The organism is Achromobacter sp. NPDC058515 (assembly GCF_042721735.1).
GTDB lineage: Bacteria > Pseudomonadota > Gammaproteobacteria > Burkholderiales > Burkholderiaceae_B > Achromobacter.
This window is the reverse complement of sequence record NZ_JBHXNI010000018.1, coordinates 114517-163643: the sequence shown is the minus strand read 5'-3', so window position 1 is coordinate 163643 and position 49127 is coordinate 114517. Positions and strand designations below refer to the sequence as shown.

The window sequence follows — 49127 nt, the reverse complement described above, 5'->3', positions numbered from 1 at the left end:
GCTCTCTGTAAATCTGCTTTTCTTCAAGGGAGTCTCCGACTCATGGAGGCTCCGAAATTCTACCGGCTGGTGCCTACCTGAAGGGGGAGCTTACGACTGGAGAATTGGTTCGCGGCGACCTGGAGAAGTAGTAGCGCCCGCCTGGAGAATTGGTTCTCACGCGACAAGCGACAAACTCGAATAATCCCTTAATCTCAATGACTATTTGAACCACGGCCAGCGCACGGAACAGTCATCAAAAATATATATCTAATAATTTTTATTAATCAAAGAGAGCCTCAATGTTTTGAAGAAACTCTGTGCACTTCGGCTCTCGAAAAGCGAAGCATATGCTCGAACACGCCTACTTTCACCAAATTTTTGCCCACTCATTTTCCATGAACAAGATGCCTGCGGCGCTGGCAGCCAGGGGATGCGGTGTGTGAGCGCAGCGAATTGCTCAACACCCTCGTCGCTTATAGCACCTTCCAAACCTCGAGCACCCTGGTGAGCTCGCGGACCTAACGAACCAGTGCAGGCAGGCCAATGACTTTCGTTCGCACCAAGGCTGATATGTTGCGAAAAAAGGAGGGGTGAGGCGCCGGTAACGGCAACGAGGGGGACCTAGGTCCCCCTATATCGGAATCCATAAATTGGCAGGCCGAGCTCAAAGCATCCTAGGTGACATAATCTTTCCAATCCTTTTTTCCAGTCGCGAAGCTGCTCAACGTCATCCATTGATTAAATCCCTCGACGAAAACATCCTGCTGCGCTGTTCCCTTGTAGGTGTTCTTCGTCACTTTAGGATATAGCTCTAGATACTCTTGACCAGAGAAGCGCTCGGTCGCTGTATCTAGAACAGGAAGAACTGCGACCTGTCCGCCACGCAGACCGTCAAAAAAACCGAGTTCCCAAGGCATCCATTTTGATGACGAAGCTGCCGCCGTAGCTAAATACAACATTGAACGTGACTGCTGCATCCGCTTTCGAAGCACATTGGCGGTGTCGGCCGATACACTACTACGGTCCAATTGGCGGTCCGTATCCCAGTCGATATACACAGAAAGTCCTCTGGCCTCTAGCAGTTCCTTCATTCCTAGAACCAAATCAGCATCTTTCACAGAGTGCGATAAGAAAATATCGAACGAGTCTCTCTTCTCGGACAGAAGCTTCTCCTCACGCAAAACGTCGTGCGACTCGACCGAGATAGAACCTAGTGACTTTGCAAGTATACGTTTCCGAGTATTCGCAGCGTTCCGAGCTTCGCTCTTCGTAAAATATGTAGGCACCTGTTCAATTCCAAATTATTATTAAAAATATTCATAGAGCAATGCCCTACACAGCACATTGCCTCCTAAATCGCACCGAAGCCAACCAACTCGGCGCTTGAAGCACCACTAATCAGTAATTTTCTTTAGAAGGCGGGCCACTAGGGCCAAGTAGCTTTCCACCGTTTTCGGCTGCTCGCCGAGCAATCGAAAATCTCTGTCAGAAATCCCCCCCCTGCCGGCGGGTGAAAGACATAGCATCTCATTCCAAATCTCGTGCGCTGCACCACCACTCCACCCCAGAGGGAGTACAAGCCGTCCGCTATCACGAGCGATGCGCGCCTCCTCTAGCACCCCGGTTGCCGTCACGTACCTTCTGCCATCTTTCTTTTTCCCGCCAATGACGACGCAAACCCCTCCTTGCAGCACCAAATCCTCTCGATATCGAGCTAGAAAATCGTCCTTCTTCGATACTTTCGGAATATTTTGGGGGAATGGACGCAGCAGGAGAGCGCTATCTAGATGCACATGGCGTGCCTTGTATACCTCGCTTAACCTACCAGCAACGGCGGCACTACCAACTGTCAATCCAAATCCAGACACTAGCCGGTAGCCCAAAGAACCCACAATGCGTCCCACCCCTTCCGCCAGCTCAACCACCGTCTGTCCATCAGCCTCGGCAGCAAGCGCTTCTGGATAACTCCCAGAAACGAAAATGCTGGTCCGCGAGACGCGACGCTCTATCTCCTTCAGAATGTCGCAAATCTCATCGTAGCTATCGATTTCGACACATTGAATTCCATATCGCTGAAGGTCTGATACCCAATGCTTGTGACGAGAAAGCTCTCGCCGATAGCGCTCTTTTGCCTTCACAGTCACTCGACCAATGAGAGGACTGGGACGCTTGACTATCGCGTAGTGTTCTTTCGGAGTGCTAGGAAGCACCTCCCGCAATAGCCCAAACAAATGGGAGATATTTGCGTCAGTAAAGCTAAATCCAAGAAAGAGAAAGCTCATCCCTATGGCATGGCCGGTGAGCAAATGGAAAAAGGCCCCCTTCTCACGTCGATAGAGTTCGTAGTCTTCCTTGGCGATGACTACTTCCGATGGGTCTTCGACAGACCCATGCATCTTGTACAGAGTGGTGTGTGACGCAGGGTCCGGTACCGAGAGCTGGTCAGGCCTGGTCCTGATTGCCAATGATTTCCCCGCATGCTCCCAAGCTGCCTCAATGAGTTGGTCGTAATTTGTCGTCCACACGTGCCTTAGCGGCAAGCGAGCCATTACCCTGAGCGTTTCCGGAGGCACGTCGACAGGCGGGAATGCCTTCGCAATCACACGTCCGATTTGTGTTCGTTGTCTCTTCTGATGATTGATATACCACTGAGCGACCCCCGCTAGGTCCGGCTCCTCATTCAGGTCGACATCGAGCTCATCCGCAATTTCCGCCAAGAGGCCTTTCCAGCTAGGGTAACCGGCGGCCATTGAAATACCAGCACCTATAAACGCCGAGGCGGTCCCCTCAAGCAATTTTTCAGCGTAACGATGAACGAACGTTCGTCTGTCCATTAGATAAATCCATTAGGTCTAAAATCAACGGGTTCGACAAAAAAGCACCCTCATCGACGGGGTCTCATTCTCGTACTAAGGGCAAGGTCGAGTATATTTGCATGGCCACTCCAAGTCCAAAGAGTGCCATCACCAATAAACACAACCCGGCAGGTGCAGAAAAATGACAAGAGCATTTTATAGCTTTCATTTCGACAATGACGTCTCTCGAGCTGGACAAGTGCGAAACATGGGAGTCGTCGACGGCGACCAACTTGTTGATGACAATTCTTGGGAAAAGGTCAAACGTGCCGGCCGCGACGCCGTTCAAACATGGATTAACAATCAGATGACAAGAAGCGATGTTGTCATCGTGCTAGTTGGGTCACAGACCGCTTCTCGAGAGTGGATTGACTACGAGATTCGTCGCGCATGGGACACCTACAAGCCCGTCTTCGGCATACGAATAAATGCGCTAAAAAATCTTCAGGGGCAGACTAGCCAGAGAGGCGCCAACCCTTTCGATGCAATCCCTATTGGGAACGTACCAATGTCACACTACGTCCCCCTTCATGAGCCCCGCGGCTTCGATTCCAGAGAAATCTATGCTGATATCCAACGCAACATCCTGACCTGGATTCGGACCGCCCCTTCACGCGCGCGTTAAAACTCCAAATCGCAACTTAGGCGCACTGCCCACTCAATGGGCCAAGAATCGCGAGACAGAGGTGGGCGAACTACTCCACGGTAATCCACTCCCCGTGAGCAACTTTTTGCATGTAAAACAGGAAGGGAAGCTCCCCAGGATACCCGCGGGCCCTCGCCTCCTGACAAAGACGCCACGTCTGACCACGGACCCCGTAAAACCCTGGCTGCGAGGCCACTCTTGCGAGAGTGGCCTCAACCTCTCTCCACCGACGCCGCCGAAGCTGCTCATCTAGCAATGTGTACAAGTTCCGCATCTGCTCTGGCTCTCGACGCCATGTCCATCTAACGCCACCCTTATGGTTGTGCCGAGTAAGTTCGTAGCCTAGCCAGAGCAATCGCGGCTTTTCAAAGACGCTTCGTAGCGACTCGTTGGCATCTAACTCACCATCCGTGAAGAGCATCAACCAGCTAACACGCTCAGCCCCTTGGGGATGGAGCAAAGTCAAAATTGCATTCGCCTTCCCACGCCGCTTTCTGGTAATCCGCTGAGATGCCGATGCAGCCATTCCATAAAGGCGATGGAACTTACTGACCAGAGCACCCACTTTGGATGCCAGGATGGTGCCTGAGGTGTAGCGGGTGTAGCCACGGGGAACGCTGTCTAGGACTCGCGCGAGCGCAGCAGCAGTGGTGCGGGCCAGCGGGGTGGTAGGTGTACGCATTGGCATCTCAAGAAAAGACTGATACCAGCGTATAGAGCAGACGCAGAGCGTGTGATTCGCTTTGCTAAGGGCCGAGGTGGATGAGACAAATAGATGTTCCGAGCGCAGCTCGGCTGACTCGTGCAAGACGAAGCGCCAAACGTGACACTGGAACGCTTGCGCATGCAAACGTGGACTGAAGCTTGCGCGTCTGCTACGACCGATTCAGTCGGCGATTTCCCCTTGAGTGGCACAACTCCAGCTCTTGCCTAAGCGCATCAATTTGAGCTTGCATCTCCGCGGCTCCGCGAAGGAGTTGGCTTACCTGATACCAGTATGTATAGCCCAAATCCCCGTCGGACATGCCCAACTCATGGAACTTACGCAAGGCAATTTCCAAGTCAATTTGGGGCGAAATTCTTGAGGTCATAGACATCTCCTCAGCAAGGGGACAACATCGATAACATCCTCGCTCCTGAAGTCTCGCGACCGAGTTCGCCTTCAAGCAGCGACCGCCAAGCGTCATGTTGGAACATGGCTTCGCAAATCTCGAACTCAACTTGGCCATCGACGATGGCTATCGAGTCATAGGGCGGCCAGCTTCCCCAGACATCTTCCGAGAGCGAATCGGGCTCCATGCTCAGCACTTCCAAGGTCCCCAGCACTTTCATCGACTCGCCAAGCAGTTTTCCTAACTCAAGCACGCCCGTATCGCGCGGTAGACCAGCCTTCTCACAGAAATTCTGACGTGAGACTACTTGCAATCGAAGTCCCTGATTCTCGGCTGCAATTGCAACAGCGGCTCGTAGTACACGCATCGCCCTCTCCGAAACTCCATCCGTGTTGAACTTGATGGAAACAATCGCATTCATAAAAAATTTCCCCCAGGTAAGCACTTATTCGAACAACGGCGAGCAACATGTGGACATCATCAACAGGGCAACGGAGGGATTCGCCCTCCCCAGTCGTGTCAGGTCCGTGCGATAGCCATACACACGATGTACCGCCAACGCGATTGCGCAAGACCTCGAAAATCCGCCCTCGCAATGCACCACCAATGACTTAACTTCGGCAGGCAATGAGCGGATAAAGCAATGAACAGCGGACGCGTGTTCGACGGTAAATTCTCGTTGCGGTCGGCTACGCGTCCGCAGCGAAATTGAGGGGTTAAGGAAGTCGACGTCCGAGAAGCAGAGCCGAAGGAGATGGGCAAAGCCGTCCAGCGCTGCCGGCTCACCATCCGGCGACCTAATTGAGATGATTGCCAGAGCTGGCAGTCGGGGCAAGCGCTCTGCATCCTGACGAGAAAGTGCAAGAACCTGCCGCACCGAGTCGGGATATGACCTGTAAATCGCATCAACGATGCCGCTCATGCGTTTGAATCCGCCCATCTTTTCGCCTCACCAAAACGCTCTAGAGGCAGCAGCGTCGAACCTCTTTCCCGACGTCACCTTGACTCCTTTTTGCCCCTGCGATTGGAAGTTACGGACAAGACATAGAGTGGTCAACGGAAAAGAACCAGCGCTTGGCAATAGCCGATTTTGACGCTATACGGTCTGTGGTTTTTGCGCGTCAAAACCTATGATGCGACAAGCAAGAGCCGCACTATACGGACACAGGAACACAACGCGCAGAGTCGATGCTCATGCGCATTGCATCAGGCAGCCCTGCGTTGTGCACCTTACTAAAGGGTGCACAACGCAGGACCGCCAACTTGCAAACACACACATGGGGAAGACCCCACGCAACGGCTCGCCAAGCCTTTGCAAACCGCCGTAGCTCTATGCCTTGTAATTGGGGCTGGTAGGGCTGCAACGGGCGCTGCAATGGGACACCATTGCTTCGACCCACTCCGACGCATAGCGGGCCAGATAGCCCTCTTGCCGGCGACGTTGGGCGACACGGAAACGGGAGCTGTGGCAACACAGTCGAACCCTGTTCAGCGTGAAGCAGTGTGAATCTGCATTGGGGGGTGTGCGGAAATGAACGGCACAACCCAGTCTCGGCAGGTGGGCTGATGAGGTCGCAGAAATGCGACAGGGGCACGAGGGGAAACCTGGACTGCTCGGCACCACGCGGAAATGCGTGGGTCTCTGGATAGCTTAAGCCTGTAATTGCCAGTGAGAGTCTGGCATCCGAGTAAAGGCCCTTGGATATGCGCCCTTGCGGCGTGATGAGTTGATGAAGGTTCGGGACGGTAACCCGATGCTATGGAACATCGTAGGGCGAAAGCGGCGACAGCCGTGAAGCGTATGCGACTCCTGGAACCTGAGGCTCCATATCTCAAATCGTGGGTCTGACACGATGAGCTAACGTGGGAATCTCTGACGGCCAATCGACCAAGGTGGCACTTGGAACGGCACAAGAGAGGGAGAGGCGGATAGTAGAGTCTGAGTGACGGACAAGACCTAATCAGTCGAGTCCGAAGCGAGCACGTAAGCGCACTCGAAAACTGCCAGCGGTTGAAAATGTGTGTGCCCCGCAAGGGGTTTTGAGCTTGGCGGCTCATTGCAAGTCCGATAGCTGGAAGTGCTTGGCGGCACCGATAGCGAACATCTCCGGCCTGGCGGTCGGAGCCAGCAAACAAGAGGGAGTCAAGTCCGCGTATTGCTTAAAGGAAAAAACATGCGGCAGTTGCGGGCAACTTTAACGCCTGCAGGAGGCAATTTTCACTCCAAGCCCCCGTCCCATCGGCGGGGGCATCATCCTTCGACCGCTAGCCCGTTTCTAGATACCGCAACATACGCTCAAGCGCGAGCTTCTTCTCTTTATAGAAGTCGTATTTGTTGTAGTGCCTGTGCTCAACCCCTGTGAGGTTGTGGGACTGAAGATGGTTTCGCACTTCGGCGCTCACACCCAGCTTCGAAAGAAGTGTTGCCACTCCAGAGCGCACTCGCTTGAGTTCGAAATTTTCGACTTTATCCCCAACAACCCTTTTCGCCCACGACCGCGCCGTCGTCGTGCTCAAATGTCGCCCCGGTGTAGCAGTAATTGCGAAATCTCCGCTTGCTTTTAGCTGACTCAGGGCTTCATCAATGACGGGAATGCGGGGCAAATAAATGAGCCTGCGTGCGCCAGAGCGCCCTTTTGTGTCTATCAGAGTTATGAGGTCCTCCTGCACGTGTTCTCTGCGCATGCGTACGAACTGCTCGATACGCTGACCGCCCAGCATTAGATGCAGCCGCAGGAGCGCCGCTTCCTGCCCCGGCACACTGATGAGCTTCCAATAGGCCCGCATGTCTTCCGGCATTAGCGGATTCTTGTCGGCCCCCCGCGACTGCCGAACACCAGCCACGTCGGCAACCGGGTTGTGTCGAATTTTGAACTTGGCCAGCTCCTCCGAAACCGCTGCGTTCTGCTCCGGATTCTTCGCCTTCTCGAAGGCTGAACTCAGATACGCCTTGAGCTTCCGAGCGGTATTTTGCTTATCCGCTGCGGACAATGGCCGCAGCACATCCGCAATTTGCCCGCTCGTGACCCTGTTCGCTCGTGTACCTGCTATTTCGGGGAATGGTAGACGTAGATTCTTCTTAAACAAGTTCCGCGCCTGCTTGGCAGTCTCTGTATTTCGCTCAGCCAGATGCTTCACGTAGAAGTCATAGAGCTTGTCGAGCGTGTACCCATCTGCCGCGCTTTCATCGCGTTTTACTTGAGCCGCAGCCTTCTCCTGGTTCACCACCGTTCGGTAACCACCTTCGGCCTGGGCCTCGTAGTGTTTCGCAGCCATCGCCCCGGCCGCTGTACGGGCGGCCTGGAGCGAATAGCCCTTGGCAGTCGGAGAGAGACTCTTCGGAGGCGCAGATGAGTCATAGAGGCCAATGGCGTACCGGTCAGTCTTCCCGTCAAGCGTGACACGCCAATAAAAGGACAAGACACCTTGCCCAGACATCCGCAGCTCCAACGAACCAGATGGAGGAACAGCCTCCAACCGCAAGAATTGCCGCGGCTTAATTGCCTGCACGGCCTCACGCAACGACAGGACCTTCTTCAATGGCCTCACCCTTGTTGTTGACAGTCTTGTGCACAGTTTAGCGCTAAATGAGGCTGGATGCTGCCAGACAACAATGGATGCTTTTTACATACAAATCAATGCTTTATGAATTTAATATTGTCCAGTCACATCCATTAAAGTATAAAAAAGGGGGACTCAAAATCCCCCGCCGCAAGGCGTGCCGGTTCGATTCCGGCCCCGGGCACCACAGTACACACACGGCTCTCCGCCGAAATCCCCACTCCCCCCGCCGCAAACGTTCCGCGTTTGTTCCGTGCGTCGTTCCGCAATTTGTCCACGCTCGGGGCTGCTGCGCCGACATCAGATATCCAAGACCTAAGGCGATCCGGAAGCCCAATGCGCAAGGGGATGACCCCGCGGCGAGGTTGCCCTCATCTCAACATGTATCCTATTGGATACATTCATCTGGATTTTTCGTATCCTTGTGGCTACAATCAGCTTTCCAACATAGACAAGGAGAGGCGCCCCAATGATAGGTAAGAGACATGAAAGAGCTCGAAAGCACGAAAGACTATGACGAGTTCGAAGCAGACCTGAAAGATCTGCGGGCTCGCGCGAAAATCCAGGCACGTATTCAACGGTTGCTTGGCGGCAACCCGGGTGACCACCGAAATCTCGAAAAAGGGGTCTCGGAAATGCGGATTGATGTAGGGCCAGGGTACAGGGTGTATTACACACAGCGACGTGATGGAACGCTTGTGATCCTCTTAGCGGGGGGCAGCAAGTCTACACAACAAGCTGATATTGCAAGGGCTTACGGGTTGGCCTCCAGCCTCTAACCTCTTGCCTTTTAAAGGTAGTCAAAGCGTGTTTGCACTTGCTGCAAACACGCTTTTAGATCAGCTCCACACGGATAGGAGCAAGAACATGAAAAAGCTACAAACTAGAAAATACGACATCGCAGAACGGCTTCGTACAACCGAAGAGATGGCGCTTTATCTAGATGCATGCATCGAAGAAAGTGAAGGCGATGCTGCGTTTATTGCAAAAGCGCTCGGAGATATTGCGCGCGCGCAAGGCATGACCAAGATCGCCAGGGACACGGGCATGTCTCGTGAAAGCCTTTACAAGGCACTCTCCGGCGAGAGATCCCCCGATTTCGCGACCATCCTGAAGGTCACTGGCGCACTCGGGATTTCGCTACGTGCGGCCGTGGCCTCGCCGGCGAATTCGGATGCCGCTGCGTTTGGCAACATCGCATTGCCCGCATAAAACTCAACGTGGCTCGCTGGCGCGTATTCGCGCCTGGCAGGCAAGCGGCGGCTATGGAATGGTTGAGATTCACGCTGCCCAGCGGGCCCGACGCCTATAACCCCGGCCACATCCCCCCATCCAGCCTCAGGTTTGCTCCTGTTATATAACTGGCCCGGGGACTCACCAGAAACGAGACGGCATCTGCAATTTCTTCAAGCGTTCCGACCCGCCCCATGGGCACCTGCGCGAACAGCGGCAGCACGGTTTTCTCGATCTCGCTCCAGGACGCGTCTACCGCTAAACCGTTGTCAAGCGCCGCCTTCCGGAACGCGTTATCCAGGCTTTCACTGTGGATGGTTCCTGGCGTCACAGTATTTGCAGTAACGCCCTCCTTGGCGACTGCCTTGGCAAGGGAGGCCGTCATCGCGATCATGGCGGCCTTGGCGGCTGCATAGTCGGGTCTTATAGACGGAGGCATCATCGCAGCAAGGCTGGAGATATTGACGATCCTTCCCCACTGCGCCGCTCGCATGCTTGGCAGAATGCGCGCCGTGACCCTGACGGCCGCAAGAACGTTTCGATCGTAGCCCGACGCCCATGTTTCAGGGCGCGTCGTAGCCCAGTCTTCTGTCTCGCCCGATCCCCCCGCGTTATTAACAAGTATCTCGACGGGCTTGACGAATGCTTGCGCCTCTTGGACCAGGCGTTGCACGTCAGCTTCATCCGTCAGGTCGCCGACCACCGTATAGGCACGGCCGCCGCCAGTTGTAATATCGTGCGCGACTTGTTCCGTGGCAGCCTTGTTGCGACCATGGACGATCACAATGGCTCCCTCCCGCGCAAGCCCGCGAGCTACCGCTTCGCCGATGCCTTTGCTGCTCCCGGTAACCAGCGCAATTTTTCCGTTCAGTTTCAAATCCACAATGCAGCTTCCAAGTTAACGCTAGATCCAGAAGACGGCCCGATGAGAGAGTCAGTTGCGCATTTAAGAGTTCCTGTGGCGTCTCGATACATTGGTGCCGAAAGTTGGTCAAGCCATCCTGATTAATGGATGATTTTTCCGAGAAATTCCTGCGCTCGCATTGAACGCGGTTCACTAAAAAACGAGGCCTTGTCACAGTCCTCGACAATGGCGCCGCCATCCATGAAGATCACTCGATCGGCTACTTTTTTGGCGAACCCCATCTCGTGTGTCACCACCATCATTGTCATGCCGTCTCGCGCCAGCCCGACCATAACGTCCAGCACTTCATTGATCATCTCTGGATCGAGCGCCGAGGTAGGCTCATCGAACAGCATTGCAATGGGGTCCATTGCCAGCGCTCGCGCAATCGCGACGCGTTGTTGCTGGCCACCCGAGAGTTGGGCAGGCAATTTCGACGCGTGACTGGCCAAGCCTACGCGGTCCAGATATTCGACGGCCTTCCTGGCGGCCGATGCGCGGTCGCGTTTGAGCACTTTCATTTGTCCCAAGAGCATATTGTCCAGCACGCTCAGGTGGGGAAATAACTCAAAGCCCTGAAACACCATCCCGATACGAGCGCGCAGGCTCGGTAAATCCGTGTCCGCCGCAGCAACCGAAATGCCGTCGATCACGATGCTGCCCTGGTCAATGGGCTCCAACCCGTTCACCGTCTTGATCAGCGTTGACTTGCCTGACCCGGAGGGCCCGCATACGACCACCACTTCGCCCTTGCTGACGGTTGCACTGCATTGGTTCAGCACCTGAAAGTTGCCATACCATTTGGAAATATTATTTATTTCGATCATATTTGTCAGCCATTTTGAAATTGCCGCATGCGCCTGACAACGGATGAAAGCGTAAAGCAGATGCAGAAATAGACCACAGCCACGAACAAATACATTTCCAGGAGTCGGCCATCGCGTTGCGCAATCGCGGCGGCAGCGCCGACAAAGTCGGTGATTGAAACCACGTACACAAGCGAAACCTCCTGAAAAAGAATAATGGATTGCGTTAGCAGCAAAGGCAGCATGCTTATGACCGCCTGAGGAAAAATAACGTATGTCATCGCCATGCGACGGTTCATGCCCAGCGCCTGCGCCGCCTGTGCCTGCCCCCGCGGAACGCCCAGAATGCCGGCTCGTATGATTTCACAGTAGTACGCAGCTTCGAACATGACGAAAGTGACCAGCGCCGAACTGAACGCCCCTACTTCAATAGGCGTGTCCGATTGCATAATCCAGCCGCCGATATACGGCACCAGAAAGAAGAACCAGAAAATCACAAGCACCAGCGGAATGGAGCGTATGACGTTGACATAGACGCCGGCGACCGTGCGCAGCATGGTCGAATGCGACAGCCTCATGAGCGCCAGCAGCGTTCCTAGTATCAAACCGCCGGCCATGGACAGGAGCGTCAGCTTGATAGTAAAGACCAGGCCGACGCCGAACAGAAAGGGCAAGGCCTGCCCGATCACGCTGAAGTCGAATGAATCAAGCATGACGAGTAACCCGTCGAGTACGTGGCAACAGGCCTCTGAACGAGCGATCGGGAATAACGGCCGACTCGACCAACCGCATCACGCCCACCGCGGACAGGTTCACTGCCAAGTAGATCAGCGTAACAGCGGTGAAAGCCTCAAACACCTGAAACGAAAACTCCTGCATTGATCTCGCACTGGCAGTGAGTTCCACCAGGCCGATGGTCAAACCCACCGAGGTGTTCTTGAGGTTGTTCAGGAATTCGTTTGTCAGCGGCAGCAACATCCGCCGCCCGGCGACAGGCAAAAGCACATAGCGGTAAATCTGCCAGGTCCGCAGCCCAAGGGCTTTGGCCGCAGCGCGCTGGCCGCGAGGCAGCGCATCGATACCCGCGGACACCTGGACCGCGACGCGGGCCGAAGTAAAGAAGCCAAGACAGACCACCGCGGCAACAAAAGGACCGTCAGACAACGTTTTTAACCAGTACCCCGCCGCGCTCGGCAAAAGCTCAGGAAGCACGAAATACCAGACGAACATCTGGACCAATAGCGGAATGTTGCGGAACAGTTCGATGTAGCCAAAAGCCATTCGCCGGGCCATCGTTGACTCAGTTGTTTTGAGCACGCCAACGACAACGCCCAGGACCATTGCAATCGCCCAGGCCAGAAACGCGGTGGTGAGCGTCCAGCCCAGTCCCGACAACAGGCTATCCATATAAGTGCCTGTTCCATCGGGCGCAGGGTCTCCAAAAATCCCCCAATTCCAGTGGTAGTTCATTGTCGCCTCTTTAATTGGCCAGACGGTCTTCGCCGCTGTCGTGCCGGTTAGCCTGGGCCGCTGCCAGTCCGTTATGCAACTGGGCAAGTTGCGCCGAACTCAGGGGGACCAGGGGAAGCTTCATCGTTTTCCAGCTTTCGTCTTCGCGCCGCCAGGCCAGAGCGGCCTTGATCGCTGGCACCAACGGAACACGGGTCAACGCCCTGCGCACACCGACCATTGAGTTATAGATTTCATCAGGCGTATCCACACCGGACTGATAGGTGGCGCAGGCGAGATGGGGGAAGACATTAACGGACGCAGATATGCAGCCAGCGAATTTTTTCCGGGCGCGATCCTTTAGCGTCGCTTCGTCGCTCGGGAAGACTGCGAGCTGGCTGAAGTTTGCCGCCACCGCCTCGGCATACGGCAAATCTCCAGAGCTGTCCTTGATGCCCGCCAGCACGCCGCCCAGGTTGCGCGTCAGACGCTCGATGACATCCGGCGAGTACTTCAGGCCGGTCAATTGCGGGATGTTGTACAGGTAAAGTCTTCCCGTCCGGGCGCCGGCTAGCTCTGCCAGTCTCTCCACGTATTGCACCAGCGCACCGTCGCCGACATCGGTGTAATAGAAGGGCGGAAGCAGGAGCGCGCCGGCAAAGCCCATCGTATCGGCGGCTTTGGTCAATGCAACCGCGTCTGCCAGCGCCGCAGCGCCCGTGCCCACCATCATCCGCTGCGCCAGGCCAGCATTGGCGACCGCTTCCATGATCTGCAAACGCGTGCCGCGATCGAAAGAGGTCGCCTCTCCTGTGGTTCCCAGCAGATTCACGCCCTGACAACCGGCATCGAACAGATCGCGGATGAACGCCACCAGCTTTGCCGTATCGGGCTGGCCGTCCGCATTCAAGGGCGTCGGCACGGCGGGAATCACGCCGTGAAGGATCGGGCTCATACCGTCACCTCTTGCCCGCGGGCGGATACCGGAATGTAGGCCACGGCGTCAATCTCGACCAACACACCGTTCAGCGCGCAGCCTACGGTGGTGCGCGCCGGCCGGAAGGTTGGAAAATGGCTGGCGTAAATCTGATCGAATCCCGCTGCATCTGCAAGATCGCTCAGAAATACGCCGACCTTGACCACATTCTCCAACGCGCCGCCTGCGGCCTCGAGCGTCAAACGTACGTTTTCAAGGGTGACCGTCGTTTGCTCTTCGATTGTCTTGCCAACGACCGCTCGCACGCCATCGCGTGGCGTCTGTCCCGAAACAAACACATAGTCACCGGCGCGAACGGCGTGTGAATAATGGCCGCCGCACGCCTTGTCGCGCGGAGTATGGATCATCTTCGGCATGTTGCTTTCCATGTAAAATCGGTTGAATGTTTTGTATCGCATATTAGTGATTTTGTATCGATACAAAATCGATTGTTCCGATAGTAGATGGACACATTTACCCTGTCAAGCCTTGCGCTAAAGGCTTCGAATCAAAAAGGCCATGTATGCAAAGCTCAACCGACTGGGTTCCGGATCTGTCCGCGGCCAAGGGACCGATGTACAAAAGAATCGCCCAGGCCCTTGTCCAGGACATTCGCAGCGGCAAACTCAAACCCGGCGACCAGCTGCCGCCCAACCGCCAACTGTCCTCCCAGCTCGGCGTAACCGTCGGTACCGTGTCCCGCGCATTCGGCGAGGTCGTGAGAGCGAAACTGCTCGAAACCGGCGCACGTCGCGGGACGCGCGTGAAGGATCCAGCCGCAGCCGATGCGGTGGAAGCGGCGGCTGGAGTAGCGACCATACGTAATCGAATGGCGGACCTGCGCGGCCATCAGGCAGCACTAAAGAGCTGGGGAGACGACATCGGGCAGGCGCTATCGCTGCTGCACCACTCGCCTGCCTTTGGCGAGCTACTGCGCTATGACGATCCAGCCGGACGCGCCTCCCACCGACAGGCCGGCGCCCAGTGGCTCAGCCGCAACACCGATACCCCTGTAGACCCCGCCAGGGTGATCGTGACTGACGGCGCACAGCACGCGCTACTGTGCGGGTTAATGGCGTGCAGCGTGGCCGGTGACCACATCGCAACCGAGAAACTGACCTACACCGGCCTGAGAACCCTGGCGCCTCGGCTGGGGCTGAAACTGGTGCCGATCGAGATCGACGAGCACGGCCTGGTGCCAGACTCGCTGCGTGAAGCAATAGCCACGCACCCGATCAAAGGGCTTGTTTGCGTGCCCAATATCCACAACCCTACGACGGCAACGATCCCGCAGGACCGGCGAATCGAGATTGCGGACATAGCAAAGCAAGCCGGCATCTTCCTGATTGAAGACGATGTATATGGATGTCTCGCGGAGACGCGGCTCCCTACCCTGGCATCCCTGGCCCCGGAACTGACCATCAGGATTACCAGCCTTTCCAAATGCCTTGGCCCTGGGCTGCGTGTTGGCTTCGTAGAGACGCCGCGCCAGCTGACAGCAGCGGTAACCGAGGCAGTGCGCGCCACGACCTGGATGGCCTCGCCGATCTCGGCGGAGGTCGCTGCCCAGCTTGTCACCTCGGGACGTGCCGAACACGTGCTGCAAGAAAACCGGCTTGAACTGGCCGAACGCAACGACGCGCTTGCCCAAGCGCTGACCGGCTTCGATTTGCGGACAAGCGCATTCAGCCCCCATGCCTGGCTGCGGCTTCCCGATCCATGGACGGCGAGCCAATTCTGCAGGCGGATCGAAACAATGGGCTATCAGGTATCGCCCTCAGAGGCATTTGCCGCGGGCCTGCTTGGCATGGACAACGGCGTACGCATCAGCGTCAGTGCCGCGCAGGACGCCGCCGAACTACAGAGCTTTGGATTGCTTATCGCACGCATGCTGGCCGAAGAGCCACACCCCCCCTCCATTGGGATTTTCCCCTAGCTCCCAGGCATTTTGCCTCATTGACTTTAGTTATGTATCGATCCACAATCGGATCTCGTTGTTTTGTGTCGATACAAACAAAAGTCCGTGAGGCATCTACGCTGCGGCACCGGAGGAGATCATGAAAACCCCAACGATTGTCGCAGCCCTCGCGCTGATCGCCAGCACTTACGCAAGCGCTCAGCCTGCCGACACATTGAGCAAAATTAGAACAAAGAACGAAATCGCGCTGGGCGTTCGGGAAACCGCACAGCCTTTTTCCTATCTGGATGCGTCACACCAGTTCGTCGGCTATTCGGTGGACCTCTGCCTGAAAGTCGTGGAGGGGCTAAAGTCGCACCTGACGCTGCCCGATCTCAAGGTAAGGATGGTGCCGGTGGCCTCTTCCAACCGTATCCCGCTTATGGCCAATGGCACCATCGATCTGGAATGCGGCACCACCTCGAACACGATCGAACGCCAAAAGCAGGTCGCGTTTTCATCCACCATCTTTGTCGCAAGCACGCGGTTCGTCTCCAAGAAAACTGCCAACCTGGCTGACCTGAACGCACTGGCCGGCAAAGCAGTTGTCGCCACGGCCGGTTCGTCGAATATCCGACAGATCTCAGAACTGAATGCCGCACGCAAATACGGCATGCGCATCGCGCCGGCCCGCGATTTTGCGGAAGGCTTCCTGATGATGGAAACCGATAGGGCGGCAGCTTTCTTCCTCGACGACATTACGCTTGCCGGCCTTGTGGCCAACGCAAAAACGCCTGATGCATTTGTCATTTCAAAGGCCCCCCTGTCGGTCGAGCCGTATGCCTTAATGATGAGAAAAGGAGATCCCTCCTTCAAGGCGCTGGTGGACGATGTGCTCGAAACCACTTTTTCGAGCGGCGCGATTAACGGCATTTATGCCAAATGGTTCGAATCGTCGATCCCTCCTAAATCGATCAACATGCGCGTGCCCATGAGTCCCGCGCTTCAACGCGCTATTTCGCATCCCTCCGACAGTGCCGACGCCGCTTCCTACCAATAAGGAGGGCCGACAGATGAAATGGGACGCTATCCCCAAGGTTTGCTTCACTGAACACGCAACGCCGCTTCAGCCTCTCACGCGACTGTCCGCCCACCTTGGCGGGCCAATGATTTTCATGAAGCGGGACGATCTCACAAGCCTGGCCGGCGGTGGCAACAAGGCGCGCAAACTAGAGTATCTGGCGGCCGACGCCTTGGCCAGGGGAGCCGATACCTTGATAGCGACGGGCGCAACCCAGTCGAATCATGCCCGGCAAACAGCAGCAGCCGCAGCCCAGTTGGGCCTGGGCTGCGCATTGCTGCTGGAGCGCCGCCTGGAAAACCAGCCCGTCGAATACTACCGGTCGGGCAATGCGCTGTTGAATCGCATCCTGGGCGCGACACTCTGCAAGGAGCTGCCAGCCGGCGCGAACATTGCGGCGGCGGTCGCCCAGCTGGAAGCTCAATTGCGCCAGCAAGGACGCAAGCCCTACGTCATCGCTGGCGGAGGCTCCAGCCCGCTGGGCGCGATAGGGTATGTCGCCTGCGCGCATGAGATCAATGGCCAGGCATCCGACCAGGGAATAAAGGTCGACTGCATCGTACATGCAGCCGGAAGCGGCGGCACGCAGGCAGGCCTGGTGGCCGCGCTATGCCGCGAAAAACTCACGCGGGTACTGGGCTATAGCGTGCGGTTTGACTCGAATCGCATGTCGGAAATTGTCCACGGCATCGCAAACCAGACGGCGGATCTCATGGACGCCCCGCCCGTACCCGGCGACTGGATCGAGGTCGATGACAAGCACATCGGAGACGGGTACGGCATAGCGACATCAGAGGCCCTTGATGCGCTCAGGCTCCTGGGACGACTGGAAGGCATCCTGCTGGACCCGGTCTACACAGCAAAGGCCATGGCAGGCTTGATTGCCGATATCCGTTCCGGCAGGTTCTCCGCTCGCCAGAACATTGTGTTCCTGCACACCGGCGGCGCAGCGGCATTGCCTGCTTACGCCTCCTGTCTCTAATTCGCTTGCATTCATATAGGACAAATCATGAGCCACAAGATTTGCGCGTTCATTGCCCTCCTGAGCTTGATATTAGGTATGCATGGCAGCCTGGCCGCCGAGACTGCCTGGCCGACAAAGCCAGTCACCATCGTGCTGCCAGCGACTGCTGGCGCCGCATCTGATGTCTTGACGCGCGCCGTCGCCGCCGAACTGACCAAAATCACCGGCCAGTCTTTCATTATCGAAAATCGACCCGGCGCTGCGGGCGGGATTGCGCTCTCGAACCTGAAGCGCTCAGCCCCCGACGGCCACACACTGAGTTATGGGAATATTAATAACCTGGCGATCAATCCAACGCTGTTCAAGCAACTAACATACGACGCGAACCGGGACTTCATTCCGATCGGTCCGATGTTCACCGTACCCAATCTGTTGATCGTGCGGTCCGATTCTCCCTACAAAACGGTCGCCGACCTGATTGCCGCGGCCAAAAGGTCCCCTGGCCAGATGACATGGGCGGCCGCCAATCTCGGCAGCAGCGGCCACATGGGCGGTGAACTCTTCAACGACCTCAGCGGCATTGATACCGAATTCATTCCGTACAACGGCGACCCGCAGACGCTGACAGACCTGATCGGCGGTCGGCTCGACTATACGTTCACCAATGCCACGGTCGCATATCCGATGGTCAAAAGCGGCAAGCTGCGTGCACTGGCGATTACCACTGGCGAGCGCGTCGAGATGGATCCCTCGATACCGACTCTGGCAGAAAGCGGCCTCAAGGATTACGAAAACGGTGCCTGGGGCGGCCTTATCGCGCCATCCGGCACGCCCAAGGACATCGTCATGAAGATGAGCGAGACGCTCAACACAGCGATGCGTTCGTCCACGGTGCAAACAACGCTCAAACAATCCTTTGCCACGCCTACGCCAGGAACGCAGCAAGGCTTTAGTGCGTTGATTGCTCAGGAACAGCAGAAATGGGCGCTGCTTATCGAAAGCGCCGGAATCGAGAAACAATAATGCACGACTTCATTCTGGCCCACGGCTCGATCATCGACGGCAGCGGCACCCCTCGATTTACCGGCGATGTTGCCGTAAAAAGTGGTCGTATATCCGCAATCGGCGATTTGGCAGGCGAATCCGCCGCACAGCGGATCGATTGCAGCGGACGGGTCATCTCGCCCGGATTCATCGACTGCCATTGCCACTCCGAACTCTCCCTGATCGCCGACCCCGGCGCTGAAAGCAAGATCCGGCAGGGCGTTACGACAGAAGTGCTAGGCAACTGCGGATGGTCCACATTCCCACTCGCCGGCGCGAATGCGGCGTCGTTCCGTGAGCAGGCTTCACCGATCTTCGGCCACCCAGACATTGAGTGGGACTGGAAGGATCTCGACGGCTACTTCGAGCGCGTGTTCAGGCAAGGCGCCGCCGTCAACGTCGCCACACTGACAGGGCACGGGGCGCTTCGAGCCGCCGTCATGGGGCTTGAGGCCCGCGCGCCGACCCCAGCCGAACTCGAGGCCATGAAAGCCCTGCTACATCGCGCCATGCGGCAGGGGGCTCTGGGCTTGTCCTCCGGCCTTTGCTATGTGCCGGGTGTCTATGCCGATTCAGACGAACTGGTCGCCCTCGCGGGCATCGTCAACGGCTATGGCGGGCTGTATGCCACCCATATGCGAGACCAGGTGGATGGGCTGCTTGAATCTGTAGAAGAGTCTCTGGATGTTGCCCAGCGCGCGCATATCCCGCTGCTGATCTCACATCACAAGACCTGCGGCGCGCAGAACTTCGGCAAGTCCCGCCTGTCCCTGGCCATGCTGGATGAGGCCCGCCAGCGCGGCATCTCAACATATTCCGATATGTACCCTTACCTGGCCGGCAGCACAACGCTGGCCATGCTGTTTCCGCCCTGGGTGCTGGACGGGGGCCGGGACGCCATGATGAACCGCCTGGCATCGAGCGAATGCCGCGCGCGCATCAAGCACGACTGGTCGCACGGCATTCCCGGCTGGGAAAACCGTATCGCCGCCCTCGGCTGGCAAAACATTTCCATCTCCTATCTAAAGCATGCCGAGCGCCAGATCTACGTGGGCCTGACGGTGGTGGAAGCCGCTCAACAGGCGGGCCAGGAGGTCAGCGAGTTTGTTTTTGACCTAATGTTGGCAGAACAAGGCGAGGTGGGCCAGATCATGCAGAATTCGTGCGAGGAGGATCTCCGGAATGTGCTTACCCACACGCACAGCATGATAGGCAGCGACGGCCTGGACGTCGGAGATCACCCTCACCCGCGCCAATACGGAACATTCCCGAAAGTCCTCGGTGAGCTGGTGCGCGACAAGGGTTGGATGACGCTCGAAGAGAGCATATTCAAAATGACGGGCGCGACGGCGCGTACATTCAAACTCGGCGACATGGGTCTGATCAAACAAGGCTATCGGGCCAATATCACCGTTTTTGACCCAGCCAACGTAAAAGCGAACGCCACTTACGAGAACCCGCGACAGTTCGCCAGTGGAATCGAATGGGTTTTTGTGAACGGCCGCCCCACCTTGGCCGATGGCGCCGTGACCGGCGATCTTGCCGGCGCGCCGGTTCGCAGATGCTAAGACGGGCCGGCTTATAGCGCACAGTATCGACCGTCGATCACTGCGCGCTGGCCCGCAGCGCATTATGACATCTCTATTTTTCTCGCTATTTGTGTGGACTCGGCCACAATGAGATTATCCACCTGATTGCGGAATGCGAGCCACTCGGAACTTGCAGCCAAGTTTTGGTTGAAGCTTTCTATGGCGCCATAATTCTCATGAGCGGTGATCTGGACAAACCGGTTCAAACTCCCGACTTCGGAAGTATAAATACCAGCGATACCGACACGGTGTTCGTCCAGCACCGGCAGGATCGACTCTTCATACGCAGAGACCAGATCCTTCATGCGACCTCTTTTTACCGTCGTCGCCTTGATTTGCACGACCGTCAGACCGTCGCACCGCGCGTGGTCCTGATTGATTCTTAGGGGCGCTTGATAGAGAACGGTATTTTCCTGCCGCGCTATCAAGCCATCGGACTCGCGCAAATATGTGCCCCACTCAGAGTCCGTATCCCTGAATGCCCTTCTCTGCTCCATATCTGCCAGAGACTGAAAACCCCATAAATGCATTACCTCTTCCTGCTGCCCGATTTCGGTCTTGTAAAAAGCCAAGGGCTGACCGAGATGGCGGACTTGCACCGGCAACATATGAAGTTTCGCCAAACGAAGAAATTCGTCCGCACCGCCGGAGCACATGGTATATACGCGAAAATCAACTATTTTTCTTTCTTTCATTCAAATTGAGTCCCGCAAAGGCACGCAGAAAAAAAGGCGCACATGCATTGCACATACGTCCGGACCATCGATCAGCCAGAATATTAAAAACGCGCAGACACCCGGCGATGTCGCACTGTGATTTTATCATGCGCAACGTTGCGCCAAGCGTTTTAAAATGCATACATGGAGCATCCCGGAATTAAATCAACCTCAACAATTCAGAGAGCAACTCTCCGCAGCCGCCGGTTCGATTCCGCTCCCCGGGGCGCCAAAAATCAAAGCCGTTAATCCCCAGGGAATTAACGGCTTTTTTCATTGCGGCCCGCCAGCCGGCCCTGCGACAACCCAAATTCAATGACGATGGCGCCCATTCGAGCGCTTGTGCCCTCGATAACCGTCATGCCCCCGATAACCCGCGCGCCTGTACGAATGATCGCGCCCGCGGTCACGGTCCCAATGGTGGCGACGTCCGCCCCGGTCATCGTCGTCCGTGACGACATGCCCCAATACTCCGCCCGCAGCGGCGCCGCCCAGCGTCACCCAAGGGTCGCCATCAGACAGCAATGCGCCGGCCACGCCCCCCAGGCCTGCGCCGATGACCGTGTTGCGCCCCTGCTTGTCGGCCAGCGCCGTCGTGCTGACGCCCAATACCAGCACACTCGCAAGAACAGCCTGAATCAATCGTTTGGTGATAGCCATATTTATTCTCCTGTAGAGGGCCGCTCCCCCGATGTCGCCATTGCGTACGCATCGAATGGAACCGGCAATCACTCATTTGGAAAACAAGGTAGCACTCAAGCCTGTGTCAGTCTTGCAGATAGGGATTCGGCGTGTATAAGCTGTTTCAGCCTCTTTCGCGGCCGCCGATGCAGGGCCTACAGGTCTGAGCCGCTGTCTACATACACCAGGCCTGCGGCAGCAAGCTTGTCCCGCATGCCATAGATGTCCAGGCCCAGTTCGCCGGCGGCCAGGCGCTTGCGCTTGGCCGCTTCGTTCAGGATGCGCGCATCGCAGGCATCGGCCACGCCGGCGGCCCGTGCACGCGGCACCACGCACACGCCATCGTCGTCCGCGATGATGACGTCGCCAGGCTGCACCAGCGCGCCGGCGCACACCACGGGCACATTTACCGACCCGGGCGTGGCCTTGACGGTGCCCTTGGCTGAAACGCATTTGGACCACACCGGGAACTTCATATCGGTCAGCGACGCCACGTCGCGGCAACCGGCATCGATGATCAGTCCCTGCACGCCGCGCGCGCGCATGGATGTCGCCAGCAGTTCGCCAAACATGCCGTCTTCGTTGGACGACGCGCAGGCCACGACGACGATGTCGCCGGGCTGGCAAAGCTCGATGGCGACGTGCAGCATCCAGTTGTCGCCCGGTTGCGCCAGCACCGTGACGGCGCTGCCCGCGATCGATGCGCCGGCATATACCGGCCGCATATAGGGCTGCAGCAGCCCGCTGCGCTGCTGGGCCTCATGCGCGGTGGCCACGCCGGCCGTGGCCAGCCGCGCCACCACGGCGCTGTCGGCGCGTTGGATATTCCTTACTGCAATGCTCATGCCAGCTCTCCGGTCACTTGGGGGAACACGCGCTGGTAGCCCTCGGCGTACGTGATCTTCTTGTTGGAATTGCGCGATGCCTGCACACCGCGCTGCAATGCGACGCGCGTGTAGTATTCCCACAGGTGCTCTTGCGCCGCCATGGTTTCGAAGGCGCGGCGCTTCTGTTCCCAGACGTCGGAAATGTCGAGCAGCACTTCAGGCTTCCATTCACACTGTTCGGGCTGATGCGGCTCGAACAGAAATACCGGCGGCGCGCCCAGGACCGGCTGTTCCGGATGGTGCCCGTGCGCCTGCGCGATCACGCGCGCTTCCTGCGCGACGTGCGTGGCCAGCGGATGATCGAAGTTGTACGGGTCCTTTTGCGAATGGGTCAGCACGAATTCCGGATGCAGTTCGCGATACACGTCCACCAGTTCGAACAACGCGTCATCGGACACGCGCAACGGGTAATCGCCGCAGTCCATGAACCGGATGTCGGCGCCCAGGATGTCGGCCGCCCGCCGAGCCTCATCGCGCCGTTCGGCCTTGACCCGCTCCACCGTCATTCCCGGCTGCTTCCACAGCTTGGCCGATTCGCCGCGTTCGCCGAACGCCAGGCACACCACGGTCATCTTCCATCCGCGCTTGGCGTACAACGCGATTGCGCCGCCCGCCCGCCACACGAAATCCGCGGAATGCGCGCTGACGATCAGCCCATTCTTTTGCCGTTCCATTTCAATTCCTCTATGCATGTACGCCGGCCGCCGCCGCTGCGCGGCCCGCTGCCGGCCCGGACGCGGCTAATCGGCCTTGATGCCCGCGTCCTTGATGACCTTGGTCCATTTCGTGGTTTCGCCCGCGACGAAAGCGCCGAACTGCTGGCCGGTGCCGGGCGTGACGACCGCGCCCATTTCGCCGAAGCGCTTTTTCACGTCCGGGTCCTTCAACGCGCTTTGCAGCGCAGTGTTCAACTTTGCCGTTATCTCGGGCGGGATATCCTTGGGCCCGATCAGGCCCCACCACACCGTGGCCATCGCGCCCGGCAAGCCCTGCGACACCACCGTGGGCACCCCTGGCAGCATGGCGGCGGGCTCGTCGTCCAGCACGGCCAAGGGCCGCAGCTTCCCTGCCTGGACATGCGACACCACCTCCAGCGGGTTGATGGACATGAACGAGATCCGTTGTCCCAACAGATCCGTGACCGCCGGCGAGCCGCCCTTGTACGGCACGTGCAGCGCCCGCATGCCGCTCTCGGCCTTCAGGAGTTCGCTGGCCAGATGGCCGGAGCTGCCGTTGCCTGCCGACGCGTAAGTCAGCTTCTCGGGATGCGAGCGGCCATAGTCCGTCAATTGCTTCAATGTCTTGAACGGCGATTCGGTAGGCACCACCACGGCCAGAGGCGCATAGCCGATCGCGCCCAGGGGGGTGAAATCGTGCGCGGGGTCGAAGGTCAGCTTGGAGAACAGCGCGCCGTTTGCGGCCAGCGTGTTCGAGGCGGTCAACAAGGTGTAGCCGTCGGGCTGGGCGCGCGCCACCATGTCCATGCCTATGTTCGTGGCCGCGCCCGGGCGGTTGTCCACGATGATGGTCTGCTTCAGCGCATCGCCCATCTTCTGGCTGACCAGCCGGGTCACGATGTCCACGCCGCCGCCGGCGGCGTACGGCACGACGATGCGTATCGGCTTGTCGGGAAAAGCGCCTTGGGCGGCGGCGGGCAGCGGGGACAGCGTGGCGGCGGCGGCAGCCAGCGCGCCCAATCCGGCGACGGCAAGCATGGCGCGGCGCCCGGCGACGGGCCGTGACGGGACGATTGCTCTCATTTTTGTCTCCTGTATTCGTCTAGGTATCGGTAGGGTGCAGGTATGATGGGCGGACCAGACCGATATCGTCCAATACCTTTTTTCGCGACGATCTATTTGCTTTCCAAATTGATATGGACTTTCGCCAACTGCGTTACTTCGTCGCCGTCGCCGAAGAACTGAGCTTTAGCCAGGCCGCCCGCCGGCTGCATGTCAGCCAGCCGCCGCTAAGCCTGCAGATCAAGTCGCTGGAAGAAGAACTGGGGTCGCCGCTGCTGACGCGCACCAGCCGCACGGTGGAACTGACCCAAGCCGGCGCGTTGTTCCTGGATCAGGCCCGCCGCGCGCTGGCGCACCTGGAGCGCGCCGGCGAGGTCGTGCGCCAGTCCGCGCTTGGGGAAACCGGAGAAATCCGGGTTGCGTTCACGGCATCCGTGCCGATGTTCGATGCCTTTCCGCGCATCGTGCATGCGTTCCGCACCGCGTTTCCCGGGGTGGGCGTCGATCTGAGCCACCAGTCGACCGGCCAGCAATTGCGCGCGCTCGCCGCAAAGACCGTTGACGTGGGGTTTCTGCGGCCGTCGATTCTGTTTGTTCCCCCGCCCAACATCGCAACGCTGCCCTTATGGAGCGACAAGCTGATGGTCGCCTTGCCGCAAGCGCACCCGCTGGCGCGGCGCGACGCGCCGCTGTCGATGGCCGACCTGGCCGACGAATCCTTCATCTTGTTCCCGCGGGGGCTGGGCTGCGGACTGTTCGATCACGTCGGCGTGCTGGCCAACCGCGCGGGCTTTGCGCCGCAAGTGGGGCAGGAAGCGCGCGAAGGCGCGACCATCATCGGGCTGGTGGCGGCGGGCATGGGTATTTCCATATTGCCCGACACGTACATGAAGACCGGAATTCCCGGCGTGGCGTATCGCGAGCTGGATACGCCGGATGCGCAAAGCCAGGTACTGCTGGCGTACAGGCCGGAAGACGGCTCGCCATTGCTGCAGCGGTTCTGCGAGGTTGCGCGGGCAGAGCCGGCCAGAGCAAACCGCGGGACAGCCACGGCTGAATACGCTGCTTGCGCAACAGCGCGGCTCCGGGCGCAATGCCGGCGGGCCGGACTATGCCATCAAGTCAGCGCAACGTAATACCAGACGGTTGCCAGCGCGCCCAGCGTTTGAAAGCCAAGCAGCGCTTTCACGCCGGCGGGTTTGCCCGCAAGATACCAATGTGCCGCCACAAACGGCAGGCATAGCAGATTCGTGGCGCCCGCCGCCAACCCAATCAGCACCGGCTTAAGGCTCGGAAAGGAGCCGCCCGGAATGAATGCCAGCCAGATCGTAATCGCCGCGCCCAGGATCGCCACCAGAGCGCCCATGACACCAGTAAATCGTGCCGCGCTTTGTCTGTCGGAAGTTTGCATGAATATTGGGGTAAAGACTATGTTGGCCGCATGGGTCTTGATGGCAGGCTATTTCACCTTATCCAGCAGCCTGGTCATGGCGATCTTATAGACCTGCTGCATCGCATTCTCGAATTCCTGCTCTTGCGTGTTGTTCAGGCGCAGCTGGAATTCATCGATGATCTCCGCCTTGTCGTACCCCTTGATCGCCAGCATGAAGTGGTACCCGAACTTGTCCTTGTACTGCTTGTTCAGCTTCTGGATCAGCGCCACTTCGGCTTCCGTGCACTCGTTCAGGCCCGAAGCGCTCTGCTCCTTCAGGGAATTGGCCGCTATGTTCTGCGCCCTGACACTTTTGCAGGCAAGCTCCGGATGGCCCAGGACCGCGGACATCTGCTTGTCATGGCCGGCGGTCTTCACTTCGGCGATCATCTGTTCGTACATGTCCACGAAGCCCACGAAAGGCCGCTTGGCGGCAAGCTGGCTGACGGCCCATGGCGCCCTGTTGAAAATCCCGCCCAGCGCCGCTTCAAAATCCGGCTGACTCATCTGGTTGAGATCGCGCAATGAGATTGTCTGTGCGCTGGCCGCGACGGAACTCAGCGCGAGGGCGCCAATGACGGCCAATCCGGCAAAGTTCTTCTTCAGCATATCGAGCCTTTGAGTGCTTGTTCAGGGTGCAGGCGACGGTCCTGGTTCAACGCCGAGGCGACGGCCCGCATGGCTGCGGCGACGGGTGAAATCACCGGGATGGCAAAGCGCGGGCCGATCCGCTCGGCGCTTTGCGCCAGCGGCCCGCCGCCTATCACCACGGCTTCGGCGCCGTCCTGGACAATGCAGGAGGTCACCGCCTGTTCGAGATACGTGTCCTGCAGGCCGGCGTCCGCGGCCAATCTCAGCGGATCGACCGCCGGAATCCGGCATCCGGTAAAGCACGGCGTCAGTCCCAGCGCATCGACGGACGCCGTGATCGAGGCTTCGAGACCGGGCGTGGTGGTTGCCACGCCGAAGCGGCGGCCGCCGCGGGCCGCTTCTTGCAGCGACGCTTCGCCGATGCCCACCACCGGGATGGCGACGCGTTGCCGCAGCGTCTCAAGCCCCGGATTGCCGAAGGCCGCAATCACGATGGCGGCCACATCGGCCGCATGCCGGCGCCCTATCGCCAGCACCTCTTGTATCGAGACGGCAAGCTCCTCGTCGCTGGTGATCATCGGCGCGCCGTTGGCCGCGGTTTCGCTTTGCAGCGCGTATGCCTCTGGCAATGCGGCGCGCGCAAGGCGGTGCATCATGGCCGTGGTTTCGCGGGAGGTGTTCGGGTTGATCAGCAGGACAACAGGCTTCATGGTGTTTTGCATGGGTGAGCGGGATAGCCTCAGGGATTGCGGACCGACTCCAGGGCCGCTCCGGGCATGGCAGCGGCGTCGGGGTCTTCGCCCTTCTCTTCTTCGATCGATTTGCCGAAGGTTTCCGGCGCGAACTGTACCGCGACCGCGAAGATGGCATACATGATCGCAATCATTGCAAACATGCCCGCCGCGCCGTGCAGATCGAACATCCTGGCGGCCGCCAGCTGCGAGAGCGCGCCGCCGACGGTGCCCAGCGCCAGCAGGAACGAGACGCCCATCCCCCGCATGCGGGTCGGGTAGAGTTCCGGCGCGTAGATCCAGATGGATGTGTTCAGCGTGAGCACGCTGAACTGGAACAGGGCGCCAAAGACCAGCACCAGGGTGGTGCTGGTGGACAGGTAGCCAAAGGCGAGTCCGGCCATGCACGCGGCGATGGCGCCGAGGGTGAGCACGCGCTTGCGCGGGAAGTTGTAGCCCATCACGGATGCGGCGATCGCGCCGAGCAGGCTGCCGCTCTGCATCACGATGGTGAAAGCGAAACTCTTGGTGATCGAGTAGCCCTGCGACACCAGGATCGTCGGCATCAGCGTCAGCACCGACAATTGCGCGCCAAAGGTCATCCACGAGGCGATGCCGACGGCGATGGTGCGGCGCCTGTAGACGCCGCTGAAGATGTCGGCGATGGAGGTCTTGCGGGCGCCTTCGGCGGCTTTGCCCGGCGCGGCGGTGATGTACTGGCGGACCGGAAATCGTCCATTCGCCAGTTGCCCGGCAGCCAGCATCGAGAGCACCTTGTTGGCCTCGTCCACCTTGCCCTGCGAGAGCAGGTAGCGTGGCGTCTCGGGGATGAATCGCCGGTAGAACACGATGAAGACCGCCGGCAGCACCAGGCAGGCAAACAGCCAGCGCCAGGCGTTTTCTCCGGGGAAGATCGCGAACACGGTCAGGGCAAAAGCCGGCGCCAGCATGTTGCCCAGGCCGCCGCCGCCCACGTTGATCAGGCCCACGGCCGTGCCGCGAAACCGCGTTGAACAGAATTCCGCCAGCATGGTGACCGCGGTGGTGATCTCGCCGCCCAGGCCGAGACCAACGATGAAGCGCCCGATGGTCAGCACCGTATAGTTCGGCGCCGTTGCGCAAATAATGGCGCCGAACGTGAACAGGGCCAGGTTCACGTTGAGCATGTAGCGCCGGCCCTTGCGGTCGGCGAAGAAGCCCGATCCGATCCGGCCGAGCGCCGCGGCGATGAAGGTGACGGTGTTGAGAAAGCCGATGTCGGTCGCGTTCAGGCCCCAGTGCTTGATGAGCAGCGGGCCGACCAATCCGACCGCGTTCTGCTCGAACACGTCGAACAGCACGCCACAGACCACCAGGAAGATGATGGACTTGTGCGAACGGGTGATCCCCATGCCGTCCAGGGCCGATTCCAACTGGCGCATTTGCTCGGTTTTGGGTGCGGACGACGAAACGATTGCGTCTCCAGCCATGGCAATTTCTCCCTCGGGTGAGGCGGACAGTCGTAGCGGAATCGCCGCGCATCGGCGACCTGAGCGGGCGTTTTTGCACTGAAATCAATTTTTCGTGATGAGAAGATAGTGAAAAATTCTTTTCATCAGAATAGGGAAAAACCCTCCGCCCGGCGCGCCGCTCAGGCGCGCCTTGTCCGGCGCCTCAGGGTTTGGGCACGCCCGCCACGCGCGCGGCGTGCAGTTCGGCCATCGATTCGTGCTCGGCCTCGACCTTGGAAAGCCGGCTTCTTCCCGCCCTGCCCGCCTGTTCCATGACGCGGGTCGCAAGCAGGTCGCACAGCAGCATGAGCGCCACGTGGTTGTCCAGCGGGCCCGGCGCGGCCGAGTGGCATCGCAGGATCCATTGCGCGTTCACGGCGGTCCTGGACAGCTGGTCCGTGATGTAGACCACCCGGGCGCCCGCGGCGGTCGCCCGGCTTGCAAACTGGGCGGCGACAGCCGGGCTGCGCCGCAGCGCGAAGACGACCAGCACGACGCCGCGGTTCATGTCCACGGCGTACTCGCCCAGCGTTTCGCCCGGCCCGGGAATGACCTGCGTGCGCGGCAGCAGCTGCGCAAGCTGCCAGCGCAGATAGGCCGCGAAGCTGCGGTTGTTGCGATAGCCCATGAACCAGGCGCCGTCGGCGCCGGCGATGGCTTCGGCGATCTCGCTGATCGTGGTCTCTGATATCTGGCTGAAGGTGGCGGCGATATTCTGCTGCGCGAGCCGGATGTGCGCCTCGATGGAGCCCGAGGCCGCGCCCGGCCCCGAAGGCTTGGAAAACAGCGGAGAGCCCTCTTCCCGCGCCTCGCGGGCGAGGCGCCGCGCCGCTTCGTAGCTGTCGTACCCGAGCCTGCGGATGAACCGCGTCACGGTCGAATTGGAAACCTGGACCAGTTCGGCCAGTTCGGACGCGGTGTAGCTCGCCAGGTCTCCGGGAAAGTCCAGCAGGAATTCGCCAAGCCGCCGCTCGCTGGGCGGCAAGGCATCCAGCATCTGGCGGATCTGAGCCAGGAAGGGAGAGGGAGACGCGGGCACAGGATGGGGCATGACTAGGGCCTGTTCACACTAAAAGGAGCCTCGCACAGGCCCTCGCGGTGACTGGGCCATTCACCGGCGCTTCATTGACCGGGCCAGTTGAAGCCTGAAGTTTTCATGCCGCGCATTTTACCCTGCGCCCCCTCCCGCGCTTCAGGCCAGTTTCTCGCAGGCCCGTTTGATCCGCGCGCATCCCTCCTCCAGCAGGTCCATCGACGTCGCATAGGAAATCCGGAAGAACGGCGACACGCCGTAAGCCGCCCCTTGCAGCACGGCCAGGTTCTCCTCGTCCAGCAGGTACAGGATGAAGTCTTCGTCCGATTTCAAGACCTGCCCGGACGGCGTCTTCTTTCCCAGTATGCCCTCGCACGACGGAAACACGTAGAACGCGCCCTCCGGAACATGGCAGGAGATGCCCTCGATCCGGTTCAGGCTGGCCACGACCACATCCCGGCGTTCCTGGAAGATCCGAGTGCGCTCGGCCATGAAGTCCTGCGGCCCCGACAGCGCCTCTTGCGCCGCGGCCTGGCTGATGGACGACGGGTTCGAGGTGCTTTGCGACTGGAGCTTGGTCATGGCCTTGATCAGCGCGGCGGGCGCCGCGCCATACCCGATGCGCCAGCCCGTCATCGCGTAGGCCTTGGAGACGCCGTTGATGGTGAGCGTGCGCGCCTTGAGCTCCGGCTCCACTTGCGCCATCGTGGCAAATTGCCGGCCGTCGTACAGGATGTGCTCGTAGATGTCGTCCGTCATCAGCCACACGTGCGGATGGCGCAGCAGCACCTCGGCCAGCGCCTTGAGCTCTTCCCGCGAGTAGGTCGCGCCGCTGGGGTTGTTGGGGCCGTTCAGGATCAGCCAGCGGGTGCGCGGCGTGATGGCCCTTTCCAGATCGGCGGGTTGCAGCTTGAATCCCTGCCCCGGCGGGCAGGCGACAAAGACGGGGGTGCCGCCGGCCAAGAGGACGATGTCGGGATAGGACACCCAGTACGGCGTGGGCACGATGACCTCGTCGCCTTCCTCGACCGTGGCAAGCAGCGCATTGAAGATGATCTGCTTGCCGCCGTTGCCCACGATGATCTCGCCGGCGGCGTAGTCCAGGCCATTGTCGCGGCGGAACTTCTCGCGGATGGCGGCCTTCAGTTCGGGGGTGCCGCCCACGTCCGTGTACTTGGTGCGCGATTGCGCCATCGCGCGCACGACCGCCTGCGTCACGTTCTCCGGCGTATCGAAATCCGGTTCGCCGGCCGTCAAGGCCACGATGTCGCGTCCGGTGGCGCGCAGTTCGCGCGCGCGCTGGCCGGCCATGGAACTGGGAGAGGGTTTGATGCGCTGAATGCGCGCGGCGATCTGGGGCATGGGAAGTCCTTAAGGGATGAGTTCGGTTGCGGACGCTACGGGGCGGGCGGCGGATCTATTGCCGCCAGTCGCGCAGGTAGTCCAGGAATATGCGGTCCACGCGGGCCTCGTTGCCGTCCGAATGGCCGGCCGAATGCGGGGTGGCGATGACGTTTTCCAGGTCCCATAGCGGGGACTGGCTGGCCAGCGGTTCATGTTCGAAGACATCCAGGTAGGCGCCGGCCAGCGCGTTCGCGCGCAGGGCGTCGATCAGGTCGGATTCGACGACAACCTCTCCACGCGCCACGTTGACGAGCCGGGCGTGCGGCGCCATGCGCGCCAGCAGGCGGGCGTCCACCAGCCCGCGCGTGCGGTCGCTGAGCGGGCACGCCAGCACCAGCCAGTCTGCGCGCCCGGCGATGTCGGCCAGGTCTTCAAAGGCAAAGGTCTCCACGCCGTCCGAGGCCGGCGCGGCGGCGCTGCGCACCGCGATCACGGTCAGGCCCAGCATCTGAAGATAGCCCGCGAGCTGGCGGCCGATGGGGCCCCATCCCACCACCACGGCGGTCTGGCCGGCCAGGTCGCGCGGCAGCAGCCCGCCGATCAGCGGCGTCCACGCCCGCTTGCGCTGGGCATCGAACATCCGGGGAAACTCCCGCGCCAGCGCCAGTACGCCTGCCAGCGCGGTTTGCGCCACCACCTGCCCGTTGGCTCCTGACGAGGTCGTCACGCGGATGCCCCGCTCCTTGAGTTCGGCGAAGATGGGCCGGTCGGCGCCGGCCGAATGGGCGTGCACCCAGGCGAGCCGGGGCGACTTGCGCAGCGAGACATAAAAGGACTCCAGCGACTCAAGCACCCGGTGCTTGGTCGACAGGCCGGTCACGTCGCGCGAGATGAACGCCAGGTCGACGTCCGCGGGTTCATTGCCATGCGATTGCGCCGCGATGACGGGCTCGTACGCGCGCCCGCCCAGCGCTTCGGCAAGCTGGCCGCCGATCCGGCCCAGGGTCTGCTCCGACATCAGGATGCGCAGGGGTTGTTGTGTCGTCATGATGGTTGCGCCTAGGTGCGGAAAGAGGGATCCATGCGGTCAAGCTTGCGCAGCAGCGCCGGCCATTCCATCACGCCATACGGACGCCGCGTGCCGGGCTGGTAGTTTTTCCAGGTCTCTTCAAGCACGGGTTCCGCGACCCGCGCAAACGGCGAGTTGGCCGCCATGGCCGCAAGCTGGGCGCGGCAGGCCAGCTCCAGCCGGTGCATCCAGTTGAAGGCCTCGCCGACGCTGTTGCCCACCGTCAGCGCGCCGTGGTTGCGCAGGATGAGGGCTTCGCCGCCGCCCAGGTCGGCCACCAGCGATTCCTGCTCCGCCAGGTCCAGCACAACGCCCTGGTAGTCGTGGTAGCCGATCTTCAGAAAGCGCATGGCCGTCTGGGTGAGGGGCAGCAGGCCGCATTCCAGCGAGGAAACCGCCATCGAGGCCCAGCTGTGCGTGTGTATCACGCAGGCCACCTCCGGACGCGCGGCGTGCACCGCGCTGTGGATAACATAGCCCGCCTTGTTGACGCCGTAGCCCAGGCCGCCGAAATCGGGCTGGGACAGGATCGCCCCGACATGGTCCACCTTGATCAGGCTGGACGCGGTGATCTCCTCATACATCATGCCGTAGGCGTTGATCAGGAACGCGCCGTCTTCGCCCGGCACGCGCGCCGAAATGTGATTGGCCATCATGTCCGACATGCCATACAGATTCACCAGCCGATAGCAGGCGGCAAGATCCACGCGCGCCTGCCATTCCTCGGCGGAACACCGATCCCGCATCGGCTCGATTTGTAATACGCCTGCACTGCTCATTTGCTGAACTCCCTCTGGCATCGAATAGCAACGGTCGACGGCGCGTGCGCCACGCCGGCTTGCGAGAAATTCTAGAGCGGGGCTTTCTTCACTACAAATGGTTGATATTTGTTTATTATTCGTTTTTGCCAATATATCCAGCGCACGCCGACTATGAAGCGAAATATCTCCCTGCGGCATTTCCGCAGTTTCGTGGCGGTGGCCAACACGGGCTCGTTCACGGTCGCAGCCTCGCAGCTGTTCCTGACCCAGTCCTCGCTGACCGCCACGATCCAGCAGTTCGAGGAAGCGGTGGGCGTCAAGCTCTTTGACCGCAGCACGCGCCGCGTGGTGATGACCCAGGAAGCGGCGCGCTTCAAGCCCGAGGCCGAGCGCATCCTCAGCCAGTTCGATGGCGCGGTGAGCGACCTGGAAGCGCTGTCCCAAGGGCGGCAGGGGCACGTCAGGATCGCGGTCGTGGCGTCCGTCACCAACTACTTCCTGGGAGACGCCATTGCCGCGTTTCGCCAGGCCTACCCCAAGATCACGTTCTCGCTCCATGACGCCGGCTCCGAGCAGGTCGAGAAAATGATCGCCAACGGCGATATCGATTTTGCGATATCCACCTCGCATCATGGCTTCGACGACCTGGTCTACACCCCGCTGTTCGAAGACCGCTACGGCGTGATCTGCGCCGCCTCGTATCCCTACGCGCAAGGGTCGCGCCCGTTGAAATGGGCCGACCTGGACCCGGCCGAGTACGTTGGGTTCACCGAAGACACCGGCATCGGCGCATTCCTGCGCGCGCATGCGGGCAAGCCTGGCTTCTTCGAGCAGCAGCACGACGAAGTCTCCAGGACCTCGTCGCTTCATGCCGTGCTGCGCAGCGGTGGACGCTATTGCATCCTGCCATCTTTGGCGGCCAGCTCCATCGTGCCGCCGCGGACGGCCGGCGACGCGGAGCCCGCCGCCTTTGTCTTCCGCGAACTCAGCTCGCCCAAACTGTCGCGCGAGGTCTGCCTGATCACGCGCCGCCTGCGGTCCCTGTCCGCCAGTTCCGAGCTGTTCCTGCAATACATGCGGGAGATCATCAGCGACAAGCCGGTGCCGCCCGGCGTGCGGGTGCTGGGCCGAAAGGACAGGAAGCCGCGCCAGGCGACCTAGAAAAAAACGCCGCGGGCTTCAGGGCTCGCGGCGCTTTCTTGTTGCCAGGGCATTGCCTACTGCGTGGCGATCTTCGCGTCCCGCACCAGCTTGCCCCATTTGGCCCGCTCGGCCTCGATATGCGCGGTGAAGTCCTGCGGCGTTCCGCCGGTTGCCTGCGCGCCCAGCTCGGTGAGCTTCTTGCGTACGCCCTCATCGGCAAGAATGGCGTTCAGTTCCCGGTTGAGCTTGTCCACGACCGGCTGGGGCGTTCCCGCCGGCGCCACCACGCCCGTCCACGACAGCGACTCATAGCCTTTGAGCCCGGCGTCGCCCAGCGGCGGCACCCCGGGCAAGACGGACAGCGGCGTGGCGCTTGTGACCGCCAGCGCCTTCACCTTGCCGGATTGCGCCAGCGGCACCGCCGACGGCGCGTTGTCGAAGATCATATTGATCTGGCCGCCCACCAGGTCCACCAGCGCCTGTCCGCTGCCCTTGTACGGCACGTGCATCAGGTCGACGCCCGCCATGTTCTTGAACAGCTCGCCGGATAGATGGGTGGAGCTTCCCGAACCCGAGGACGCGAAGGAGTACTTGCCGGGATTGGCCTGGGCCAGCTTGATCAGGTCCGCCACGCTGGAAACGGGCAGATCCTTGTTGACGATGAGCACGTTGCTGATGGACGCGGTGTAGATGACCGGCAGCAGATCGCGGTTGGCCTTGTAGCCCGGATTGGCGTAGAGAAACTCGTTGATGGACAGGATGCCCGTGGTGCCAAAGAGCAGCGTCTGGCCATCGGGCGCGGCCTTGGCCACCACCGCGGCGCCGATGTTGCCGCCGGCGCCCGAGCGGTTCTCCACGACGACGGGCTGCTTGAGGGCGACCGCCAGGCGCTCGGCCAGCAGCCGCCCGATCACGTCCGTCGATCCGCCGGGCGCGAAAGGCACGACCAGCGTTACCGGCCCTTTGGGATAGGCCGCGTTCTCGGCGTTAGCCGACGCGGCCAGGCCGCATAGCGCGGCCGCCGCCGCGCCGAGCAGTTTCCAGGTTTTCATTTTTTTCCCCTTGATGTGAGTTGCTGACTAACGCAACCCTGCCGATCATAGGGAGAGGCCCTCCTCATAACAAATGAGAAATTCCGGCCAATTATTCGTTTTTAAAAATATATGAAGCGGCCTGCGCGGGGCAAGCTCAGTACGGGCTGGCGGTGGGGCGGACGATGATTTCGCTGACGTCCACGTCGCCCGGCTGCTCAATGGCATAAGCGATGGCGCGCGCAATGGCGTCGGGCTGGATCGCGATGCGCCTGAACACGTTCATCTCTTCCCGCGCCGAGGGATCGGAAATCGTATCGGCCAGCTCCGACTCCACCACGCCCGGCGAGATGATGGTGACGCGGATACGGTTTGATTCCAGGCGCAGCCCGTCGGAGATCGCGCGCACCGCATACTTGGTGGCGCAGTACACCGCCGCCGTGGGCGAAACCGCGTGGCCGCCGATGGAAGACACGTTGATGATCTGCCCCTTGCCGCGCGCCTCCATGCCCGGCAGGACCGCGGCGATCCCATGCAGCACGCCCCGGATATTGACGTCTATCATGCGGTCCCATTCGTCCACCTTGGTCGCATTCAGGGGCGAGAGCGGCATGATGCCCGCGTTGTTGATGATGACATCGGCCGGCCCATAGCTTGCTTCGGCGAACGCGGCGAATTCCTGCATGGCTTCCAGGCGGGTCACGTCCAGCGCGCAATACGCCGCCTGGAACCCCAGGGACTGCAGCTCCTCCGAGAGCGACCGCAGGCGCTCTACCCGCCTCGCGCCCAATACCAGGCGATGGCCCTGGGCCGCGAGCAGGCGCGCCGTCGCTTCGCCTATGCCGCTGCTCGCGCCGGTCAGCAGCACGACCTTGGATTGCTGTGTGGATGGTGTCATTCGTTTCTCCCTGAATGCGCCCGCCTGGCGCTGCGCCGAACGATGCGATGGCGATGTCCAAATGCTAGTCAGCCGCAAAGGCGGCGCACAGACCCATTCCTCTACGATGATTGCCTGTTTGTATTTCCGGCCGGTCGATGAAGCGCGCAGGCCGGGCTGGCGGCCGTCCGCCTGGCGCGGATCAAATTCCGTTCGCCGGATTTAACGGGAATTCCCTGATTCTCCCCTCCTGGCCTGCTGGCTACCATTCCGCGCACCTCAGCCTTCGGCTGATCGATAAAATGCGCCGGATCGCGCGGAGACACCATGAAAGCACTCAAATTGGTTGCGGCAGGCAGCGCCTTGTTCATCTCGTCCTGGACCGCCCACGCTGGCGTGACTTTCGAGGCGGTCAAGAACAAGGGCTTTGTCCAATGCGGCGTATCCACGGGCGTCGCCGGCTTTTCGGTCAACGACAGCAAGGGCGGCTGGATCGGCCTGGACGTCGACCTGTGCCGGGCCCTGGCCATCGCCATGTTTGGCGACGCCTCCAAATCCAAGATCATGGCGGTCAGCGCGGTGCAGCGCTTTACCGCGCTGCAATCGGGCGAAGTGGACGTGCTGCCGCGCAACACCACCCTGTCGCTGACGCGCGACACGACCCTGGGCCTGATCGGCGTGGGCGTGAACTACTACGACAGCCAGGGCATCATGGTGAACAAGTCCCTGGGCGTGAAAAGCGCCAAGGAACTGGATGGCGCCACGGTCTGCGTGCAGCCGGGCACCACCACCGAACTGAACCTGGCGGACTGGTTCCGTTCGCAGAACATCGTGTTCAAGCCCGTGGTCGTTGAACGGCTGGACGAGATCATCCGCGCGTTCGCCGTGGGCCGTTGCGACGCGTTCACCGGCGACAAGTCGCAGCTCGCCGCGGCGCGCAGCAATCTGGAAAATCCGGACAAGTACGACATTCTTCCCGAGAACTTCTCCAAGGAACCGCTGGGCCCGATGGTGCGCCAGGGCGACGAGCAGTGGTTCAACCTGGTCCGCTGGACGATGTCCGTCATGCTCGAAGCCGAGGAATACGGGGTCACGTCGAAGAACGTCGACGAGATGCTCAAGAGCACCAATCCCAACGTGCAGCGCTTGCTGGGCGTGACGCCCGGCATGGGGAAGAACCTGGGGCTTGATGACAAGTGGGCCTACAACATCATCAAGAACATCGGGAACTACGGCGAGAGCTTCGAGAAGAACCTGGGCCCCAGCAGCCCGCTGAAGCTCACGCGAGGCCTGAATGCCTCCTACCGCGACGGCGGCCTGATGTACGGGTGGCCGGTGAGGTAAGCCCCGGCGGGCGGCGCAATCCCCTACACTGGGGCTGCCGCTGGACCCAGCGGCCTTCTCCGCCCGCCCGCTTACCCCCCGATGACCACTTCTTCCCCTTCCGCCCAGTTCTTCCCCGCAGGATTTGTCCCCACCGAAGAACAGAGAAACATCCAGACCTCGCGGAGCCGGAGCAGCCTGGTCATCGCCAATGCGGGGGCCGCAAAAACCACCACCCTGGCTCTGCGCATCGGAGAGGCGCTGACCCGGGGCCTGGCGCCCGAAGACATACTCGCCCTGACCTTCACCGATGAAGCCCGGCAGGTCCTGCAGGCGCGCCTGGTGGACGTGGGCATCGCCTACAACACCGCCCGGCGCGTCAACGTGCAGACCGTTGAAGAATTCGCGCAGCGCGTCCTGTCCAGGATCGAGGACGGCAAGCCGGCGGCCTTGCCTTCCACGCGCGAACAGCAGGGCTATGCCTTGTCCGCGCTGGAAAACGTGGCGCTCAACAACCCGCAGTACGCAGACCTGCTCGATATCCGCACCCACAACACGGCCGTCAGCCAGTTCCTGGACAGCTTGCTGAAGCTGAAGGCGACGATGGCGCTTTCCCGCGACGGCGAGGCCGATCCCGAGTACGCCGCGCAGAGCGCGGGCATTCCGTTGACGGACTACCTCTGGGCCGTCGAATACGAAAAGCAGCGCGTCGACGTGTTCGGCTATGTCGACGCCCGTGGATTCTTCGACGCCACCTATGACCTTGCGTGCATGCTGCGCGCGGCGCCCGACACGCGCCACCACCTGCCGCTCTACAAGCTGGTGGTCTGCGACGAACTGCATGACACCAACGAGGCGTCGTTCTGCATCATCGAGGCCCTGCTGGGCATCGGCATTACCTACTTCGTCGGCGTGGGGGACAAGGATCAGGTCATCTATACCCACCTGGGCGCCGATGAATCGTTCCTGCAGCATCGCATCGCCGCCAGCTTTCCCGATTGCGTCAGGTTTCCGCTGACGATGACCTACCGTCATGGCCCCCATCTGGCCTACGCCATGGAAGCCTTCAAGCGCAAGTCCGTCGATTCCAACCTGCCCGTGCGCACGGAGATCCACGAACCGACGTATGCGAACACCCCGGGCGCTTGCGGTTCCGAGGTCGTCAAAGCCGTTCTTCAATGGAAGCAGGACCGCAAGCCGCTGGACCACTGCTGTGTCCTGCTGCGCGACGCCCATCAGTCCATAGAAATCGAAAACGCGCTGATGAACGCGGGCGTGCAGTACCGTACGCTGACGATGAAGAGCTACCTGCTGCGCGAAGAGATCCTGTTCCTGCGCGGCATGATCGCGATCGCGCTGGACGATTTCCACCATGTCGCCTCCCCCGACACGCGTGAAGCGATCGTGGAGGCGCTGGCCACGTTTGCGGAGGTGCCCTTCACGCCGCAGGAGCTGCGCGAGGCCAAGGCCACGCTCTCGAAGGAACCGTCGGCGCTGAAGCACTTTTTCGACGGCCAGATCCAGCGCGTGGGCAGTGTCGCCGCGCGCACGCGCATCGCGGACGCCGTGTCGCACCTGCGCGGCCTGTCCGCCGACACGCCCGCCCATGGCGCCTTGGAGAAAGTCTGCGACATCATGGATATGGATAAATTGGCCAGGCGCCTGTATGTCCATCCCTACGAAGCATCTGTCGTCGCCAAGTCCGTGACGGGGTTCATCACGACCGCGCGCAATTCCGGCAAGACCCTGCGCCAGTTTTCCGAATGGATAGGCGCCGCGGAAGCCTTTGCCAGTGGGCGCCCCGGCAAGAACGCGGTATTGATGGACTGCATCGGCCACGTCAAGGGCAAGGAATTCGACCACGTCATCCTGCCCTTCATGGACGCCGGCGAATTTCCCAACCCGCTTCGTCAACTTGAAGAAGAAAGAAACCTCTTCTACGTCGCCGCCACCCGCACGAAAACCCGGCTGACCTTGATTGCCTCGGAGGAGCCCGCGCTGCGCAGCGAGTTCATCGCGCAATTGCAGCTGGGCGGCATTCAGAAGCGGGCGGACACCTCCCTGCGCCGCAATCAGGCCATGCCGGCCAAGGCCCTGGGCCATCGCGACCTCAAGGTCGCCTACGCGAACAGGGATGTCGTGAAGGCGCTGGGGGCCCAATGGGACAAGACCCGGAAGGTCTGGTACGTGCCGGGCAACCTGGACCCGGAGCCCTTCAGGAATTGGTGGGCGGATCTTTCCTAGGGTTAGCCGCAATTTGCGTGTCTGCGTCTGCCTCGTACCGTACGAGAAATATGTTTATCGTACAAAGTCCGAGGCACATCGATTGGAGCAGCACGTGAAGCAGTAGGTCTAACCCAAGGGGAAGTCGTCATGAAACGTCGCAGTGCGTTGAAGCTGATGGGAGCCGCCGCCGGCCTGAGCCTGACAGGCAGAAGCTGGGCGCAGAACGGGCCCTACCCGTCCCGAGTCATCAAGATCATCGTCTCGTCCACACCCGGAAGCGCCACCGATCTTGCGGGGAGGCTGGTCGGTGACCTGCTCTACGCCAAATACGGCCAGAGCGTGGTGATCGAAAACCGCGCCGGCGCCGGCGGCGTCATCGGCATGCAGGCCGCCGCCGCCTCCAAGCCCGACGGCTACACCCTGACCACCGGGGGCCTCGGCCACAACGTCCTGCCGCCTGCAACGCTGCGCGGACTGCCCATCGACATCCCCACCGCGCTGCTGCCCATCGCCCAGGTGGCGGAATTCGTCAATGCGCTGGTGGTGCGGGTGGATCACCCCGCCAACACGGTGCCCGAACTGATCGAGCACCTGCGCGCCAGCAAGCGCAAGCCGCTGTACGGCAGCAACGGCGTCGGCAGCTCGTCGCAAATGACGGCCGAGCTCTTCGCCATGCGCACCGGCCTGAAGTTCGACCACGTGCCCTACAAGGGCGCGGCCGACGCCCTGGTCGGCACGGCCAACGGCGACCTGGACGTCTGTTTCATGAACCTGCCGCCCACGCTGCCCATGGTGGAAGGCAAGCGCCTGAAGGCGCTGGCGGTGACCAGCGCCTATCGGGCCAGGCAACTGCCCCAGGTGCCGACCATGCAGGAACAGGGCATGAAGGACTTCGACGTGACCAGTTGGCTGGGCATGTACGCACCCGCCCAGGTCGATCCCGCCATCATCGCGCAGCTGTCGGACACTATCGTCCGCGGACTGGCGACGCCCGAGTTTCAGGCCCGCATCATCGGCGCCGGATTCGAGCCCAAGCTGCGCAACGCCGCTGAATTCCAGGCCTTCTCGGCCGCGGAGTTCAAGCGCTGGAGCGAGGTGGCCAAGCTAGCCGGAATCGTCGTGGACTACGGCGGCAAGTAAACGGCAAGGGCCGCCCGCGATGGGCGGCCCTCCCAAGACTGCGCGTCAGGCGCGCGCCTGCCAGACCTCCGGGTTGACCATGGCCTGCGGCTTCTCGTTGCCCAGCGCGTCCATCAGGTTGGCGACGGCCAGGTCGATCATGGCGCGCCGCGTCTCGTGCGTGGCGCTGCCGACGTGGGCCTGCAGCACCACGTTGGGCAGTTCGCACAGCGGGCTGGCGGGCGGCAGCGGCTCCTGCTCCATCACGTCCAGTCCGGCGCCGGCAATCGTACCGGCGCGCAGCGCCTCGACCAGCGCGGCTTCGTCGATGACAGGCCCGCGCGCGGTGTTGATCAGATAGGCGGTGGGCTTCATCAGGCCCAGTTCGCGCTTGCCGATGGAATGGCGCGTTTCGGCGGACAGCGGGATATGCACGCTGAGCACGTCCGAAACCTTGAACAATTCATCCCGCTCGACGTAGGTGGCCAGGCCTTCGGCCTGCGGGTCCTGGCGGCGGTTGTGATAGACCACCTTCATGTCGAAGGCCTGCGCCGCTCGCGCCACCACCCGGCCGATGCGGCCCATGCCCAGCAGCCCCAGCGTCTTGCCGCGGATGTCGCGCGTCAAGGGAAACGCGCCCTTGGTCCAGGCGCCGCTGCGCACGAACGCGTCGCCCGCCACCAGATTGCGGGACAAGCACAGCATCAGGCCGATGGTCACGTCCGCCACCGCCCCGTCCAGCACGCCGGGCGTATTGCAGATCAGCACCTTGCGCCGCGTGGCGGCGGGCAGGTCGACGTTGTCGAAGCCCACCGCGAAGTTGGAGCTGACCTTCAGCGCCGGCAATGCGTCCAGCAGGGCCTCATCGACCTTGGTGCGCATGGTGCAGACCATGCCTGCGATCTGCGCGCGCAGCTCCGCCGGCACGCTTTCGGCCGGATTCTGCCCGGTGGGCACGTCGACGATCTCGCAACGCTCGGCGAGGCGCTCGCGCAAATCCGCAGGCAGCGGCGCGGATACGATGACTTTGGGCTTTTGATTCATTTACGGCTCCAGAAGGTTCAAGGTTCGATTGCTTCGACATCGGTGGCAAACACCTGTTGCTCACCGGCGTCGACCAGCGCGGGTTCGGCCGGATGGTCCAGGTAGCGGACGATCAGCCAGAACCCGTCCTGCGGGTTCTCTACGATCTCGGCAAGCGCCCCGCCGGCCATGCGCACGCGCACGCCGGCCTGCAGATCGACGAGGTTGATGGATTTGTTGTCGGCCATGGCGGTTTGCTCCTTTGCGCCGCGGCTAGAGTTCAAGCTGCGCGGACGGCACGCGCACGCGGATGCCGTCCAGCTCCGGCGTCATGATCACCTGACAGGACAGGCGGCTGGTGGCGCAGCGCTCCGGCACCACTTCAAGCAGGGCTTCCTCCGCCATGCCCGGCGGCTCCAGCCGGGCATGCCAGGCGGCGTCCACCTGCACATGGCAGGTGCCGCAGATGGCGCCGCCGCCGCATTCGGCGACGATGCCGTCCAGGCCGTCGCGCCGGGCCGCCTCCATCAGCGACCAGTCGTCGGGAACGTCCAGCACCTGTTCGGCGCCGTCGGGCAACTCAAATATGGCAAAGGGCATGATGCCTCCCCTGGGTTTTGTTCACACGGCTCATGAGGCGGATTCCGGCGTGCCGATGCGCGGCACGCCCTTGATGAATTCCACGGGGCTGTCGACCGCTTCGATCGCGGCCAGCCGGCCCTGCTGGTAGCGCTCCACCAGCCATCCCTTGGCGGTGGGCAGCAACACGTCGCGGCAAGGCTCGGCCGGATTGACCAGGCCCGCCATCTGCAACCGCCGGCCCTGCTGCTCGGACCAGAACGTGGGCGGACGCGGCGCGGGCGGACGCTTGCCGGCAATGGCCGCCGCCGCCGCGCGCGCCTGCGCCAGCGCGTTCTGCACGCTTTCTATGCGCGCATGGCGCTGCAGCTCGCCCCGAAAGGCGCTGGCGCAGTCGCCGATGGCGTAGACATCCGGCGCCGAGGTCCGGCAGCACTCGTCCACCACCACCCCGTCCAGGCAGATCAGGCCGGCCGCTTCGGCCAGCGCGGTCTCGGCGATGGCGCCTATCGAGACCAGCACCAGATCCGCGTCCAGCGCATCGCCATCGGCCAAGTGGGCGCGCCAGCCCGTCGCGGTGCGCTCCCAGCGCGCCACCGCCGCGCCGTGGCGGATCTGGATGCCGGCCTCGCGGTGCATGTCGCCGATGCGCGTGGCGGTGGGCTCGGACACCTTGCCGGCCATCACGTTGCCGCCCTGCTCCAGCACCAGCACCTCGGCGCCCAGCTTGCGCGCCGAACAAGCGGCCTCCAGGCCCAGATACCCGGCGCCGACGACCAGCAGCCGGATGCCCGGGCGCAGCGCTTCGCGCAGCCGGTGCGCGTCGTCCAGGCCGCGCACCGAATAGACCTGCTCGCCCGCCACGTCCGCGATGCCGCGGGCGCTGGCCCCGGTGGCCAGCACGCAATGCTCATAGCTCACCACCCGGCCGGAACGGGTGCGCAAGGTATGCGCGGCCGCATCGATGCCGACCACCGGATCGCCCGCCACCACCACCACGCGCGATTTCTCGTAGGCGCTGTCGGCCCGCAACGCGATGCGCTCGGCGCAGGTTCCCCCGGTCAGCAGCGCCTTGGACAGCGGCGGCCGCTCGTAGGGCGCATGCGCCTCCGCGCCGAACAGCGCCACATCGCCGTCCACGCCCGCCGCGCGCAGGGCCCAGGCGCACTCCACCCCCGCATGCCCCGCGCCGACGATGGCCGTGTGCACCCGCTGCAAACGGGAAGAAGATTCCATAACGGTCATGCTCCGAATTTCAGGGAAATATTGGCGCGGCTGGCGACCTGCTTCCAGCGCGCCAGCTCCGCCCGGTTCAACTCCGCAAACGCCGCAGCCCCGGACGGCCGGGGCTCGAAGCCCGCCGCGCTGAGCGTCTCCACCGACTGCGGCTGCGCCATGCCTTCCTGCAAGGCCGCGCTCAGCTTCTGCACCAGCTCCGGCGGCAGCCCGGCGGGGCCATACAGCCCCAGCCAGCTCGTCACATCGAAATCCGCCACGCCCTGCTCGGCCATGGTCGGCACATCCGGCAGCTGCTTGCTGCGATAGCTGCTGGTCACGGCAATCGCCCGGATCGAGCCCTTGCGGACCAGCCCCATCACCGGCGGCAGGTTGCTGAAGCTGAAATCCAGGTTGCCGTTGACCACGTCCACCAGCATCTCGCCGCTGCCCTTGTACGGCACATGCAGCAGATTGGCGCCCGTGCGCTGCGCGAAGAACGCGGTGGTCAGGTGCACCGACGTGCCGATGCCGTTGGAGCCGTAATTCAAACCGTCCTTGCTGCGGGCGCGCGCCGCCGCAATCAGGTCGTCCACGCTGCGTATCGGCGAATCGGCCCGCACGATCAGCACATTGATGAACTCGGCCATCTGCCCGATCGGCGTGAAAGCGCGCGACATGTCCAGCGGCAGCCCCGTGACGGTGGCCATCGGCAGCACCATGCCGCCCAGGCCATTGAGCAGCAGCGTGTAGCCGTCCGCCGGAGACGTGGCCACCTGCTGGCTGCCTATCATGCCGTTGGCGCCGGGGCGGTTCTCCACCACCACGGGCTGGCCGAACTTGCGGCCCAGTATCTCCCCCGCCAGCCGCCCCGCCACGTCGGTCACGCCGCCCGGCGGATAGGGCACGATGAGGCGCAGCGGCTTGGTCGGAAATGCCCCGTCGGCGGCCCGCGACAACCCAGCCGTCGCCATCGCGACACCGCCGGCGATGGCTTTCAATACAGTGCGTCTATGCATGCTGCGACTCCAGGTATGGACGAGCCTCGCCCTGTCGGCGGACTGGCCCCGAGTGGAAAGAAAACCATCGAATTGCGAAGGATCGAGAGCGCTAGAAGAAGATCGTGAGCGCCTTGGAAAGCAGGACGTTCTGGTCCAGGTGTATCTCCCGCGACAGAATCGTCCAGCGTCCGTCGCGGCGGCGCAGCACATCCTCGCGCTTGCCCACGAACAGGTTGACCTCGGTCTGCAGTCGGTTCTGGTAGATCAGAAAGCGCGAACGCACCCGCACCCGCTCGCCGCCGCCCTCGTCCGGCGCCACGTCCAGCACCCGGATGTTGGTCACCAGGCGAGACACCCGCGAGGCCGGTTCCTCGGCCCAGTGGATGCCGGTCTTGATCTGCGCCACCCGCTGGCGCAGCGTATCGATGCCCTCGTCGAACCAGGCGGCGTCCTGCTTGCCGGAATACTCCTGCGCCAGGGCGTCCCGGCGCACATTGCGCGTGAGCGGCATGCGATAGGCGATGTCCTCGTCCAGCAGGCCCAGCCAGGTCTCGAACTCGCGATGGTCCAGCAGATCGGCCTCGTAGTGCAGAAAGCGCTGCGCCTGCCACCAGACCTGCATGTCGTCCACGCTGCAATCCTGCGCCGCGGGCGGCGCGTTCTCGATGGTCGCGTTCATGCCGCTTGCTCCTCGACGCGCACCGCGCCCGCCATCAGCTGGTCCCACGACAGGCCGTTCATGAACTGCGCCCAGCGCCGGTAATAGATGCGCGCGTTCTCTTCCGTGTACTCGCCGTTGACGGCACAGCCCGGGATCTCGGGCACCGGCTGCGCGTGGCCCACGCCCATCTGGTAATTGAAATAGAGCTCGCGCGAGATCGCGCCCATGCTGGCGTCCGTGGCGCCTGTCCAGTTCTCCATGTCGTCGGATTCCGTCATGCCGCCCGGCCCCGAATAGCGCAGGAAGTAATGGCGCATCGCCTCCTTCACGACCTCAGGCGCGTCCTTGTCCACCAGGTACATGCGCCACATCTCCATCTCGGTCGCGCTGACCGGATGAAACACCGCCAGCGTGCGCGGCTGGCGCCCATGAAACGACATATTCGGGAAGATCGTGCCCACGCTGGTCTGCACCCGCATGGCCGAACCCAGCGTGCGCTCGCGCTGCTCGTGGATCTGCCGGAAATAGGCCTCCACCTCCGGATAGCGCGCATATTGAGGCGCGTAAGGCCCCTCTTCATAGAACGGCAGCCGGCCCAGCAGCCCATGCCCCAGTTCCGGAAAACAGATCGCCGACCGCGTAGCGGAAGGATCGCGCCGCCCCTTGCCGCCGCCCGGCCCGATGCCCACGATGTCCACCGAGCGGTGGCTGATGTCGTGGTACAGGTCCCCAATGAAATTCTCGGGCGCGAACTTCCAGTTGCACTTCACGCGCCACTTCTGCACCCCGCCGATCACCTCGGAGCCGCCCGCGCTGCCATCGCGATGGTCCAGCGCCGCATCCAGGTACAGGCGCATATTGCCCAGGTAATCCAGAAACGGCGGCGCATCGGGGTCCCAGGTCGCCCAGATGGCGCCCTTGTAGTTCACCACCTGCGCCACCGTCTTCAGGCCCCACTGCTTCTTGTCCAGCTCGCCCTTGTAGTGCGTCGCATGGCCGGGCACCCCGACCAGCTCGCCGGGCTTCTCCACCAGCTTGCCGTCGGTGGAAAAGCTCCAGCCGTGATACGGACAGGTGAAGGTCCGGTTGTTGCCGTGGTCATAGCGGCACAGCTTCATGCCGCGGTGCGCACAGCTGTTGAGCATGACCTGGATCTGTCCCTGCCGGTCGCGCGTCAGGATCACGGACTCCGTGCCCATCTTCGACACGAAGTAGTCGTCCGGCTTGGGCACCAGGCTCTCATGCCCCACAAATAGCCAGGCCCGCGAGAACACCTGCCGCAGCTCCTTCTGAAAGATCTCGTCGTCCACGAAGATAGACCGGCTGACCAGCCCCTCGTCGGCGCGCACCAACTCATCGATCGTCTTATGACCCATCACCACTTCCCCTTGGAGGATGCCCTGAATGGGCGCCTACGGTCTTTCCGCCGTGGCCGCCGCTGTACGCAGACGTGCTTCCGTGTTGTCGACGTGCGTGCGCGCATGCTGCCGCGCAAGCTCCACGTCGCCTTTCTCGATGGCGGCAAACAAGGCCTCGTGCTCCTTCTGCGCCTGGGCGCCGCGGCCCGCGATCTTGGCCGACCGTGAACGCGACACGCGCAGGTTCTTCTTGAGCAGCACCGCCAGGAAATCGAAGAAATTCAGATAGTGTTCGTTGCGCGTGGCGCGCGCCACGCAACGGTGGAACTCCATGTCGGCATCCACGCCCACCGCCACATCGCCGGACGCGATCGCGTCGGCCATTTTGCGCAAGGCCAACCGCATGGCGGCAAGGTCTTCCTCGCTGCGGCGCTCGGCCGCCAGCGGCGCGGCCTCGATCTCGAAGCCGCGGCGCAGTTCCACGATACGCAGCACCTGATCGGCATCGCCGATATCGGCCGCCTGCATGCGCAGCACCGAAGGCCGCGCCGTCTGCATGACGGTCAGCCCACGGCCCTGCTTGCTCTGCACGATGCCATCGCCCTTCAGGCGGGAAACCGCTTCGCGCAGCACCGTGCGCGAAACGCCAAGCCGGGTCGCGATGGTCTGCTCCGGAGGGAGGACCTCGCCGACTTGATAGTCGCCGCTGGTGATCTCATCCAGCAGCATCTCCGTGACCCGGTCCGTCAGATTGGGTTCTGACTGGAACGGGGCGACAGAGTCTTTTTTCAACAGTACTCGGGAAGCTGAAGTAGGCATAAGGAGGATCGTCCGAAAACGTGCATCTCATTGCCAGCCCGCGTTGCCTCGGCTGTGTGCTTGCCCCGGGGAGGGGTAAGTTGAAAATACGATAATCGTATAAGGATATGGGGACTACTAGGGAAAGCGCGGATGTCGCGGGAATGGTATCGGCGCTGCTTGGTGAGACCGAAATCCGCGCAAGGTGGGGCACAAGTCGTGCCGCCTAGCCATTCGGCGACTTGAGGAAGTCAAGTCGCTGGTTTCGGCTATGTGCGGATCGTGGGGGAAGATTTAATTCGATACAACCCAGTGACACAAGCCGCGCACGGATAGCCTCAAACAACGAAGCGCCACTCATCTGATCAGAGCTAAAAGTCGTACACCCGATGTGGCCAATCCCATCCTCCGCCGAGCTTCCGCAATGGGCTCCATTCGCCCGAATACCTGCCCTTGGCTGGTCATCGATATTGCGAACTATCTTCGTCGACATGCGGAACCGCTCCATTTTCAGTGCATGCTCTCCGGTAGCTCCGAACGAACGATCAAGCCCCGTAAGGCACACCGCACAGCCCGTCGTACAGGACGACAGGCCCAAAGACAGACTTGCCGTGTAGCCCAGTCCGCCCGACGTTCGTCACGCTGCGCCTACAAGTTGATGGGCCGCACTGTTCCGATCATTCTGAAAGAAATTCGGGCGTAACGTTCCTCCAGTCTGAAACCCATCTCAGGCATCGGCGCAAATAATTAGGCTGACAAAAAGAGGGCCGCAAGTCTAGTCACCATAGCTATAGCGGCACCCGAGGTCTGGAGCGTCGGCCTTCGCCTACTTTGGCCTGTGAGCGTGAGTCGCGCCCCTGCTGCCGTCTGCTGGCTCTGCTGCAGCACTAACGCCGTTCCATAGTGATAGCCGGAAACACGATAGGCAAATGGCCGCTGCCAAACCGTGTTTTTCATCCAGACCTTTGCACACTCTCGACGGGCGGACTTAGGCAAGAGAGGAGAGTCAGTGAAGTGCATCGAACGCTGCGGCATGCCCTGCGATACATTAGCCCTGAAATTCAGGTCCAGCGTCATCCGCTCCTACTAGACCTATGGAATGCGGAAGATGAGCCCGAATGCGGTAGCGTGAAGCCTGAATTTGTCGCATCGAAGGAATGCAATCAAAGGCTCGCAGACCTACTGATAAGCTGAATAATTGGAGCTTTAACGCCAGACTGCCGTCTCTCACCCACGAAAGGGAATTGCAATCTGGCACGCAAACTCCCGTACCGCCCTTCGCGAATCTAAGCTGCCAATTCCGCCCCTTCAACCCTAGCATTAGCGATCGGTTCTAATAATGACCGAGACAGATGAGCAATCACAGGTACAGCCAAACCATCACCCATTAGATGATAGGCATCGTTATATTTCGCAGGAAGAATATAGGTATCCTCAAGCCCCATAAGGCGCGCCGCTTCTCTGGGCGAGAGCAGACGCGAGCGGACTCGCTTGCCCTCCACGACAAGAATGCTTTGCCGACTAGATCCTCCGCCAGGGGTTCTCAGGCACCCAGCCACATCATCAAACCGGACCTCTGCCCGCTGCACACCATCACGGGTACGCCGATAAAGCGCACCTACTCGCCGTTCCCCCGATTTTTTTGCGGCCCGTACCTTTTCGAGGTTAACGAGGGTCATCATATCGAGAAGAGCTTGCGTCTCCTCTTTCGTATGCCATTGAACCCCACTAGGCGCATCTTCTATCAGATCGGCAAAAACAGCTTCCCGGATGGGCGGCGCGGGGATATTCCACCACACCCATCGATCTTGAACAGGCTTCGAGAGCTTGAATTTAGCTTCGACGAGCGAACGCGGGTGCCACAATGCACTGGGATCTTGCCGTATCAGGCCCGGTGGAATGAAGACGTCTGAAGCAACGGCAATTACGAACAATCTTGGCCGCGATTGGGGCACGAAATGCACGGCGTCCATCAATACTGCGCCGAATTGATAGCCCAATTCCGTAATGGCCCTACCCAACTCGGAAAAGTCCTTACCACCATTCGACGTTAGCAATCCGTAGACATTCTCCAACACGATCAAACGTGGACCGCGTCTCGCCGCAGACAGTCCTTGCATCAAGGACCAGAATGACCAAAATGTTCCTGAACGGCTTCCTTTCAACCCGGCTCGGGAGCCCGCCAATGAAAGGTCCTGAC

Annotated in this window: 47 protein-coding genes (1 of these 47 running past the window's edge); 13 read left to right on the top strand and 34 right to left on the bottom strand. The window is 61.1% G+C overall.

All coding sequences use genetic code 11. The annotated features are described in order from the left end of the window. Positions 1-656 precede the first annotated feature (656 nt). Together ACFWP0_RS25930 and ACFWP0_RS25925 are read right to left on the bottom strand one after the other, a co-directional pair. A complete protein-coding gene (locus tag ACFWP0_RS25930) occupies positions 657-1268 on the bottom strand; it encodes a toll/interleukin-1 receptor domain-containing protein (RefSeq protein WP_377847070.1) in 612 nt (203 codons plus the stop codon). A 108-nt stretch (positions 1269-1376) separates the two neighbouring features. Beyond that, positions 1377-2816 carry an SIR2 family protein gene (locus ACFWP0_RS25925; RefSeq protein ID WP_377847069.1) on the bottom strand — a complete coding sequence of 480 codons (1440 nt, stop codon included), beginning with the start codon at positions 2814-2816 and terminating at the stop codon, positions 1377-1379. A 163-nt stretch (positions 2817-2979) separates the two neighbouring features. Here ACFWP0_RS25925 and ACFWP0_RS25920 point away from each other — a divergent pair, with 163 nt between their 5' ends. Further along, positions 2980-3462 carry a TIR domain-containing protein gene (locus ACFWP0_RS25920; protein WP_377847067.1) on the top strand — a complete coding sequence of 161 codons (483 nt, stop codon included), beginning with the start codon at positions 2980-2982 and terminating at the stop codon, positions 3460-3462. Positions 3463-4584: 1122 nt separating this feature from the next. Here ACFWP0_RS25920 and ACFWP0_RS25915 read toward each other — a convergent pair. Continuing rightward, positions 4585-5016 (bottom strand): hypothetical protein, encoded by a 432-nt coding sequence (locus ACFWP0_RS25915; RefSeq protein WP_377847065.1) that lies wholly within the window; start codon positions 5014-5016, stop codon positions 4585-4587. Positions 5017-6860: 1844 nt separating this feature from the next. Further along, positions 6861-8135 (bottom strand): hypothetical protein, encoded by a 1275-nt coding sequence (locus ACFWP0_RS25910; RefSeq protein WP_377847064.1) that lies wholly within the window; start codon positions 8133-8135, stop codon positions 6861-6863. 506 nt (positions 8136-8641) lie between these two features. On the opposite strand from ACFWP0_RS25910, the gene ACFWP0_RS25905 reads away from it, so the two are divergent. After that, a complete protein-coding gene (locus tag ACFWP0_RS25905; RefSeq protein WP_377847062.1) occupies positions 8642-8935 on the top strand; it encodes a type II toxin-antitoxin system RelE/ParE family toxin in 294 nt (97 codons plus the stop codon). Between the two features lie 88 nt (positions 8936-9023). Continuing rightward, entirely contained in the window at positions 9024-9368 is a 345-nt protein-coding gene (locus tag ACFWP0_RS25900) for an addiction module antidote protein (RefSeq protein ID WP_377847060.1), read from the top strand. A gap of 94 nt (positions 9369-9462) precedes the next feature. On the opposite strand, the gene ACFWP0_RS25895 is transcribed toward ACFWP0_RS25900, so the two are convergent. From ACFWP0_RS25895 to ACFWP0_RS25870, 6 genes are all read right to left on the bottom strand, one after another. Then, positions 9463-10272 carry an SDR family NAD(P)-dependent oxidoreductase gene (locus ACFWP0_RS25895; protein WP_377847058.1) on the bottom strand — a complete coding sequence of 270 codons (810 nt, stop codon included), beginning with the start codon at positions 10270-10272 and terminating at the stop codon, positions 9463-9465. 122 nt (positions 10273-10394) lie between these two features. After that, positions 10395-11120, bottom strand: coding sequence for an amino acid ABC transporter ATP-binding protein (locus ACFWP0_RS25890; protein WP_377847056.1), 726 nt, complete (start codon positions 11118-11120; stop codon positions 10395-10397). A 5-nt stretch (positions 11121-11125) separates the two neighbouring features. Continuing rightward, positions 11126-11812 carry an amino acid ABC transporter permease gene (locus ACFWP0_RS25885; RefSeq protein ID WP_377847054.1) on the bottom strand — a complete coding sequence of 229 codons (687 nt, stop codon included), beginning with the start codon at positions 11810-11812 and terminating at the stop codon, positions 11126-11128. Continuing rightward, positions 11805-12569, bottom strand: a complete 765-nt coding sequence (locus ACFWP0_RS25880) for an amino acid ABC transporter permease (protein ID WP_377847052.1) — start codon at positions 12567-12569, stop codon at positions 11805-11807. The genes ACFWP0_RS25885 and ACFWP0_RS25880 overlap by 8 nt, the downstream gene beginning before the upstream one ends. Before the next feature lie 10 nt (positions 12570-12579). Next, positions 12580-13503 carry a dihydrodipicolinate synthase family protein gene (locus ACFWP0_RS25875; RefSeq protein WP_377847050.1) on the bottom strand — a complete coding sequence of 308 codons (924 nt, stop codon included), beginning with the start codon at positions 13501-13503 and terminating at the stop codon, positions 12580-12582. Continuing rightward, a complete protein-coding gene (locus ACFWP0_RS25870; RefSeq protein ID WP_377847048.1) occupies positions 13500-13901 on the bottom strand; it encodes a RidA family protein in 402 nt (133 codons plus the stop codon). Before ACFWP0_RS25870 ends, ACFWP0_RS25875 begins: the two co-directional genes overlap by 4 nt. A gap of 146 nt (positions 13902-14047) precedes the next feature. Here ACFWP0_RS25870 and ACFWP0_RS25865 point away from each other — a divergent pair, with 146 nt between their 5' ends. The 5 genes from ACFWP0_RS25865 to ACFWP0_RS25845 all read left to right on the top strand — a co-directional run bounded on the left by ACFWP0_RS25865 (position 14048) and on the right by ACFWP0_RS25845 (position 20078). Beyond that, positions 14048-15460, top strand: coding sequence for a PLP-dependent aminotransferase family protein (locus ACFWP0_RS25865; RefSeq protein ID WP_377847046.1), 1413 nt, complete (start codon positions 14048-14050; stop codon positions 15458-15460). Between the two features lie 121 nt (positions 15461-15581). Further along, a complete protein-coding gene (locus ACFWP0_RS25860; protein ID WP_377847044.1) occupies positions 15582-16481 on the top strand; it encodes an amino acid ABC transporter substrate-binding protein in 900 nt (299 codons plus the stop codon). 13 nt (positions 16482-16494) lie between these two features. Continuing rightward, positions 16495-17484: a D-cysteine desulfhydrase family protein gene (locus tag ACFWP0_RS25855; RefSeq protein WP_377847043.1), complete on the top strand. Its 990-nt coding sequence runs from the start codon at positions 16495-16497 to the stop codon at positions 17482-17484. Positions 17485-17511: 27 nt separating this feature from the next. Next, positions 17512-18489 (top strand): Bug family tripartite tricarboxylate transporter substrate binding protein, encoded by a 978-nt coding sequence (locus ACFWP0_RS25850; protein WP_377847041.1) that lies wholly within the window; start codon positions 17512-17514, stop codon positions 18487-18489. Beyond that, entirely contained in the window at positions 18489-20078 is a 1590-nt protein-coding gene (locus ACFWP0_RS25845; RefSeq protein ID WP_377847039.1) for an amidohydrolase family protein, read from the top strand. Before ACFWP0_RS25850 ends, ACFWP0_RS25845 begins: the two co-directional genes overlap by 1 nt. 62 nt (positions 20079-20140) lie before the next feature. On the opposite strand, the gene ACFWP0_RS25840 is transcribed toward ACFWP0_RS25845, so the two are convergent. From ACFWP0_RS25840 to ACFWP0_RS25820, 5 genes are all read right to left on the bottom strand, one after another. After that, complete coding sequence (locus ACFWP0_RS25840; protein WP_377847037.1) at positions 20141-20794, bottom strand: NIPSNAP family protein; 654 nt, start codon at positions 20792-20794, stop codon at positions 20141-20143. 333 nt (positions 20795-21127) lie between these two features. Next, positions 21128-21475, bottom strand: coding sequence for a hypothetical protein (locus ACFWP0_RS25835; protein ID WP_377847035.1), 348 nt, complete (start codon positions 21473-21475; stop codon positions 21128-21130). 176 nt (positions 21476-21651) lie between these two features. Then, the gene (locus ACFWP0_RS25830; RefSeq protein ID WP_377847033.1) at positions 21652-22341 is read right to left on the bottom strand and encodes a 4-carboxy-4-hydroxy-2-oxoadipate aldolase/oxaloacetate decarboxylase; all 690 of its coding nucleotides are present in this window, start codon (positions 22339-22341) and stop codon (positions 21652-21654) included. Continuing rightward, a complete protein-coding gene (locus tag ACFWP0_RS25825; protein WP_377847031.1) occupies positions 22338-23057 on the bottom strand; it encodes a PIG-L deacetylase family protein in 720 nt (239 codons plus the stop codon). Before ACFWP0_RS25825 ends, ACFWP0_RS25830 begins: the two co-directional genes overlap by 4 nt. Before the next feature lie 66 nt (positions 23058-23123). Continuing rightward, positions 23124-24143 carry a Bug family tripartite tricarboxylate transporter substrate binding protein gene (locus ACFWP0_RS25820; protein WP_377847029.1) on the bottom strand — a complete coding sequence of 340 codons (1020 nt, stop codon included), beginning with the start codon at positions 24141-24143 and terminating at the stop codon, positions 23124-23126. Between the two features lie 113 nt (positions 24144-24256). On the opposite strand from ACFWP0_RS25820, the gene ACFWP0_RS25815 reads away from it, so the two are divergent. Further along, the gene (locus tag ACFWP0_RS25815) at positions 24257-25258 is read left to right on the top strand and encodes a LysR family transcriptional regulator (RefSeq protein WP_377847027.1); all 1002 of its coding nucleotides are present in this window, start codon (positions 24257-24259) and stop codon (positions 25256-25258) included. On the opposite strand, the gene ACFWP0_RS25810 is transcribed toward ACFWP0_RS25815, so the two are convergent. The 8 genes from ACFWP0_RS25810 to ACFWP0_RS25775 form a co-directional block, all read right to left on the bottom strand. Then, the gene (locus tag ACFWP0_RS25810) at positions 25240-25533 is read right to left on the bottom strand and encodes a hypothetical protein (protein WP_377847025.1); all 294 of its coding nucleotides are present in this window, start codon (positions 25531-25533) and stop codon (positions 25240-25242) included. The genes ACFWP0_RS25815 and ACFWP0_RS25810 overlap by 19 nt on opposite strands. A 48-nt stretch (positions 25534-25581) precedes the next feature. After that, positions 25582-26163, bottom strand: coding sequence for a 2-oxo-4-hydroxy-4-carboxy-5-ureidoimidazoline decarboxylase (gene uraD / locus ACFWP0_RS25805; protein WP_377847024.1), 582 nt, complete (start codon positions 26161-26163; stop codon positions 25582-25584). Continuing rightward, a complete protein-coding gene (locus tag ACFWP0_RS25800) occupies positions 26157-26855 on the bottom strand; it encodes an aspartate/glutamate racemase family protein (protein ID WP_377847022.1) in 699 nt (232 codons plus the stop codon). The genes uraD and ACFWP0_RS25800 overlap by 7 nt, the downstream gene beginning before the upstream one ends. 29 nt (positions 26856-26884) lie before the next feature. Continuing rightward, positions 26885-28345, bottom strand: coding sequence for an MFS transporter (locus ACFWP0_RS25795; RefSeq protein ID WP_377847020.1), 1461 nt, complete (start codon positions 28343-28345; stop codon positions 26885-26887). A gap of 184 nt (positions 28346-28529) precedes the next feature. After that, positions 28530-29417: a MurR/RpiR family transcriptional regulator gene (locus ACFWP0_RS25790; RefSeq protein ID WP_377847018.1), complete on the bottom strand. Its 888-nt coding sequence runs from the start codon at positions 29415-29417 to the stop codon at positions 28530-28532. Between the two features lie 141 nt (positions 29418-29558). Beyond that, positions 29559-30761: an aspartate transaminase gene (locus ACFWP0_RS25785; RefSeq protein WP_377847017.1), complete on the bottom strand. Its 1203-nt coding sequence runs from the start codon at positions 30759-30761 to the stop codon at positions 29559-29561. 55 nt (positions 30762-30816) lie between these two features. Beyond that, positions 30817-31791 (bottom strand): D-2-hydroxyacid dehydrogenase, encoded by a 975-nt coding sequence (locus ACFWP0_RS25780; protein ID WP_377847015.1) that lies wholly within the window; start codon positions 31789-31791, stop codon positions 30817-30819. Between the two features lie 11 nt (positions 31792-31802). Continuing rightward, a complete protein-coding gene (locus ACFWP0_RS25775; protein ID WP_377847013.1) occupies positions 31803-32591 on the bottom strand; it encodes a class II aldolase/adducin family protein in 789 nt (262 codons plus the stop codon). A 153-nt stretch (positions 32592-32744) separates the two neighbouring features. Here ACFWP0_RS25775 and ACFWP0_RS25770 point away from each other — a divergent pair, with 153 nt between their 5' ends. Further along, a complete protein-coding gene (locus ACFWP0_RS25770; protein WP_377847011.1) occupies positions 32745-33734 on the top strand; it encodes a LysR family transcriptional regulator in 990 nt (329 codons plus the stop codon). A gap of 56 nt (positions 33735-33790) precedes the next feature. On the opposite strand, the gene ACFWP0_RS25765 is transcribed toward ACFWP0_RS25770, so the two are convergent. Together ACFWP0_RS25765 and ACFWP0_RS25760 are read right to left on the bottom strand one after the other, a co-directional pair. Further along, the gene (locus ACFWP0_RS25765) at positions 33791-34768 is read right to left on the bottom strand and encodes a Bug family tripartite tricarboxylate transporter substrate binding protein (protein ID WP_377847009.1); all 978 of its coding nucleotides are present in this window, start codon (positions 34766-34768) and stop codon (positions 33791-33793) included. 136 nt (positions 34769-34904) lie between these two features. Then, on the bottom strand, positions 34905-35645 hold the full coding sequence (locus tag ACFWP0_RS25760; RefSeq protein WP_377847007.1) for an SDR family oxidoreductase: 741 nt from the start codon (positions 35643-35645) through the stop codon (positions 34905-34907). 306 nt (positions 35646-35951) lie between these two features. Here ACFWP0_RS25760 and ACFWP0_RS25755 point away from each other — a divergent pair, with 306 nt between their 5' ends. From ACFWP0_RS25755 to ACFWP0_RS25745, 3 genes are all read left to right on the top strand, one after another. Continuing rightward, entirely contained in the window at positions 35952-36968 is a 1017-nt protein-coding gene (locus ACFWP0_RS25755) for an amino acid ABC transporter substrate-binding protein (RefSeq protein WP_377847005.1), read from the top strand. Positions 36969-37049: 81 nt separating this feature from the next. Then, on the top strand, positions 37050-39191 hold the full coding sequence (locus tag ACFWP0_RS25750; RefSeq protein ID WP_377847004.1) for a UvrD-helicase domain-containing protein: 2142 nt from the start codon (positions 37050-37052) through the stop codon (positions 39189-39191). Positions 39192-39320: 129 nt separating this feature from the next. Then, positions 39321-40313, top strand: a complete 993-nt coding sequence (locus tag ACFWP0_RS25745; protein ID WP_377847002.1) for a Bug family tripartite tricarboxylate transporter substrate binding protein — start codon at positions 39321-39323, stop codon at positions 40311-40313. Between the two features lie 45 nt (positions 40314-40358). On the opposite strand, the gene ACFWP0_RS25740 is transcribed toward ACFWP0_RS25745, so the two are convergent. From ACFWP0_RS25740 to ACFWP0_RS25700, 9 genes are all read right to left on the bottom strand, one after another. Next, the gene (locus ACFWP0_RS25740; protein ID WP_377847000.1) at positions 40359-41336 is read right to left on the bottom strand and encodes a 2-hydroxyacid dehydrogenase; all 978 of its coding nucleotides are present in this window, start codon (positions 41334-41336) and stop codon (positions 40359-40361) included. Between the two features lie 17 nt (positions 41337-41353). After that, positions 41354-41563 carry a hypothetical protein gene (locus ACFWP0_RS25735; RefSeq protein WP_171663004.1) on the bottom strand — a complete coding sequence of 70 codons (210 nt, stop codon included), beginning with the start codon at positions 41561-41563 and terminating at the stop codon, positions 41354-41356. Positions 41564-41588: 25 nt separating this feature from the next. After that, a complete protein-coding gene (locus ACFWP0_RS25730) occupies positions 41589-41915 on the bottom strand; it encodes a 2Fe-2S iron-sulfur cluster-binding protein (protein ID WP_377846997.1) in 327 nt (108 codons plus the stop codon). A 30-nt stretch (positions 41916-41945) separates the two neighbouring features. Further along, a complete protein-coding gene (locus ACFWP0_RS25725; protein WP_377846995.1) occupies positions 41946-43130 on the bottom strand; it encodes an FAD-dependent oxidoreductase in 1185 nt (394 codons plus the stop codon). Between the two features lie 5 nt (positions 43131-43135). After that, positions 43136-44128, bottom strand: a complete 993-nt coding sequence (locus tag ACFWP0_RS25720) for a Bug family tripartite tricarboxylate transporter substrate binding protein (protein WP_377846993.1) — start codon at positions 44126-44128, stop codon at positions 43136-43138. 91 nt (positions 44129-44219) lie between these two features. Then, positions 44220-44789 (bottom strand): 3-phenylpropionate/cinnamic acid dioxygenase subunit beta, encoded by a 570-nt coding sequence (locus ACFWP0_RS25715; protein WP_377846991.1) that lies wholly within the window; start codon positions 44787-44789, stop codon positions 44220-44222. Beyond that, positions 44786-46147 carry an aromatic ring-hydroxylating dioxygenase subunit alpha gene (locus ACFWP0_RS25710; RefSeq protein WP_377846990.1) on the bottom strand — a complete coding sequence of 454 codons (1362 nt, stop codon included), beginning with the start codon at positions 46145-46147 and terminating at the stop codon, positions 44786-44788. Before ACFWP0_RS25710 ends, ACFWP0_RS25715 begins: the two co-directional genes overlap by 4 nt. A gap of 36 nt (positions 46148-46183) precedes the next feature. Beyond that, complete coding sequence (locus ACFWP0_RS25705) at positions 46184-46921, bottom strand: FadR/GntR family transcriptional regulator (RefSeq protein WP_234103189.1); 738 nt, start codon at positions 46919-46921, stop codon at positions 46184-46186. A gap of 1292 nt (positions 46922-48213) precedes the next feature. Continuing rightward, positions 48214-49127 carry the 3' portion of a DNA cytosine methyltransferase gene (locus ACFWP0_RS25700; protein ID WP_377846988.1) on the bottom strand. Its footprint extends 217 nt past the window's final position, so the window shows 914 of its 1131 coding nt (coding positions 218-1131); its start codon lies off the right edge, out of view; its stop codon occupies positions 48214-48216.

Coding starts and splice junctions, on each gene's coding strand:
- ACFWP0_RS25760 (WP_377847007.1), bottom strand. CDS start 35,645: ATGACACCATCCACACAGCAATCCAAGGTCGTGCTGCTGACCGGCGCG.
- ACFWP0_RS25770 (WP_377847011.1), top strand. CDS start 32,745: ATGAAGCGAAATATCTCCCTGCGGCATTTCCGCAGTTTCGTGGCGGTG.
- ACFWP0_RS25915 (WP_377847065.1), bottom strand. CDS start 5,016: ATGAATGCGATTGTTTCCATCAAGTTCAACACGGATGGAGTTTCGGAG.
- ACFWP0_RS25855 (WP_377847043.1), top strand. CDS start 16,495: ATGAAATGGGACGCTATCCCCAAGGTTTGCTTCACTGAACACGCAACG.
- ACFWP0_RS25815 (WP_377847027.1), top strand. CDS start 24,257: ATGGACTTTCGCCAACTGCGTTACTTCGTCGCCGTCGCCGAAGAACTG.
- ACFWP0_RS25745 (WP_377847002.1), top strand. CDS start 39,321: ATGAAACGTCGCAGTGCGTTGAAGCTGATGGGAGCCGCCGCCGGCCTG.
- ACFWP0_RS25825 (WP_377847031.1), bottom strand. CDS start 23,057: ATGGAACGGCAAAAGAATGGGCTGATCGTCAGCGCGCATTCCGCGGAT.
- ACFWP0_RS25880 (WP_377847052.1), bottom strand. CDS start 12,569: ATGAACTACCACTGGAATTGGGGGATTTTTGGAGACCCTGCGCCCGAT.
- ACFWP0_RS25875 (WP_377847050.1), bottom strand. CDS start 13,503: ATGAGCCCGATCCTTCACGGCGTGATTCCCGCCGTGCCGACGCCCTTG.
- ACFWP0_RS25725 (WP_377846995.1), bottom strand. CDS start 43,130: ATGGAATCTTCTTCCCGTTTGCAGCGGGTGCACACGGCCATCGTCGGC.
- ACFWP0_RS25860 (WP_377847044.1), top strand. CDS start 15,582: ATGAAAACCCCAACGATTGTCGCAGCCCTCGCGCTGATCGCCAGCACT.
- ACFWP0_RS25905 (WP_377847062.1), top strand. CDS start 8,642: ATGAAAGAGCTCGAAAGCACGAAAGACTATGACGAGTTCGAAGCAGAC.
- ACFWP0_RS25830 (WP_377847033.1), bottom strand. CDS start 22,341: ATGAGCATTGCAGTAAGGAATATCCAACGCGCCGACAGCGCCGTGGTG.
- ACFWP0_RS25735 (WP_171663004.1), bottom strand. CDS start 41,563: ATGGCCGACAACAAATCCATCAACCTCGTCGATCTGCAGGCCGGCGTG.
- ACFWP0_RS25785 (WP_377847017.1), bottom strand. CDS start 30,761: ATGCCCCAGATCGCCGCGCGCATTCAGCGCATCAAACCCTCTCCCAGT.
- ACFWP0_RS25710 (WP_377846990.1), bottom strand. CDS start 46,147: ATGGGTCATAAGACGATCGATGAGTTGGTGCGCGCCGACGAGGGGCTG.
- ACFWP0_RS25840 (WP_377847037.1), bottom strand. CDS start 20,794: ATGAAAGAAAGAAAAATAGTTGATTTTCGCGTATATACCATGTGCTCC.
- ACFWP0_RS25920 (WP_377847067.1), top strand. CDS start 2,980: ATGACAAGAGCATTTTATAGCTTTCATTTCGACAATGACGTCTCTCGA.
- ACFWP0_RS25790 (WP_377847018.1), bottom strand. CDS start 29,417: ATGCCCCATCCTGTGCCCGCGTCTCCCTCTCCCTTCCTGGCTCAGATC.
- ACFWP0_RS25870 (WP_377847048.1), bottom strand. CDS start 13,901: ATGCCGAAGATGATCCATACTCCGCGCGACAAGGCGTGCGGCGGCCAT.
- ACFWP0_RS25715 (WP_377846991.1), bottom strand. CDS start 44,789: ATGAACGCGACCATCGAGAACGCGCCGCCCGCGGCGCAGGATTGCAGC.
- ACFWP0_RS25800 (WP_377847022.1), bottom strand. CDS start 26,855: ATGAAGCCTGTTGTCCTGCTGATCAACCCGAACACCTCCCGCGAAACC.
- ACFWP0_RS25835 (WP_377847035.1), bottom strand. CDS start 21,475: ATGGCTATCACCAAACGATTGATTCAGGCTGTTCTTGCGAGTGTGCTG.
- ACFWP0_RS25765 (WP_377847009.1), bottom strand. CDS start 34,768: ATGAAAACCTGGAAACTGCTCGGCGCGGCGGCGGCCGCGCTATGCGGC.
- ACFWP0_RS25845 (WP_377847039.1), top strand. CDS start 18,489: ATGCACGACTTCATTCTGGCCCACGGCTCGATCATCGACGGCAGCGGC.
- ACFWP0_RS25730 (WP_377846997.1), bottom strand. CDS start 41,915: ATGCCCTTTGCCATATTTGAGTTGCCCGACGGCGCCGAACAGGTGCTG.
- ACFWP0_RS25925 (WP_377847069.1), bottom strand. CDS start 2,816: ATGGACAGACGAACGTTCGTTCATCGTTACGCTGAAAAATTGCTTGAG.
- ACFWP0_RS25885 (WP_377847054.1), bottom strand. CDS start 11,812: ATGCTTGATTCATTCGACTTCAGCGTGATCGGGCAGGCCTTGCCCTTT.
- ACFWP0_RS25795 (WP_377847020.1), bottom strand. CDS start 28,345: ATGGCTGGAGACGCAATCGTTTCGTCGTCCGCACCCAAAACCGAGCAA.
- ACFWP0_RS25755 (WP_377847005.1), top strand. CDS start 35,952: ATGAAAGCACTCAAATTGGTTGCGGCAGGCAGCGCCTTGTTCATCTCG.
- ACFWP0_RS25820 (WP_377847029.1), bottom strand. CDS start 24,143: ATGAGAGCAATCGTCCCGTCACGGCCCGTCGCCGGGCGCCGCGCCATG.
- ACFWP0_RS25720 (WP_377846993.1), bottom strand. CDS start 44,128: ATGCATAGACGCACTGTATTGAAAGCCATCGCCGGCGGTGTCGCGATG.
- ACFWP0_RS25780 (WP_377847015.1), bottom strand. CDS start 31,791: ATGACGACACAACAACCCCTGCGCATCCTGATGTCGGAGCAGACCCTG.
- ACFWP0_RS25750 (WP_377847004.1), top strand. CDS start 37,050: ATGACCACTTCTTCCCCTTCCGCCCAGTTCTTCCCCGCAGGATTTGTC.
- uraD (WP_377847024.1), bottom strand. CDS start 26,163: ATGCTGAAGAAGAACTTTGCCGGATTGGCCGTCATTGGCGCCCTCGCG.
- ACFWP0_RS25810 (WP_377847025.1), bottom strand. CDS start 25,533: ATGCAAACTTCCGACAGACAAAGCGCGGCACGATTTACTGGTGTCATG.
- ACFWP0_RS25890 (WP_377847056.1), bottom strand. CDS start 11,120: ATGATCGAAATAAATAATATTTCCAAATGGTATGGCAACTTTCAGGTG.
- ACFWP0_RS25850 (WP_377847041.1), top strand. CDS start 17,512: ATGAGCCACAAGATTTGCGCGTTCATTGCCCTCCTGAGCTTGATATTA.
- ACFWP0_RS25900 (WP_377847060.1), top strand. CDS start 9,024: ATGAAAAAGCTACAAACTAGAAAATACGACATCGCAGAACGGCTTCGT.
- ACFWP0_RS25740 (WP_377847000.1), bottom strand. CDS start 41,336: ATGAATCAAAAGCCCAAAGTCATCGTATCCGCGCCGCTGCCTGCGGAT.
- ACFWP0_RS25775 (WP_377847013.1), bottom strand. CDS start 32,591: ATGAGCAGTGCAGGCGTATTACAAATCGAGCCGATGCGGGATCGGTGT.
- ACFWP0_RS25865 (WP_377847046.1), top strand. CDS start 14,048: ATGCAAAGCTCAACCGACTGGGTTCCGGATCTGTCCGCGGCCAAGGGA.